The 55,543-nt window shown below is 71.9% G+C and carries 53 protein-coding genes and 1 pseudogene (2 of these 54 cut by a window edge); 22 read left to right on the top strand and 32 right to left on the bottom strand.

The features are described 5' to 3' along the window. The 4 genes from WMF12_RS08990 to WMF12_RS08975 form a co-directional block, all read right to left on the bottom strand. Window positions 1-720, bottom strand: the 5' portion of a protein-coding gene (locus WMF12_RS08990; RefSeq protein WP_437870021.1) for an adenylate/guanylate cyclase domain-containing protein. The gene continues 690 nt to the left of window position 1, outside the view; only the first 720 of its 1,410 coding nucleotides appear in the window; its start codon is at window positions 718-720; the stop codon falls past the left edge of the window. Continuing rightward, a complete protein-coding gene (locus tag WMF12_RS08985) occupies window positions 717-2,567 on the bottom strand; it encodes a hypothetical protein (RefSeq protein WP_437870018.1) in 1,851 nt (616 codons plus the stop codon). The genes WMF12_RS08990 and WMF12_RS08985 overlap by 4 nt, the downstream gene beginning before the upstream one ends. 155 nt (window positions 2,568-2,722) lie before the next feature. Beyond that, the gene (locus WMF12_RS08980; protein ID WP_437534351.1) at window positions 2,723-2,944 is read right to left on the bottom strand and encodes a Franean1_4349 family RiPP; all 222 of its coding nucleotides are present in this window, start codon (window positions 2,942-2,944) and stop codon (window positions 2,723-2,725) included. Window positions 2,945-3,065: 121 nt separating this feature from the next. Next, window positions 3,066-4,145, bottom strand: coding sequence for a geranylgeranyl pyrophosphate synthase (locus tag WMF12_RS08975; RefSeq protein ID WP_437870017.1), 1,080 nt, complete (start codon window positions 4,143-4,145; stop codon window positions 3,066-3,068). A 137-nt stretch (window positions 4,146-4,282) separates the two neighbouring features. Here WMF12_RS08975 and WMF12_RS08970 point away from each other — a divergent pair, with 137 nt between their 5' ends. Then, the gene (locus WMF12_RS08970) at window positions 4,283-6,286 is read left to right on the top strand and encodes a C1 family peptidase (RefSeq protein WP_437745178.1); all 2,004 of its coding nucleotides are present in this window, start codon (window positions 4,283-4,285) and stop codon (window positions 6,284-6,286) included. An 11-nt stretch (window positions 6,287-6,297) separates the two neighbouring features. On the opposite strand, the gene WMF12_RS08965 is transcribed toward WMF12_RS08970, so the two are convergent. The 6 genes from WMF12_RS08965 to WMF12_RS08940 form a co-directional block, all read right to left on the bottom strand. Then, window positions 6,298-7,095: a TetR/AcrR family transcriptional regulator gene (locus WMF12_RS08965; protein WP_437745177.1), complete on the bottom strand. Its 798-nt coding sequence runs from the start codon at window positions 7,093-7,095 to the stop codon at window positions 6,298-6,300. 155 nt (window positions 7,096-7,250) lie between these two features. After that, window positions 7,251-7,535 carry a hypothetical protein gene (locus WMF12_RS08960; protein WP_437870016.1) on the bottom strand — a complete coding sequence of 95 codons (285 nt, stop codon included), beginning with the start codon at window positions 7,533-7,535 and terminating at the stop codon, window positions 7,251-7,253. A gap of 197 nt (window positions 7,536-7,732) precedes the next feature. Then, the gene (locus tag WMF12_RS08955) at window positions 7,733-8,179 is read right to left on the bottom strand and encodes an NUDIX hydrolase (protein WP_437870014.1); all 447 of its coding nucleotides are present in this window, start codon (window positions 8,177-8,179) and stop codon (window positions 7,733-7,735) included. Beyond that, on the bottom strand, window positions 8,176-9,822 hold the full coding sequence (locus tag WMF12_RS08950; protein WP_437870012.1) for a transglutaminase-like domain-containing protein: 1,647 nt from the start codon (window positions 9,820-9,822) through the stop codon (window positions 8,176-8,178). The genes WMF12_RS08955 and WMF12_RS08950 overlap by 4 nt, the downstream gene beginning before the upstream one ends. Before the next feature lie 148 nt (window positions 9,823-9,970). Beyond that, window positions 9,971-11,221: a polynucleotide adenylyltransferase PcnB gene (gene pcnB, locus WMF12_RS08945; RefSeq protein WP_437745173.1), complete on the bottom strand. Its 1,251-nt coding sequence runs from the start codon at window positions 11,219-11,221 to the stop codon at window positions 9,971-9,973. Window positions 11,222-11,626: 405 nt separating this feature from the next. Further along, a complete protein-coding gene (locus WMF12_RS08940) occupies window positions 11,627-12,589 on the bottom strand; it encodes a serine/threonine-protein kinase (protein WP_437745172.1) in 963 nt (320 codons plus the stop codon). 444 nt (window positions 12,590-13,033) lie between these two features. Here WMF12_RS08940 and WMF12_RS08935 point away from each other — a divergent pair, with 444 nt between their 5' ends. Then, window positions 13,034-14,068 carry a site-2 protease family protein gene (locus tag WMF12_RS08935; RefSeq protein ID WP_437870011.1) on the top strand — a complete coding sequence of 345 codons (1,035 nt, stop codon included), beginning with the start codon at window positions 13,034-13,036 and terminating at the stop codon, window positions 14,066-14,068. A 12-nt stretch (window positions 14,069-14,080) separates the two neighbouring features. Here WMF12_RS08935 and coaD read toward each other — a convergent pair whose 3' ends face one another. From coaD to WMF12_RS08920, 3 genes are read right to left on the bottom strand one after another with little or no spacing between them, the layout of a single operon-like run. Continuing rightward, entirely contained in the window at window positions 14,081-14,578 is a 498-nt protein-coding gene (gene coaD, locus WMF12_RS08930) for a pantetheine-phosphate adenylyltransferase (RefSeq protein ID WP_012234349.1), read from the bottom strand. A gap of 5 nt (window positions 14,579-14,583) precedes the next feature. Continuing rightward, entirely contained in the window at window positions 14,584-16,089 is a 1,506-nt protein-coding gene (locus WMF12_RS08925) for a tetratricopeptide repeat protein (RefSeq protein WP_437870008.1), read from the bottom strand. A 7-nt stretch (window positions 16,090-16,096) separates the two neighbouring features. Further along, on the bottom strand, window positions 16,097-16,993 hold the full coding sequence (locus WMF12_RS08920) for a 3'-5' exonuclease (RefSeq protein WP_437745169.1): 897 nt from the start codon (window positions 16,991-16,993) through the stop codon (window positions 16,097-16,099). Between the two features lie 313 nt (window positions 16,994-17,306). Between WMF12_RS08920 and WMF12_RS08915 the strand changes: the two genes are divergently transcribed. Next, entirely contained in the window at window positions 17,307-17,972 is a 666-nt protein-coding gene (locus tag WMF12_RS08915) for an HNH endonuclease (RefSeq protein ID WP_012234346.1), read from the top strand. A gap of 58 nt (window positions 17,973-18,030) precedes the next feature. On the opposite strand, the gene WMF12_RS08910 is transcribed toward WMF12_RS08915, so the two are convergent. After that, window positions 18,031-18,501 (bottom strand): hypothetical protein, encoded by a 471-nt coding sequence (locus WMF12_RS08910; protein ID WP_437869998.1) that lies wholly within the window; start codon window positions 18,499-18,501, stop codon window positions 18,031-18,033. A 95-nt stretch (window positions 18,502-18,596) separates the two neighbouring features. On the opposite strand from WMF12_RS08910, the gene WMF12_RS08905 reads away from it, so the two are divergent. Both WMF12_RS08905 and WMF12_RS08900 read left to right on the top strand, forming a co-directional pair. Further along, window positions 18,597-19,262: an AgmX/PglI C-terminal domain-containing protein gene (locus WMF12_RS08905; protein WP_437869997.1), complete on the top strand. Its 666-nt coding sequence runs from the start codon at window positions 18,597-18,599 to the stop codon at window positions 19,260-19,262. Window positions 19,263-19,290: 28 nt separating this feature from the next. Then, window positions 19,291-20,901: a hypothetical protein gene (locus WMF12_RS08900; RefSeq protein ID WP_437869996.1), complete on the top strand. Its 1,611-nt coding sequence runs from the start codon at window positions 19,291-19,293 to the stop codon at window positions 20,899-20,901. Between the two features lie 367 nt (window positions 20,902-21,268). Here WMF12_RS08900 and WMF12_RS08895 read toward each other — a convergent pair whose 3' ends face one another. Then, on the bottom strand, window positions 21,269-21,646 hold the full coding sequence (locus WMF12_RS08895; RefSeq protein WP_012234342.1) for a hypothetical protein: 378 nt from the start codon (window positions 21,644-21,646) through the stop codon (window positions 21,269-21,271). 492 nt (window positions 21,647-22,138) lie between these two features. On the opposite strand from WMF12_RS08895, the gene WMF12_RS08890 reads away from it, so the two are divergent. From WMF12_RS08890 to WMF12_RS08880, 3 genes are all read left to right on the top strand, one after another. Continuing rightward, complete coding sequence (locus WMF12_RS08890; protein ID WP_437298758.1) at window positions 22,139-22,963, top strand: OmpA family protein; 825 nt, start codon at window positions 22,139-22,141, stop codon at window positions 22,961-22,963. A gap of 10 nt (window positions 22,964-22,973) precedes the next feature. Further along, window positions 22,974-23,909: a Ppx/GppA phosphatase family protein gene (locus WMF12_RS08885; RefSeq protein ID WP_437869994.1), complete on the top strand. Its 936-nt coding sequence runs from the start codon at window positions 22,974-22,976 to the stop codon at window positions 23,907-23,909. A 631-nt stretch (window positions 23,910-24,540) separates the two neighbouring features. Beyond that, window positions 24,541-25,047: a CarD family transcriptional regulator gene (locus tag WMF12_RS08880; RefSeq protein ID WP_012234339.1), complete on the top strand. Its 507-nt coding sequence runs from the start codon at window positions 24,541-24,543 to the stop codon at window positions 25,045-25,047. 111 nt (window positions 25,048-25,158) lie between these two features. Here WMF12_RS08880 and WMF12_RS08875 read toward each other — a convergent pair whose 3' ends face one another. Then, on the bottom strand, window positions 25,159-25,674 hold the full coding sequence (locus tag WMF12_RS08875) for a hypothetical protein (RefSeq protein WP_437869991.1): 516 nt from the start codon (window positions 25,672-25,674) through the stop codon (window positions 25,159-25,161). Between the two features lie 122 nt (window positions 25,675-25,796). Then, entirely contained in the window at window positions 25,797-26,315 is a 519-nt protein-coding gene (locus WMF12_RS08870) for a tRNA (cytidine(34)-2'-O)-methyltransferase (protein ID WP_437869990.1), read from the bottom strand. Window positions 26,316-26,561: 246 nt separating this feature from the next. Between WMF12_RS08870 and WMF12_RS08865 the strand changes: the two genes are divergently transcribed. Beyond that, window positions 26,562-27,659 carry a hypothetical protein gene (locus tag WMF12_RS08865; protein ID WP_437869988.1) on the top strand — a complete coding sequence of 366 codons (1,098 nt, stop codon included), beginning with the start codon at window positions 26,562-26,564 and terminating at the stop codon, window positions 27,657-27,659. A gap of 78 nt (window positions 27,660-27,737) precedes the next feature. Here WMF12_RS08865 and WMF12_RS08860 read toward each other — a convergent pair whose 3' ends face one another. Genes WMF12_RS08860 through WMF12_RS08850 form a run of 3 tightly spaced genes read right to left on the bottom strand, consistent with a single transcriptional unit; the run spans window position 27,738 to window position 29,301 of the window. Then, window positions 27,738-28,157, bottom strand: coding sequence for a hypothetical protein (locus WMF12_RS08860; protein ID WP_437745161.1), 420 nt, complete (start codon window positions 28,155-28,157; stop codon window positions 27,738-27,740). Next, on the bottom strand, window positions 28,154-28,981 hold the full coding sequence (gene rnc / locus WMF12_RS08855; protein ID WP_437745160.1) for a ribonuclease III: 828 nt from the start codon (window positions 28,979-28,981) through the stop codon (window positions 28,154-28,156). The genes WMF12_RS08860 and rnc overlap by 4 nt, the downstream gene beginning before the upstream one ends. Before the next feature lie 26 nt (window positions 28,982-29,007). Further along, window positions 29,008-29,301, bottom strand: coding sequence for a 4a-hydroxytetrahydrobiopterin dehydratase (locus WMF12_RS08850; protein ID WP_437298751.1), 294 nt, complete (start codon window positions 29,299-29,301; stop codon window positions 29,008-29,010). A 111-nt stretch (window positions 29,302-29,412) separates the two neighbouring features. On the opposite strand from WMF12_RS08850, the gene WMF12_RS08845 reads away from it, so the two are divergent. Together WMF12_RS08845 and WMF12_RS08840 are read left to right on the top strand one after the other, a co-directional pair. Then, the gene (locus WMF12_RS08845; protein ID WP_437745159.1) at window positions 29,413-30,042 is read left to right on the top strand and encodes a hypothetical protein; all 630 of its coding nucleotides are present in this window, start codon (window positions 29,413-29,415) and stop codon (window positions 30,040-30,042) included. Between the two features lie 328 nt (window positions 30,043-30,370). Further along, entirely contained in the window at window positions 30,371-31,177 is an 807-nt protein-coding gene (locus tag WMF12_RS08840) for a hypothetical protein (RefSeq protein ID WP_437745158.1), read from the top strand. 86 nt (window positions 31,178-31,263) lie between these two features. Here WMF12_RS08840 and WMF12_RS08835 read toward each other — a convergent pair whose 3' ends face one another. The 4 genes from WMF12_RS08835 to WMF12_RS08820 form a co-directional block, all read right to left on the bottom strand. Next, entirely contained in the window at window positions 31,264-32,292 is a 1,029-nt protein-coding gene (locus tag WMF12_RS08835) for a peptidylprolyl isomerase (RefSeq protein WP_437869984.1), read from the bottom strand. 33 nt (window positions 32,293-32,325) lie between these two features. Continuing rightward, a complete protein-coding gene (locus WMF12_RS08830; protein ID WP_437745156.1) occupies window positions 32,326-32,871 on the bottom strand; it encodes a hypothetical protein in 546 nt (181 codons plus the stop codon). A 146-nt stretch (window positions 32,872-33,017) separates the two neighbouring features. Continuing rightward, a complete protein-coding gene (locus WMF12_RS08825) occupies window positions 33,018-34,403 on the bottom strand; it encodes a metallopeptidase family protein (protein ID WP_437869982.1) in 1,386 nt (461 codons plus the stop codon). A 30-nt stretch (window positions 34,404-34,433) separates the two neighbouring features. Beyond that, the gene (locus tag WMF12_RS08820; RefSeq protein WP_437869981.1) at window positions 34,434-35,564 is read right to left on the bottom strand and encodes a hypothetical protein; all 1,131 of its coding nucleotides are present in this window, start codon (window positions 35,562-35,564) and stop codon (window positions 34,434-34,436) included. Window positions 35,565-35,881: 317 nt separating this feature from the next. Between WMF12_RS08820 and WMF12_RS08815 the strand changes: the two genes are divergently transcribed. The 4 genes and pseudogenes from WMF12_RS08815 (at window position 35,882) to WMF12_RS08800 (ending at window position 39,590) form a co-directional block, all read left to right on the top strand. Then, window positions 35,882-37,264, top strand: a complete 1,383-nt coding sequence (locus WMF12_RS08815) for a sigma-54-dependent transcriptional regulator (protein ID WP_437745153.1) — start codon at window positions 35,882-35,884, stop codon at window positions 37,262-37,264. A gap of 125 nt (window positions 37,265-37,389) precedes the next feature. Beyond that, window positions 37,390-37,707 (top strand): annotated as a pseudogene (locus WMF12_RS08810) (hypothetical protein); the annotation flags it as partial. 670 nt (window positions 37,708-38,377) lie between these two features. Continuing rightward, complete coding sequence (locus tag WMF12_RS08805; protein ID WP_437869980.1) at window positions 38,378-38,956, top strand: AAA family ATPase; 579 nt, start codon at window positions 38,378-38,380, stop codon at window positions 38,954-38,956. A 64-nt stretch (window positions 38,957-39,020) separates the two neighbouring features. Next, entirely contained in the window at window positions 39,021-39,590 is a 570-nt protein-coding gene (locus tag WMF12_RS08800; RefSeq protein ID WP_437869979.1) for a hypothetical protein, read from the top strand. 608 nt (window positions 39,591-40,198) lie between these two features. Here WMF12_RS08800 and WMF12_RS08795 read toward each other — a convergent pair. Beyond that, window positions 40,199-43,012, bottom strand: a complete 2,814-nt coding sequence (locus WMF12_RS08795; protein ID WP_437869978.1) for a tetratricopeptide repeat protein — start codon at window positions 43,010-43,012, stop codon at window positions 40,199-40,201. 249 nt (window positions 43,013-43,261) lie between these two features. Here WMF12_RS08795 and WMF12_RS08790 point away from each other — a divergent pair, with 249 nt between their 5' ends. Beyond that, window positions 43,262-44,077: an SDR family oxidoreductase gene (locus WMF12_RS08790; protein ID WP_437745150.1), complete on the top strand. Its 816-nt coding sequence runs from the start codon at window positions 43,262-43,264 to the stop codon at window positions 44,075-44,077. Between the two features lie 16 nt (window positions 44,078-44,093). Here the strand turns inward: WMF12_RS08790 and hemH are convergent, their stop codons facing one another. Both hemH and WMF12_RS08780 read right to left on the bottom strand, forming a co-directional pair. Next, entirely contained in the window at window positions 44,094-44,996 is a 903-nt protein-coding gene (gene hemH / locus WMF12_RS08785; RefSeq protein ID WP_437745149.1) for a ferrochelatase, read from the bottom strand. A gap of 155 nt (window positions 44,997-45,151) precedes the next feature. Continuing rightward, the gene (locus WMF12_RS08780; RefSeq protein ID WP_437869975.1) at window positions 45,152-45,583 is read right to left on the bottom strand and encodes a hypothetical protein; all 432 of its coding nucleotides are present in this window, start codon (window positions 45,581-45,583) and stop codon (window positions 45,152-45,154) included. A 254-nt stretch (window positions 45,584-45,837) separates the two neighbouring features. Here WMF12_RS08780 and WMF12_RS08775 point away from each other — a divergent pair, with 254 nt between their 5' ends. Continuing rightward, window positions 45,838-47,010 carry a hypothetical protein gene (locus tag WMF12_RS08775; protein ID WP_437869974.1) on the top strand — a complete coding sequence of 391 codons (1,173 nt, stop codon included), beginning with the start codon at window positions 45,838-45,840 and terminating at the stop codon, window positions 47,008-47,010. 80 nt (window positions 47,011-47,090) lie between these two features. On the opposite strand, the gene recO is transcribed toward WMF12_RS08775, so the two are convergent. From recO to tsaB, 5 genes are all read right to left on the bottom strand, one after another. Next, window positions 47,091-47,810: a DNA repair protein RecO gene (gene recO, locus WMF12_RS08770; RefSeq protein WP_437869973.1), complete on the bottom strand. Its 720-nt coding sequence runs from the start codon at window positions 47,808-47,810 to the stop codon at window positions 47,091-47,093. Window positions 47,811-47,869: 59 nt separating this feature from the next. Then, a complete protein-coding gene (locus WMF12_RS08765) occupies window positions 47,870-48,304 on the bottom strand; it encodes a helix-turn-helix domain-containing protein (RefSeq protein WP_044964367.1) in 435 nt (144 codons plus the stop codon). A gap of 108 nt (window positions 48,305-48,412) precedes the next feature. Further along, window positions 48,413-49,297, bottom strand: coding sequence for a tetratricopeptide repeat protein (locus tag WMF12_RS08760; protein WP_437869967.1), 885 nt, complete (start codon window positions 49,295-49,297; stop codon window positions 48,413-48,415). A 217-nt stretch (window positions 49,298-49,514) separates the two neighbouring features. After that, window positions 49,515-50,363 (bottom strand): Crp/Fnr family transcriptional regulator, encoded by an 849-nt coding sequence (locus WMF12_RS08755; protein WP_437869965.1) that lies wholly within the window; start codon window positions 50,361-50,363, stop codon window positions 49,515-49,517. After that, window positions 50,360-51,181: a tRNA (adenosine(37)-N6)-threonylcarbamoyltransferase complex dimerization subunit type 1 TsaB gene (gene tsaB, locus WMF12_RS08750; RefSeq protein WP_437745143.1), complete on the bottom strand. Its 822-nt coding sequence runs from the start codon at window positions 51,179-51,181 to the stop codon at window positions 50,360-50,362. Before tsaB ends, WMF12_RS08755 begins: the two co-directional genes overlap by 4 nt. Before the next feature lie 125 nt (window positions 51,182-51,306). Here tsaB and WMF12_RS08745 point away from each other — a divergent pair, with 125 nt between their 5' ends. The 5 genes from WMF12_RS08745 to WMF12_RS08725 all read left to right on the top strand — a co-directional run. Beyond that, a complete protein-coding gene (locus WMF12_RS08745; RefSeq protein ID WP_437869958.1) occupies window positions 51,307-52,305 on the top strand; it encodes a hypothetical protein in 999 nt (332 codons plus the stop codon). Between the two features lie 311 nt (window positions 52,306-52,616). Then, window positions 52,617-53,858 (top strand): trypsin-like peptidase domain-containing protein, encoded by a 1,242-nt coding sequence (locus WMF12_RS08740; RefSeq protein WP_437869957.1) that lies wholly within the window; start codon window positions 52,617-52,619, stop codon window positions 53,856-53,858. A gap of 174 nt (window positions 53,859-54,032) precedes the next feature. Beyond that, window positions 54,033-54,272: a DNA gyrase inhibitor YacG gene (locus tag WMF12_RS08735; RefSeq protein WP_437869955.1), complete on the top strand. Its 240-nt coding sequence runs from the start codon at window positions 54,033-54,035 to the stop codon at window positions 54,270-54,272. After that, window positions 54,269-55,147: a hypothetical protein gene (locus WMF12_RS08730; RefSeq protein ID WP_437869953.1), complete on the top strand. Its 879-nt coding sequence runs from the start codon at window positions 54,269-54,271 to the stop codon at window positions 55,145-55,147. Before WMF12_RS08735 ends, WMF12_RS08730 begins: the two co-directional genes overlap by 4 nt. 40 nt (window positions 55,148-55,187) lie before the next feature. After that, window positions 55,188-55,543, top strand: the start of a protein-coding gene (locus WMF12_RS08725) for a PrsW family intramembrane metalloprotease (RefSeq protein WP_437869952.1). The gene runs 811 nt beyond the window's last position; only the first 356 of its 1,167 coding nucleotides appear in the window; its start codon is at window positions 55,188-55,190; its stop codon lies off the right edge, out of view.

Genomic DNA, 55,543 nt, shown 5'->3' with positions numbered 1-55,543 from the left:
CGGATCGGACAGGACAAAGTCGACGAGATCCTTCGACAGGTACCGGCCGAGCTCCTGCTTCTCGCGCTCGAGCCGGAGGCGGGCCATGGACTCCACCTCGGCCCGCACGACCAGGTTGCGCGACATCCGCGCGATGATGCCGGCGACGACGCCGGGGAGCGCGATGAAGAGGATCTGCTGGCACTGGTCCGCGATGTTGATGGCGTTCTCTCCGTAGACGGACACCGGGCTGATCGGGACCGCGCCGGAGCCGACCGTGACGGCGAGCACGACGGAGTTGAAGAGGGCCGACAGCCCCGCCGAGTACAGGCACGCCGCGAGGCTGTAGCGGAAGCCCGACATCAGGTTCCATAGGACGTAGACGGTCGCGAGGTAGCTCGTGAAGTACTCGATGATCCCGGAGTGATTCCTCGCGTTCCCCAGGGCCGTGAGCGTCAGGAGCGCGAGGTCGACGAAGATGCTCACGTACTTGAGCCAGCCCGCGTAGACGCCGGGGCGCAGCCGGAAGAACGCGTAGAGCACGAGCGAGTAGGCGAGGTACCCGCCGGTCAGGATCGCGAAGATCTGGTTGGCGGCCGGCGTGTTGATCGTCCACACGTGCATGAACGTGGCGGCGCTGAGCAGCGCGAACGCGAACCGGATATGGTTCACGATCTGCTCGCCGCGCATCTCCTGCGCCTCCATGATCCGCACGATCTCGGGCGACTTCTCGATGCTCATGTGCGCCGCTCCCCCCCGCGCCGCAGCCGGGACCGCGCGGCGGCGAGCCCACGCGCGCAGAGCGCGGTCGTCAGCGCTCTGCCCTGGTGGTGCCCCTCGCGACCGCGCTTCATGGGCACCCGGTAGAGCGGCTCCGCAGGCCAGGAGCCGTCCACGAGCTGGCGCTCGCCGAGGTAGCGCATCCCTCGCTCGAGGAGCAGCGGATCGGGCCGCTCCCTCGTCGCGGCCCCCTCGAGGCACGCGGCCGTGCAGAGCGGCGCCCCGAAGCCGCCGTCGAGCCGCTGCGATCGGAGCATCCGCGACAGCGTCGCGGCCTCGACCGCCGCGACCTCGTCGGCCCACCGCGCGTCCCCCGCCCTCCCCCGGTAGAGCCGCGCGAAGCGGAGGAACGCGAGGTCCGTGTACGAGGCATCGTAGAAGCAAGCGCCCTCGATGCCGCCCGCCGAGGCGGCGTCGAGCACGCGCCGCGCGTTCGCGTCGATGAGCCGCGCGAACCGCTCCGCGTCGAACGAGAGCAGGCCCACGAGCAGGTTCAGCCGGACGGTCGCGCAGTCGTCGCCGGCCCACGCCACGCCCGGCGTGGTCGGCCCCGCGGGCCCGCGGTAGAACCAGGTCGGAACGACGCCGTCCTCACCCACGTTGGCCAGCATGACCTCGATCCACGACTCCGCCCGCTCCTTCGCGGCGCCCGTCTCGGCGACCAGCTCGAGCACGACGCCGAGGAGGTCGGCGTCCGGCGGGACGTCACGGAACGCGGTGAAGTAGCGGAGCTCTCCCGCCGGGATCTCCTCGATCAACGCCGCGGCGTCGGCGCGGACGTCGCGCCCGACCTCCCCGATCTCGAGCAGCGCCCTCAGGATCGTCGCCCGGACGAACCAGTGCCCGACCGGCTGCTCGCTCGACCCGAGCACGCCAAAGCGCTGCACTTCCCAGGACTCGCGCCACGGCGCGGCGTCCAGGAGGAACGCGACCGCCGCCTGCAGATCCGCGCGCGCCTCGTCGGGCGGCGCCGGCTCGCCCTGCGCGCGCGGCGGCCCGAGCGCCGCGCCGGGGCCGAGGAGATCGCGGAAAGACATCAGCCCCTCGAAGAAGCGGAGGCGCTCGCCGAGCGCCTCGAGGAATTCGCGCTGCGCCTCGGCGAGGCCGCGCGCGCTCGGGCTCGTTCGAGGGGAGGTGGCCACGACCTCACGGGCGGACGCGAGCGTCTCCTGCATGCGCGCGGCGAGCGCGGCGCGGTACGGGCGGGTCGCGAGCAGGCTGTGGATCTCGCCGCGGCGCACGCGGGACGCGCGCTCGCCCGAGAGCGCGCGGAGCAGCGGAGGAGCGAGCCCCGCGCCGCGCAGCCAGAGCGCGAAGAGCGGCGTGAGCGTCGGCGCTGCGAGGTCAGGCGCGATCGGATCGATCCAGAGACGCACGAGCCCGTCCAGCAGCCAGATCGGCTCGGCCACGGCCTCTCCGAAGCGACGGGCGGGCGCGAGCTCGTCGCCTGCGACGAGCGCGGGCGCCGTCCAGAGGGCCACGGCCTCGCGCGCGCCGGCGGCGGTGGGCGCCGCCATGGCGCCGGAGCCGTCGCTCTCGATCACCGGGTTCTCGCGCCACGAAGCCTCCGCCAGGTCGGCCAGGCCCAGGAGCCACCTGTACGCGCGCGCGTCGTCCGCGTGCTGCGCGAGGAGACGCGCGGCGAGCGCGCCCCGCGCGAGCGCGTCAGGAGCGCCTTCGATGCCCCCGGCGGCCACCGCGGCGACCGCCACGGCGGCGTCCGCGGCTGCGTCGCGCGCGGACACCCGCCCGCAGAGCCGCAGCGCCCAGCTGGCCCACGGGACGCTGTACCCCGGCTGTGTGCCCACGCTGCGCTCGAGCGCGAGCGCTCCCCACGCCGCTTCACCGCGCTGAAGCGCCCCCTCTGATGACAGAAGCGCCGACCAGGCGCGCTCGCACACAGCCCGGTCACCCGGGTCGAGCCATGGCCAGGCGGCGGTCACCCCTCCAGCAGGGGACAGCGTCACATACCGACTCCGCCCTCACGCGCCGCGGCCGAGATGGCCGCATCGACCGCTTCGGGCGTCGAGGTCGCGGCATCCCGGATGCGCTGGAGCGTCTCCGCGCCGACGTCGTACCCCTCCGCCTGGATGGTGCGCTCGGGATCGGCAAGGAGCTGCTGGCGGAAGCTCGAATCCACGACGGCACGACCGATGAGCTCTGCCTCTGATTTCTTCGACGTCACGACTCCTCGCTTTCTCGCTCGGGAGGCTAGGAGACCTCCAAACGGCGAGCAAGTACAAGCAGGCGCGTCCGCGCGTGCTCGCGTCCTCGCGGGGTGTTGCGTCCGCGCATGACACCCCGGTTCACCGCGGCGCGACGACGGGCTCGCCGGCGACCGCGCTGAAGAACGCGAGGAATACCCGCCGCTGGATCGCGACCATGTACTGCTCGCGCTCCCTGCAGAACCGCGCAGCCTCCGGTAGCCCGAGGGCCCCCGCGGCGACCTCGGCGCGAGCCAGCTCACAGCGCGCCTCCTCCAGGATGGCGTCGAAGCCGCCGCGCGCAAACAGCCGCGCGCGCAGGGCCGCCGCGCTGCGCATCTCCTGAGCGCGACAAGGCCCCCTGCCGGAGACGTCGGCCCCGCTCGGCGACGCCGCATCCGCCTCGGCAAGCGCCCAGAGCCGGGAGAGCACATACGTTGTGTTGCCGAACGCACGATCCTTCTCTGCGTGCAGCAGGTCCGCGAACAGCTGATGCGCTGCAACAAGGGCGGAAACGAACTCCTCAAGGGCGGCCAGGTGCTCGGCCTGCGACAGCGCGAACAGGGCCGCCGCGGCCGGGAGCACGAGCGGGCGCGAACGGGCAAGCACCCGCCGGAACGTGGCGCCGTCCCGCGGGCCTGCGCCGCGGTGGAGCCGCCGCTCGAGGAGCATCGCCTCGCCATACCCGAGCCAGACCTCTTCGAAGAGGCCCCAGAACGCGCTCCCGCCGGGCAGCGAGCGGGCGAGCAACGCCTGATGGCGAGCGAACAACGCCCCGGACAGGAGCACCGTCGCTCCAGGCTCACCGACCCCTTCGTCCAGCAGGTCGTCCTCGATCCGGACGTGCAGGTACCCGACCGCTGCTGCCTCGGCGAGGTCGACGGCGAGCGGCGGAAGCGCCGGCGATCCAGCGTCCAGCGCAAGCGCCGGCCCGCCGGGACGCGTCGCGACCCAGAGCGGAAGCTCGAGCACCGGGAGCGCCGTCGGGTGCGAGAAGTAGCCCTCGCCCGGCTCACCCTCGAACAGCCTGAGGCGCGCGGCGAGCTCATCGAACAGCGCGCCGAGCTCGCTCCCCAGCCGCGCCCGGAACGACGCGAGCCGCTGCAGCACCTCGGCCTCGAGCGCCGCCTCGATGGCGCCTTGCGCGCCCTCGCCTCCCCCTGCGCGGCTGTCCTCGCTCATCCCACCTCCGGACGGCGCTGGCGGCGCCGACTCGGGCGACGCTAGCACGAGCAGCCTCGCCCGAGGGGGCGGGCGCCGCCGACTTTGCCCCGCGCGCCGCCCGTGCGACACTCAGCGACTTCACGAGATCAGAAACCATGATCGATTCCGAGCGTTTCGCTGGGCGTCACGGGGACATCACGACCGACGCGCGCGCTGACGTCCTCGATTTCCGCGACACCCTCTATCGCCCCACGATGGTGGAAGTGCCTCCGATCATGCCCCCGGAGCGCTTCGTGGAGTACGGCGTGCCCGTGCTCGACCAGGGCAAGAACAACGGCTGCACCGGCTTCACGGTCGCCACCGTGGCGCACTACCTGCTGCGCAGGCGCCGGGTCTCGCCGGACCGCAGCCTCGTCAGCCAGAACATGGTGTACACGATGGCGCGCCGCTACGACGAGTACCCCGGCGAGGACGACGCGAGGGGATCCAGCCTGAGGGGCGCCATGAAGGGCTGGCACAAACACGGTATCTGCTCCGATGAGCACTGGCCGTGGGACGCGAACGATCTCCACGGCACGCTCACCCCGGAGCGCGCAGTGGACGCGATGCTCCGGCCGCTCGGCCTGTATCAACGGGTGAACCACAGGGACCTCCCGGCGATGCACAGCGCCCTCGCGGAGGTCGGGATCATCGCGGCCTCGGCGCTGATCCCGTTCAACGGCTGGTATTACGGGACCCAGAGGAACGGCATCATCCCGACGGTCGACAGGACGAACCCCTTCATCGCCCCCTGGGGAGGTCACGCGTTCGCGATCATCGGGTATGACGCGGAGGGCTTCTGGCTCCAGAACTCGTGGGGTGTCGGCTGGGGCAAGGGCGGCTTCGGTCGACTCTGTTACGACGACTGGCTTCAATACGGCTTCGACGCGTGGGTCGGGCGGCTCGGCGTCCCGATCCGCCTGAACCAGGCGCGCTCGCTCCGCCCGCTCACGTCCACCAGCCGGACGTTCGCCAGCCTGCGGCCGCACCTCGTCAGCGTCGACATGCACGGCCAGCTCCAGCAGCGCGGAGCCTACGGCACGTCGTCGGAGGACGTCCGTATCATCATGGAAGAGGATTTCCTGAGCGCGACCGCGACATGGAAGCGCCGCCGGCTCGTCCTGATCGCGGGCGGCGGGCTGCGCCGGCAGATCGACGCGATCAACCGGATGTCGCGCCTCCGGCCGAAGCTGCTCGGGCACGAGATCTACCCCATCGAGCTCCTCTGGGAGACCGACCACTACCCGCGCCTCCTCGAGATCCTCCATCGCGCCACGGAGGGGCGCCGCCACGACGGCTACGATCCCAGGGCGTTCGGGTTCATGATCGATCGGCGCGACGACGCCCTCGAGCCGCTCGTCCGCCGCATGGGCGGCAAGGCCGAGTGGGACCGCATGAAGCTGGCCGCGGGCGACGCGACGATGGACGCCGACCACGGCGGCGTCCGCGAGATGATCGGCCGCCTCGCGTCGCTGATGGACAGCGATCCGAAGATCGAGCTCCACCTGGTCGCCCATTCGAGCGGCACCTTCCTGCTCGCGCCGCTCGTCCAGCTGGTCACCTCGGAGAAGGGCAAGAAGATCGAGGGCGGCCCGATGCGAGGTCAGCTCGGGCTCGGTCTCCCCATCGAGTCGCTCTCCCTGCTCGCGCCGGCGAGCGCCATCGACGCGTTCCGCGACACGTACATGCCGCCTATCAAGAGCGGCATGGTGCGCCGGTTCGCCCTGTTCACGCTCACGGACGAGGCGGAGCTCCAGGACCACTGCGAGGTGTACGGCAGGTCGCTCCTCTACCTGGTGTCGAACGCTCTCGAGCGGCGCCCGCGGGTGCCCGGCACGAGCGGCGTCTCGCTGCTCGGCATGGAGGCGGGGCTCCTCGATCCGGAGAACGCCGACGTCCTTTCGCTGCTCACGGAGACCAAGGACGACCGGCCCGTCGTGTTTCCGAGGGCGGAGTGGATCAAGGGGCCCAACACGAGGCCCCCTCCCCACGGCTCCGAGGCGCGGCGGCATGAGGACTTCGAGAACGACATGACCACGTGGAAGTCCGTCATCGCCCGCATCCTCAACCAGCCGTTCGCCGATCACCTGCCGCCCATGTCGGCGCGGGATCCGTGGTGAACGCGCGCCCCTCACCCCTCCGGGCGGCGCCGCTCCACTGAGCTCAACCCGCGGAGTGCCGGGGCGCCGAGCCGCCCGGGCGCGAGCGGCGGCGCGCTCGCGCCGCTCAGGAGGAGCGCGAACGACGCCCGGATCTCCTCGCCGAAGTTGATCCGGAAGAGGCCCATATCGGGGCGGCTGCGGATATCGCGGATCACGTCGCTGGGATCGCAGACCTGGCGCATCCCGATGAGCAGGGCGTACATCCGGATGAGGGTCGGGCCGCCATGGCCGGGAGCGAGCGACGGCAGGCACCGCTCGAGCAGCACCCCGGTGCGCTCGACGTGACCCAGGAGAGAGAGCTTGAAGCGGAGCGCGGCCTCGTAGCTGACGTTCTGCTCGAGCACGCTGTGGAGGATGCCGAGCAAGCGTGTCATCGCGTCGCGCGCGGCGAGGGTGGTCGACAGGATCGAGGCGACGCTCGCCGACGCGTCCTCGGCAGGCGCCCCGGGCGCGCCGCGGCGGGCCCGCGAGGGCCGAGGGCGCGCCGCGCTCGCGTCACCGCGGGAGGCGCAGAAATGCGTCAGATGGATATCCACATCGTGGAACCACTTCGCGAGCTCTTGATCGACGACCGCGAGAAAGAGCTCCTCTTTCGTGGTGAAGTAGAGGTAGAGCGTGCCCTTGGCGAGCCTGGTGCGCTCGGCGACCTGAGCCATGGTGACCTCGGGATAGGGGGTCTCCTGGAACAGCTGCCAGGCTGCGTCGATGATGAACCGCCGCCGCTCCTCCTTCTGCTCCTCCTTCCTCGCTCTCCGCGTCGGGCTCATAGACTTCTCGGTCTACGATGTCTCCAGAAGCGCCGCAATCCAGACTCATCGGTCACCACACAGCGCGAATTCGAGCCGACGGGCGCGACCAGCGCTCGCCGCGATCGCTCAGCAGAGCAGCGAAACGCATGTTGCATCCGCGGTAACCGCGTTCATCACATTTCGCCGGACACGGTCACACCGAACCCGTGCAGACCAAGGAACATCGGGGTGATGCCCGAACGCGCCACCCGCTCGACGGTCCTTGAGAGGGCGCGCGCGACCCGCGCCGGGAGCCAGCCCGAGCCCTCGGGTACGCCGAGAGGCGCGGCGGCGCGCGAGACGCGCGCGACGCGCGGCGCGGGCAGCGCGAACAGGCCAGCGCCATCGTTGCAAGGCAGCGCGAAGCAGAGAGGAGAAGAGACGAGGGTCGCCACCACGACGACCACCAATCCCCTCATGATCGCCGAACCAGCGCTCACTCCTGCACCCACATCTAACCTAGCGCTGCCACCGGCGATTGTCGTGAGCGGCAGGGCAGCAAAATAACGCTGTTGCTGTCCAACAATGGAAGTTCGACATGGAGAGTCGCCCTTTCTGCGACATCCCACCTACGCCACGGCCGCGCCAAGTCGGGCGCTCCCTGGATCGCGCCGTTTCAGCCGGCGGCCGCCATCGCCAGGGCTTTATGGATCACGCGGAGCGCGACGTCGGTGAGGCCGTAGGCCGGCAGCTCGGGGACGGGCACGAGGGCCACCTCGGAGGCGTCGTCCCCTGGAGAGAGGGCGCCTCCGATCGACTCGCACAGATAATCGAGGATCACATAATGATAGGGAGTCGCCACGATCTCCACGACCTCCACGAGGGGACCGACGCGGACGTCGAGGCCCGTCTCCTCGCGGATCTCGCGGGCAACGGCGTCCGCGAGCCGCTCTCCGGGCTCCACGCGCCCACCCGGAAGCGACCAGGAGCCCGCGAGGGGAGGACGAGCGCGCTTGACGACGAGCACGCGCGGCGCGTCAGGCGCGTCCGGCCGGCGATCGATGACGACGGCGCCCACCGCGACGCGCGGGGGCGAGAGGGCGCATGCCGGCGCGTCGCTCACGGGGCGGCAGCTTCCGTGCGGCCGGCCTTGCAGCGGACGTCGCCCGGCGTCGCGACCGCGAGATCGTACTCGCCCAGCGCGAAATCGCCGGGGATCACGACGGCCCCGTCGTACCGGCCGCGGTCGTCGGTCGACAGCGAGCCGACCGTCACGCCCTGCGGCGCCGCGGTCCCCGTCAGGATCACGTCGACGCGGACGTGCCCGCACGGCGCCCCGGCGCTGCTGACCTGTCCCTGGAGGTGGAGGGGAAAGCCGCGGCGGATGTCCTTGTCCAGCGCGGTCACGACGACGTCGGTGCTCTCCGCCGCGCGCCCGGCCGCATCGCTCGTGGGCGAGGGCGCAGGGGGCGGCGGCACGGCGGCGCCGCTGCTCCCGGCCCCTGGGCCAGCGGGCCCCGGCTGCGTCTGCTCGGCGCGCGTGCGGTCGGCGAGATCCTGGCCCGAGTCGCGCTGCTCCGGCCAGCTGTAGGGATCCGGCGGCGGAACATGCGGCGGGCGGCTCGGATCGACCTCCTGGTCCATGTTGAGGGCGGCCCCCCCGAGGTCGATGCGGTGCCAGAGCGAGCCATCGAAGACCTCCACCCAGGCGTGCGCCTCGTTGACGACCATCCGCGCGGGGATCCCGATGTGCAGGGCGGTGACGAGGAACGCGAAGGCGCGGTGGCGGCAGACGCCTTTTCGCGAGAGCGCGAGATCCAGGTAGATGTCGCCGTTCCCCTTGGGCGGGTCGTCCGACGGGGCGAACGACCGGAAGTACTCGACCATCTTCTGAACGACGTCGCGCGGCCGCATCGCGGACGAGATGCCGATCGCCTGGGCGACCTGCCTGAACGCCGCCTCGTGGGAGGCCTCCTGCGGCCCGCGGAAGGGCTCGAGCTTGCTCCAGCCGACGTCGGCGAACTCGCTGCCGAAGGTCGCGCGGGCGATGGCGAGCTGCACGATGAGCCGGACGCGCGCGCTCTTCGTGCCGCGCACGAACCAGTTGTCGGCGCCGTCACGCAGGACGACGACCGGGGTATCGGGGTTCACGTGCATCCGCACGAGCCGCGTGTCCGGCCCGACCGTCGGGATCCGGACCGGCTCGTTGGGCACGAGATCGACCGCGATGTCCCCGTAGAACGCCTCGTCGCCCGCCGAGACGGCGCTGTCCGCCTTGACGGTCTTCAGGCTCCGATCTCGGACGATGAGCGAGTAGTCCGCCCTCACGGCGTCGTACGCTTGCAGCCGCTTGAACGGTGCGGTCGCGGGGGAGAACGGATCGTCGTAGCGCTCGACGTTCGGCCGGCGGGTGTCTCGATCCGGCTCGTAGGACGCGTCGGGGCCGGCATCGGATCCGACGTTGCTGTAGACCTGCTGCTGGTTCGACGGCGGGCGCTGCGGGTCGGGCGCCGTGGCCAGGCCGCTCGGCGTCTGGATCGCCGCGGGGAGCCCGCCGTCGAGCGTCGTCGTGGCGAGCGACACGTCCTCCGCGGGATCCGGCGCGATGAACTCGTGCAGGAGCGACGCCTGCGCATCGGCGAGCCGCGACACGGCGCAGGCAAGCGCGAACACGAGCAGGCTGCGCGCCGAGCCGCCGAACCGGCGCCTGGACGCGGGGACAGCCGGGGGAGCAGCAGGGCGCAGCCGTGCGACCGGAGAGGACATCAGGGGCCTCTTATGAAACCAGAAACCCCGGTGATGTTCCACGGCGGCTGGTCGGTTGCCGTCAGCTACCTGCCCGACGGCCATCTTCGATCGCGCCGGCGGCGCCGGCGGCCCCCACGTCGCCCACGTCGCCCACGTCGATCACCGGTCAGCGCCGGAACTGCGCGGCGTCGGCGTGCTGGCGCCGCGGGTGCGGGGCGGAGCGCAGCCGGTCGATCGCTTCCGTCGACTCTCCGCGCGCGGTGAGCTCGGCGGCGAGCACGTCGAGGGCGGGCTGGAAGATGTCCGTCCGCGCGAAGCGGCCAGCGCGACCGCCCACGAGCCTCGGCAGGACGGCGACGATGCGCCGCATGCCGTCGGCGTAGCGGCGGGAGATGGCCAGCCGGTCGATGAGAGGCTCGAGGAAATCGGCGACCGCCGCCGCGCGGTCGCGGACGCCGTCGCAGGCCTCCTTCATCGGCTCGAGGAGCAAGAGCGTCCAGAGGACCGTGTCGTCGAGCGGCCGATCCGCCGCGGTGCGCCGGTCGACGTAGTCGAGCACGCGCCAGAGGCGCTGGCCGGGGCCGTCATCGCCGCGATCGTCGTAGAGCAGCGCCGAGACCTCCGGCAGGAGGACGTCGAGCACCCCGGTCTCCCACGCGAGGTAGATGGTGCGGCGCGCCTGGCCGCCGCGCAGCAGGCGCAGAATCTCCTCCGAGAGGCGCGGGCGCGCCGCGAGCGCGAGCGCGTCCCGGCAGTAGACGACCGCATCGTAGACGTCGGGGGTGATCGCGAAGCCCAGCCGACCAGCGAACTTGAGCGCGCGCAGGATGCGGATCGGATCCTCGCGGAAGCGCGTCTCCGGATCGCCGATCGTGTGGACCACCTGGCGGCGCACGTCCTCCATGCCTCCGACCCAGTCGAGGATCTGCCGCGCCTCCACGTCGTAGAAGAGCGCGTTGATCCGGAAGTCGCGGCGGAGCGCGTCCTCGTGCGCGACGCCGAACGCGTTGTCGCTGCGGATGAGCAGCTCGCTCCCCTCCTCGGAGTCCTCCTTCGGGTTGCGGCGGAAGGTCGCCACCTCGATGACCTTCCCGCCCTGGAAGAGGACGTGCACCAGGCGAAACCGCCGGCCGATGATGCGCGAGTTGCGGAACAGCTCGCGGACCTCCTCCGGCCGCGCGCTGGTGGCGACGTCGAAGTCCTTCGGGCGCCGATCCAGCAGCAGATCCCGCACACAACCGCCTACCAGGTAGGCTTGGAAGCCGTGGCGTACGAGGCGTCGCACGACTTTCTGGACGTCCGGATCGATCCGCGCCTCGTCGAAGACGACCTGGTAGCGCCGCGGGGTGGGGATGTCTTCGTCGACGAGCTCGACGCGGAACGGATCTTCGTCGAGGGCGCCTGTGTCCGTCGGCATGAGCTCGCCCTCGGGCCCAGCGCGTGGCCCGAAGGCGCTGCGGCTCTCGTACATCGGGAGTTCGGCGTCTTGAAACGCCGCTGTACCGTTATCAGGTGATGGGGTCGCGCGACCCATAGTCAGGAACCGAGAAAGCGCCAGGCAGAGCCTGGAGGGAGTGGAGGACGACTGGCGCGCGATTCTGGGATTCCAGTACTCGCTGGAGAACCGACCCGCGCAGATGAGGCCCGCGCCCGCGGACCTCCGAACCGCGCCGGCTCGCTCGCCGCGGCCGGTGTCGGCCTGACGAGCGGATCCGGCTGTCGCCCGGAACAAGAGATGGTAACGGCCGTCTAGCAGGGCTTCGCCGTGAGAGCAAAGCCGAGGCGCAGGGAGGCCGACGGAAGCCTCCGGAGCGAGCGGGCTTCACGGTTTGGTGCCCCAGTGCCCGACGCCGGGGGGCGGCGGCGCGCCGGTGTCGGGCGGAACGGCGGACGACGTCCCGGCGCGGGCCTCGGGCGTCGCGAGCAGCGCATGCCGCAGCTCCGCCATCGAGGCGAACCGGCCGCGGGGGTCCTTCACGAGCGCCTTGCGCACGACGGCGTCGAGCTCGCGCGAGATGAGCAGCCCCGGGTGTACCCGGTGCAGCGGCGGCGGCGGCTCGCGCCCGTGCTTCTCTGCGATGGCCGGGTACGGGCCCTGAAAGGGGACACGGCCCGCGAGCATCTCGTAGAGCACGATGCCCAGGGAGTAGACGTCGGCGGCGGGCGCCGCCGGCGCGCCCTGCGCCTGCTCGGGCGCCATGTACTCCGGCGTCCCCACGACCCGGGGGAGCAGCGGGCCTTCGGCGCCCTGGCCCTGGATGCACGAGAAGCCGAAGTCGAGCAGCTTGACGATCTCGCGCCCGTCCGCCGCGTGCACGAGGAACACGTTCTCCGGCTTCACGTCGCGGTGGATCACCCCGGCGCGGTGGGCGGCGTCGATGCCCGAGGCGAGGTCGGCGGAGATCCGGACCGCGCGAGACGGGACGAGCGCTCGGGTGAACGTCAGCGTGTCGGCGAGATCGAGCCCGACGAGCAGCTCCATCGCGAAGCACGGCGCGTCGCCGGCACGCTCGAGCGCATCGACGCAGAGGACGTTGGGATGACGGACGCGCGACGCCGCGCCGGCCTCTCGCTCGAACCGCGCGACGAGCAGCGGATCGTCGCGGAGCTCTGCCCGGAGGACCTTGACCGCGACGCGCGACGTCGCGGCCTCACGCGGCCTGCCGACGCGATCCGCGAGGTAGACGTGCCCGACCCCGCCGCTGCCGAGCAGCTGCACGACGCGGTACTTGTCGCAGAGGAGCTTGCCCACGAGCGCTTCAGCGGCGACGCGAGCGGGAGGCATGGGATCGATCGTAGCGCAGTCGCGCCTGCCGAAGGGCACGGAGGGCACACGGACGCGACGGCGGCGCAGAAGAGAGCGCTGGCCAGCCTAGGCGCAGCCAGGAGAGGTTCGCGCCCGTACCATCGGGCGGCCGCATCGCGCGCCCCGCTGCAGCGCAGCGCTCCGGCCGCGACCGTTTCCACCGACCGGGCCGACGCCACAGGAGGACCGTGGCGCAGCGAGATGACGCGCAAAGTCATCGGTGTGCGCGCAGACCTGGTCGAGCCTGCAGCGGGTGTGGTCAAGGGTCCCGGGGCCAGGCGAGCAGCACACCGCCACCGCAGGGCCGCGCGCCGCCCAGCAGCGCGGCGTGCGCTCCTAGATCACGGCGAACTGCCCGCCCTGAGCGCAGGCGCGCGTGGATCGCTTGAGCGGCGACGAGGAGGCGGCCACGCTAGGCGCCGCATGACCGACGACCGTCGATCCTCCACCCCGAGCACGCTCGACCTCGACGCCGAGCTGGCGCCTGCGGCGACGAGCTCCGCAGAGCCGAGCGCAGCAGCCGCTTCGCACCCGCCCCCGCTGCGATGGCAGAAGAACCTCGCGCTCTTCTGCCTGACGGTCGTCTCGGTGTTCGTGGCCGGCACCCTCTGGACCCCGATCACGCCGGACGACGACAGCGCGCTCTCGTTCGTGAAGGCGCTGCCGCAGACGTGGCCGTTCGCGGTGCCGTTCCTGTCGATCCTGCTGGCGCACGAGTTCGGGCACTACTTCGCGGCGCGCGCGCACGGGGTGGAGGCGTCGCTCCCCTACTTCATCCCGCTCCCGGTGGTGAGCCCGCTCGGCACGATGGGCGCGGTGATCTCGATGAAGGGCAGGATCAAGTCGCGGAACGCGCTGCTCGACATCGGCGCCTCCGGCCCGCTGGCCGGCCTCGCGGTGGCGCTCCCGGTCCTCTTCGTGGGCCTCATGCACTCGGAGGTGCACGCGAGCTCCGGACCTGCGCTGCAGGAGGGGCGCAGCCTCCTGTATCTCCTGCTGAGGCGGCTCGCGGTCGGCCCGATCCCCGAGACCCATGACGTCTTCCTCGGCCCCACGGCGATGGCGGGGTGGGCCGGGCTGCTCATCACGGCGTTCAACCTCTTTCCCGTCGGCCAGCTCGACGGAGGGCACGTCGCGTACGCGTTGTTCGGCAAAGAGCAGGACCGCTACAGCCGCGCCGCGCACTTCCTGATGCTCGCGCTCTTCGTCGGCAACGTCGCCTATTTCACGCGGCACTTCATCACGGAGGGGCTGTCCGACGCGCTCATCTCCGCGGTCGCGAACGGGATGCCTTGGCTCACGTGGTTCGGCTTGGTCCACCTGATGTTGCACGTCGGTGGGCGGGAGCACCCTCCCACGGAGGCCGGCGAGCTGTCGCCGGCGCGCAAGGTGATCGCCGTGGTGACGCTGCTCCTGTTCGTGCTGCTGCTGATGCCGACCCCGTTCGGCACCTACTGAGCGCGCGGGCGCTCAGGGTTTCGCGGCGCCGAACTTCGCCCGGAGCGCGTCGCAGACGGCGGCGGGCGCGTAGTGGCTGACATCGCCGCCGTGGCTCGCGATCTCGCGCACGAGCGACGCGGAGACGAAGCCGTAGTGGGTGCGCGTCGGCAGGAACACGGTATCGACGCCGGGGAGCATGTCCGCGTTCGCGTGGGCGATCTGCAGCTCGTACTCGAAGTCGGTCGCCGCGCGCAGGCCGCGGACGATCACCCGCGCGCCGACGCGCTGGCAGTACTGGATGAGGAGCCCCTCGAACGAATCGATCCGCGCGTTCGTCACCTCGCTCGTGGTCTGGCGCAGCAGCTCCAGCCGCTCCGAGTACGTGAACAGCGGGTGCTTCGTCGGATGCCGGCCGACGGCGATGATCACCTCACCGAACAGCTTCGACGCCCGCTGGATCAGATCGAGGTGACCGAACGTGATCGGATCGAAGCTCCCCGCGTAAACCGCCAACAGATCCTTGGACATGACGCTCACTGGTCCGGCGTCCGCTTGGGAGCGCTCGCGGGCGGCGCCGACTTCGGAGCGGCCGCAGGCGGAGTCGACCTCGGAGCGGCCGCGGGGGGTGCCGTGGGGGGGGTCAGCGGCGCCTGGAGCGCGGGCCCCTGGGGCGCAGGTGAGCCGGGCGCGCCTGCTGGACCGGCGCCCTCTGCTGGCGGCGCAGCGGGAGCCTGCCCTTCGTTGACGGGCGCCGGCGCGCTGCCCCGGAGCACCTTGTTCACCGCGGTGTCGTCCTCGATCCACATGAGCCGACCGCCGTCGCCGAAGGTGACACGGAAGTAGGCGAGCAGCCCCGCCCCGATCACGCCGTCCAGATCGAGCTGGAGCTGCTTCTCGACCGCCTGGAGCGGCGCCCCGTACACGCCCGGGACCTTGGGGATCTCCAGCGCGCCCAGCCGCAGCATCGGCACGACGCCCTGCTTCAGCTTCTGCTCTGGATCCTGCTCGACCCGCTTCAACCCATCGGCCTCGAAGCCGGCCTTCTTCCAGCCTTCCTTGTCGAGCGCGATCGGGAACGTCATCGACGTGTCGATGAGCAGCGGCCCCTGCACCGACTTGTCGGGGCCGAGGCTGCTCCGCAGCACCATGCCGCCGCCCTTGATGAACGCGACGTCGACGCGCGTCGCGTCGGGCGGCGCCGGCGGAGAGAAGCTGCGCACGACGAACTGCCAGCCGCTGTAGTCGATGGTCGCGTTGAGGCGGCGGAGCAGGTTCACCCCGAGCAGCGCCTTGACCGGCGCGCCGATCTGCTTCGAGACGCCCGACAGGTCCTGCGTGAGGGCGGGCACGTCGTTGATCTCGAGCTTCTTGCCGAAGCGGAGGGAGACCCAGCTCGGCTCCTTGCGCGTGCTGCTGTCGAGGACCACCTCGCCCGTGCCGGTCGACACCATCGCGAGCGCCGACTCGCCGTCGATCTCGAGCGGGACGACGAAGAACGGGGCCGCGGGGCTGACGTGCTGCATCTCGATCGCCGCGAGGAGCGCGCCCGAGACCGTGAACGGCGCGCGCCCCGCGCCGCGCCTCGCCAGCTTGGCGATCGACTTCGCCCACTCGTCGACGACATCGGGATCGTCGAGCATCGCCTCGAGCTCGTCGGCGGCGGCGTCGAGATCGCCCTTGTACCAGAGCGCGCGCCCGCGGAGCCCTGCGGCCTCGGAGCCGGCGACGCCCTTGAGGAGGCGCAGCGCCTCGGCGTAATCGAGCCGGGCCAGCGCGATGCGCCCCGCGAGCAGCCGGGCCTCGGTGTCGGTCGGGACGATCGTCAGCGCCCTCGAGACCGCATCGCGCGCGTTCTCGACGTCGGCGGACTGGAACTCCTGTCGAGCGCGGGCGAGCCATTTCTCGGCCGCCGGCGGGCGGGCGGACTCCGGGCCGATCATGCTCGAGCACGAGGCGAGGAAGGTCGCGGTCAGGAGGCCGCCGAGGCGGACGGCGAGGGAGCTTCTCGTCGGCGAGGTTCGGTTCGAGTGGATTCGCACGTGGATCTCAGGCCTTTTGCGGCACGCCGTCCGGCCCGAGCTCTCCCGGCGAAATCGGCTCGATCGCCAGGATGCGATCGGCCCGTAGCTCGCGACGGCTGCGCGACGGGAGCAGATAGCCGAGAACCCGGGGTGGGTCGAGGTCCGTTCGCACCCCCGTTACGCACACGACGAGCTCCTCCGGCCCCCGGCGCGCCGGACGGTACCTCACGCGCACGGTGGCGGCATGCTCGGCCGCGCGCACCGCCGCTGCCACCAGCGCCGGGCGGGCGTGGCGCTCGCCGATCCGGACGTGCCACAGGTCGCGCGGCGTCCGCGGCGCGAGGACCTCCACGATCTTGCGGAACACGGCGCGCAGGGCATGGACGTCGTCTTCGGCGCGGTGAGCGCGCTCGCGGTGCACGCCGAGCTCCCTGCAGAGGGAGGCGAGGCTGTGGCTCGGCAGGGCGAAGGCCCGGCGGGAGAGGACGAGCGTGTCGAGGTAGCACGGGAGGCGCCTCGCCCTGCCCGCCCGCGCAAACTCGGCCTCGAGGAACGCCACGTCCCATGCGGCCGCGTGCGCGACGAGCACCGCGCCCTCCGTGACCTGGTCGATGCGATCGCAGAGCTCGGCGAACGTGGGCGCGCCCGCGAGCTCCCGCGGATCGATGCCGTGCACGTGCGCGTTGCCGAACACGCCCGGCTCGGGCCGCACGAGCGACGTGATCGCGTCCTCGCACGCATCCCCCCGCGTCCGCTCGGCGCAGACCTCGATCACGCGATCGCTCTCGGGGCGGAGGCCCGTCATCTCGAGATCGAGGAACACGAGCGGCGCGCTCTCGATCGGATCATCCCATGGCGAGCCGGCAGGGGGCTCCGCGCCGGTCGCCCGCTCGGGCCCCACCCCTTCGCGCTGCTCCGTCATCCGACCTGCTTCCCCACCACGGCGGCTCGACCCAGGAGACGACCGTCCCTCGACATGGACGCGTCTTAGCGAATACGGCGCCCGATCGAAAGCGATCCGCGCGGAGCGTCGAGCGCGGCACGTAACGTCCGGGCTCCGGCGCGCAGCCCGAGCTTCGACAGGGCGGGCGCCGGGGGTTTTCGAGGCGATGCCCTGACGGCTCAGGGCGCGGCGTCGCGCCCGATCCGCCGCGCGGCAATGGCAGAGATCCAGCAGAAACGCCGCCGTGCAGCGCCGGATGTTCACCGGAGCTTTCGTTGCTACACTGCCCAGCGTGCCGGACGGGGTAGCTACAGTCCCGGGAGGCTCTCCTCACGAGGAGCTCGATCTCGGCGACGGTTTTTCTGGGTTCCGCTGCGAGCGTAGGACCGAGCCGCTCGATCTCCCGGTCCTCGTGGTGAACCGCTTCTTCCAACCTGTGCAGATCACGACGGCGCGTCGCGCTTTCCTCCTGCTCTTCGGCGGGGCCGCCCTCGCCGTCGACGAGGTCGGCGATCTGCACGATTTCTCGGCGTGGCGGAGCTTGCCGGTGCGCGAGAAGGACGATGGCCTCCCCGTGGTCGGCGGCTCGCTCCGCGTGCCGCGCGTCCTCCACCTCCGCCGGTACGACCGCATGCGGCGCCCGACGATCCGGCTGACGCGGAAGAACGTGATGCTCCGCGACACGCACCAGTGCCAATACTGTGCGCGCCGCCCGCCCGTTCGCGATCTCAACATCGACCACGTGCTCCCCCGGTCGCGCGGCGGCGAGGACACCTGGGAGAACCTCGTGACCGCGTGCCGCACATGCAACCTCCGCAAGGGCTGGCGCACGCCGGACGAGGCCAGCATGCGGCTCATCCGCCAGCCTCTGCCGCCGCGGTGGTCAGCGACGATGCAGATCCTGATCGGCTTGCCGCATTCGTTCGACGAGTGGAGCCCCTTCCTCAGGGCCGGCTGACGGGCTCCCCCGTGGGTCTCTCCTCGGCGCCGAAGGCAGGCGCCGACGAGCTGTTCGTTCACGGCGCCACGGTCACGCGCCCTTGCTCGTCGCAGTAGGCGATCGCTCTCCACCCCTCCTCGGTGCAGAGGAAGAAGTCGATGCAGCCGGTCCAGCACGCGGTACCCACGCAGGTCTCCGCGGCATCCGCCGGGCAGTCCGGCTCCTGCAGGGCGGGCGAGCAGCCCGCGGCCTCGCCGCTGCGATCGAGCGTCACGACCTCGCACGCGCCGGGGCCGCCACCCGCGCCCGCATCCCGGTCCCCGGCAGGCTCACCGGCGGAATCGCAGGCCGCGGCCTCCGTCCAGGCCCCATCGAGGCAGTCGTAGAGCGCACGACACGCGGCATCGTCGCAGGTGCCCCCCCGGCCGACCGGGCACCCTCCCTGGGGGATCTGGCCGCACAGCTGCGGCTCCGCGATGGGATCGCAGCCTGCCGGCGCGAGGACGGCGACGGCGGCGGCCGCGATGAAGCACAGCGGGATCTTCAAGACGGCCGTCGAGGAGAGCTCAGATTGCCGGCGGGAGGGGAGAAAAACGCAAGGCGCCTCGCCTCCGCTCAGCCGAACCGTTTAGTATGCGCGCCATGCGTCCCTGCGCCACTGCCAGCGCCGTGTTCACCGGAGTCCTCCTCGCCGCGGCCCTGTTCGCTGCCTGCTCGAGCGGCGCCGCGCCGCCGCCTTCGCCGCCTGACAGCGCGCCGCTCGGCGCTTCGCCGCCGCCTGCCTCGCAGCCGACGTCCCCTGGCGCCACGGCCCCTGGCGCCGCGGACCCGGGCGCCGCGGACCCGGGCGCCGCCGCGCCCGCGCAGCCGGACCGGCCTGCGAGCCGCAAGAAGGCCCCTGAGACCGTCGAGGACTGCAAGGTCATCGCCTCCGAGATCACGAACGATCCGCCGGACGGCGGGGTCGTGATGAACAACGCGACGACCTCCGCCGACGCCGGATCGAGCGATCGGCTGCAACCGCTCGTCGACGCGATCAAGGCGAGGCGCGACGGCTTTCGCTGCTGCTTCGATCTCTACGCCCGCAAGCACCCGGGCGCGCAGGGCAGGATCACGTGGCAGCTCAAGCTGAAGCCCGACGGGACCTTCGAGGAGGCGAGCATCGTGCGCGACAAGAGCGACGTGACCGCGCCGCAGGTCGAGTCCTGCATGGAGGAGCTCGCGAAGTCGATCACCTGGGCGCGCTCGCCGAGCGGCAAGGAGACCGTGCTGACCTACCCCTTCGACTTCAAGCGACGCAACTACTAGCAGCGCGCCGCCTGCGAGGAGCACGTCAGTGTCGAGCGACGCTTCGGGGATCCTGCGCGGCTCGGGCCACCCCGGCCGCAACGCCTACGCCGAGCTGCTCCGCGACACGCGCGGCCTGAGGCGAGAGCAGCAGCAAGCGCGCGAGGCGTGGTTCGCGCGCCTCGCGGCCGACAAGAAGGACGAGACGCTCTTCGAGCTCGAGATCCTCCTGAAGGGCGTCGCTTGCTTCGCGAACCCGCGGAACCACCCGGGCGCCGGGCGGCGCCAGACGATCGTCAGCCACGACTTCCGCGAGCACCTCCAGCACGCCCGCGACGGCATGGCGCGCGTCGTCCAGCTGACGCGCACCATGCTCGGCGATCGCGATCGCGCCTTCGTCTTCCAGCGCTACCTGGAGACGGTGCTCCCGGAGGACACGGCGCGCACGCGCCTCCTCCACGCGACGATGGCGCAGGAGTCGCCGGAGTCGAGCCTCTTCGTGCTTCGGCACGGCTTCACGAACCTCATCGAGGTCGCGGGCGGGCTGCTCCGGTTGCCGAGGGTCAGCTTCAGGCTCTTCTACGCCCACCTCGCGACGGCGATGCGCGAGATCGCCCAGAGCACGTTCTTCAACCCGCTCCACGCGCTCGAGTTTCGCCCGGAGTTCGATCGCATCCCGTCGACGCAGGTGCTCGAGCTCATCCACCGCGTGCCCGGCGAGCAGGCGCACCGGCTCGTGGCGCTCACGTTCCTCGCGCTGTTCAGGATGCTCAGGTACCTCCGCCTGCTCGACGCCATCGCGCTCGATCACTCGGATCACCGCGTGGCGGGGCGCGGGTACCTCGTGCTCGCGGTCCTGCGCAGCGACGCCCGCGCGCTCTCGAACTACCTCCGGCGCCGAGCGGGCGCGCTGCTCGCGGACAGCTTCGAGCGCGATCTGCTGCGCGTGCCCGCGAGCGACATCGTCGCGCGCCACGACGAGCTCGCCGCCGAGGGGCACCGCCTCCTCTCCACGAAGGCCGCGCTGACCGGGCTCGCCGCCAACCTGCGGCTCGAGATGCGCCGCGCCTTCGAGCACGACCTCCCGCCCGCCGACGCGCTGGTGAGCGAGTCCGAGTACCGCGTCCGCCTCCGCGCCGTCTCGCACGGCCTCCGCCCCGCGCTGCAGAACGCGATCCTGTTCCTCGGCAGGTCGCTCGGCGCGAAGCTCGAGGAGGGCCGCGTCTTCGACGATCAGGCAGCGCGGCGCGCGACGAGCGATCGCCTCCGACGCGACGTGTGGATGTTCGCCCAGATCGCGCGCGCGTTCGCGAGCAAGGCGCGCAACACCGGCCCGGCGCCCGATCGATGGACCGGCATCGCGAGCTTCGCGTTCGTGCGCGAGTTCCTCTCGTATTTCCGGGCGATGGGCTACCCGCTGCTCCGGGTGGGCGACTATCCCCACGTCGACGCGTTCGTCTCCGCGATGACGGCGCTCGAGGAGAGCGACCTCCTCGATCCGCAGCGGCTCGACGCCGCCATCCGCGAGTGCGAGGCGTTCTTCGAGTTCCTGATGAAGCTGTTCGAGCAGATCTCGAAGCGCGAGGACCTCGCCGGCGTCCCGTTCGATCGCAAGGGCGCCGCGCGCGCTCTCCGGCTCTACCTCGGCGAGCGCACCTGAGCGCCCCTCGCGGGCCGCGCCGCCGCATCCTCAGAGCGCACCAAGAGCACGAGCGCCGCTCGCAGATCCTGGAAGCTCCCCCGCAGTCCGCCGTCGCTGAGCGGGGCGCACGCGCCCCACCCGCCGCTCCGGCACCCCGGCGAACAGGCGCAGCGCGCCGATGCCGGCCACCTCGGCCGCAGGCGGCGGCGCAGCCGCGGGGACATCGTCCACCCGCGCGCCTCCGGCCTGGACCCGCGCGTCCGGATCCGCGGCGTCCTCACCCCCCGATGGTCTTGTAAGACGGATTATCTGGTCGCAACCGGCGGGTCGGCTCGCTGCGCCTCGTTCTGTTGGAAGACCCGAGGCGCTCCCGTGTCGTGTCGCCTTATTCCGACTCGTCGGACGGGCCGGTGCTCGCAGGAGCAGGCGCCGGCGTGCTCTTGCGCGCGCCGCGGGTGCTCGCGCCCTTGGCCGGCGCGCGCTTGGCGGCGGCGCGTCCTCGAGGAGCAGCCGCCTTCTTCGGCGCAGCCGCCCGCTTGCCGGCGGCCTTCGCCTTGCGCTTCGGAGCGGCCTTCTTCGCGGCCGGCTTCTTGGCGGCGGCGCGCTTCGGGGTCTTCTTGGCGGCGGCGCGCTTCGGGGCGGCCTTCTTCGCTGCCTTCCGCGCCGGCTTCTTCGCGACCTTCCCGGCCTTCGCGGCGGCCGGCTTCTTGGCCGACTTCGTCACCTTCTTCGCAGGCTTCTTCGCGGTCTTCTTAGCAGCCATTGGAAATCCTCCTGCATTCGCCCCGGCACGGCACGGCGGACATCGCCGAACGTCCTCTCCGCTACAGTTTCCTTACCGAGGCAACAGATGTTGCACGACGTATATTGCCACGCATGGTGATGGTCAAGGAAAATCTTGCAGGCCCTAAACTGATGTATCCCGTGTGTTCCAGGCAAACTGGTCCGCAAGCGTTGCGAGGGTAAACGTCGGAGCAGGCCGTGGTGAAAGCAACCAGACCGAACCGTACGATTGATTTTTGTTGACAACTTATTGAATGTCTGTCTTGCCCATTTGCGCTCCTTCCTGGCGATCGCGCGCCTGCACGGCGCGGCAAACGGCGCCGGTGTGCTCATGGTCGCACGGAGGTCCAGCGTTGCGCAGGCTCTAGAGAGCCTTGTGCGGCGCCATTCGCCTCGCTACGGTCGCGCCGCCTGCGCGGCGCCCCTCATGGCCGAGCGCCGCGCTGCTCTAGGCTGCTCTAGGAGGAAAGGTATGTTGGTTCGTCGCTCGACGTCGTGGTTGTTGCTTGGCGCAACGCTCCTTGCGGGCTCGGGGGCGCTCGGGTGCGGCTACTCGGAGGAGGAGATGCAGGCGAAGATCCGCGAGATCGAGGGCCTGAAGACCCAGCTGAGCGCCGAGCAGGCGCAGAACAAGAAGGCCAAGAGCGAGCTCGACGAGGCGGCGGCCCGGATCGAGCAGCTCAAGTCCCAGCTCAAGGCAGCAGGCGTGGACATCTCCAACCTGAACGCGAACCTCGAGCAGCAGGCGCGCGCGCTCGAGGATTTCCGCCGCCGTGCCCAGCAGCTCGAGGACATCAAGAAGCGCTTCGAGGTCCTGCGGGACAAGCTCCAGGCCCTCACCAAGCTCGGGCTCAGCGTGACCGTCCGTAACAACCGGATGGTCATCCAGCTGCCCGGCGACGTCCTCTTCGACTCGGGACGGGAGACGCTCAAGAAGGAGGGTCAGGAGATCCTGCTCAAGGTGGCCGAGGTCATCCGCAACGACTCCGGCCTGTCGGCGCGCTCCTTCCAGGTCGCCGGGCATACGGACAACGCGCCGCTCGCCGGCGGCCGCTTCAAGGACAACTGGGGGCTCAGCGTGATGCGCGCCCGCGAGGTGCTGGCGTTCCTGCTCCAGCCCGAGGACAAGGCCGGCGGCGGCCTCAAGCCCGAGCGGTGGAGCGCCTCCGGCTACGGCGACACCGACCCGGTGAAGCCCAACGACACCCCGGAGAACAAGCAGGCCAACCGGCGCTGCGAGCTCGTGGTGCTGCCGAACGTCGAGGAGATGCTCGACCTGAAGACGCTCACCCAGTAAGGCTCGGGGCATGAGCGTCGCGGCCATCGACATCGGCACGAACTCGGTCCTCCTGCTCATCGCCGAGCGCCGCGGGGGTGAGCTCGTCGCGCTCGTCGAGCGCGCGACCATCACCCGGCTCGGCCAGGGGGTCGACGCGGCGCGCGCGCTCGCGCCCGAGGCCGTGGAGCGCACGCTCGCCTGCCTCGCCCGCTACGGGGAGGAGCTCCGGTCCCGGGGGGTCGAGCGTGTGGACGCCGTCGGTACCAGCGCGATGCGCGACGCCGCCGGCGGCGAGGCGTTCATCGCCCGCGCCCGCGAGCTCATCGGCGTCGCGCCGCGCGTGATCTCCGGGCCGGAGGAGGCGGCGCTCACGTACGCCGGCGCGCTGACGGGGCTCGACCTGCCGACCCGCGGTCCCACGATCGTGGTCGACGTGGGCGGCGGTAGCACGGAGATCATCGTCGGCAGCGCCGGCGGCGCGGTGGAGCAGGCGGTGAGCCTCGACGTGGGGAGCGTCCGCCTGACCGAGCGTCACGTGCGCACGGATCCGCCGGCCGCCGCAGACCTCGAGGCCGTCCGCGCCGACGTCCGGGCGGCGCTGGCGACGCTTCCAGCCGTGCCCCAGCTCGCGGCGCCCACCCTCGTCGGCGTCGCGGGCACGGTGACGACCCTCGCCGCGCTCGTGCGCGACGTGGCCCCCTACGACGGCGCCCGCGTGCATGGCGCGCGGGTATCCGGGGCAGAGATCGTGGACATCACGTCCCGCCTCGCCTCCCTGCCGCTCGCCGCGCGCAGGCAGCTGCGCGCGCTGGATCCAGCGCGCGCGGACGTCATCGTGGCGGGCAGCGTGCTCATCGAGGAGATCCTCGCGTGGGCCTCGAGGTTCGCCGGAGCTCCCGTCGATCTCGTCGCTTCGGATCGCGGCGTCCGCTGGGGGCTCGCCGAACGCCTCAGCGCCGCCTGAGCACCCCGGCTCGTTTGAAGGCTGGACGGACTCAGTGCCCCAGGTCCGTCGCTTCCGTCACATTTTCGAGTCATCCCACCCAGGTCAGGTCCGCCACCTCTCCCGGAGAGGCCCGCTCTGCCCTAAACTAGGCGGGTGAGCCGGCGCGCACCTACGCCGATGCCTCCATCGGTACACACTGTCACCCCGCCCGACCCCGAGGAAAAACCAGAGTGATCACGCCACGATGGCTCAACCACGGGGATTTTCGTTGACCTATCTCGGCCGGCTCACTAGAGTGCGCGCGCCTGGCGCAAACCGGCCCTTTTTCAAGAGGGCCGTTCCCCCAACCTCAATCCCTTCCGCCCGCAACCGTCCGCTTCAACCGCCGTTTGTCAAGATTCCGCCGTGCACGCCAGAGCACCGACCTCTCGCGGGTCATGGAGGGTGCTCGCGTTCCTGCTTCTCGCACAGCGGTCTCGAGCGGCGGCTCATGGCTCTTTTCTCGAAATTTTTCTCGGAATGCGTGACGGTGTGTGTCGGTTCTGCGGGTCCAGGTTCAACCGCATGTGCAGCGTACGCCCCTCGAAGGGATTTCGGGAGGCAGACGAAAAACTAAAAGGACGGCGGGGTGGAAGGCAAAGGAGACGATATGCAGGCTCGTTCGGAGATCCAGTTCAAGGTGGGCGACAAAGCCGTCTACCCGGCCCAAGGCGTGGCCGAGGTGGTCAACATCGAGGAGAAGGACATCGCTGGCAACCGTCAGCGATTCTATGTTCTCCGCATCTTGGACACGGATCGAAAGATCATGGTTCCAGTCAGCAACGCGAGCGCGGTCGGCCTTCGCCAGGTCATCTCTGAACAGGAAATTCGAGAAATTTTCGACATCCTCCGCGAGCGTACCATCGCGTTCGACAACCAGACCTGGAACCGTCGGTACCGCGGCTTCATGGACAAGATCAAGACGGGTTCTATTTACGACGTCGCCGAGGTGCTACGCGACCTCTATCGCTTGAAGACGGACAAGCAGCTCTCGTTCGGTGAGCGCCGCATGCTCGACACCGCCCGGACGCTGATCGTGAAGGAGATCGCGATCGCCCGAGGTCAGACGGAAGAGCAGGTGAAGACCGAGATCGAGGCGATCTTTCTCGCCAACTAAGGCGTTACCTCATGGTTAGCGGCCTTGCGGCCGCTGCCGATGGAGGCCGGCACTGCCGGCCTCCGGGCTTTTGTGGGCCGGGAATTCCGTGCACCATCGGTCCGGGCGCGTTCAGAGATCGCTGCCCGGTCGCTTCTGCACGGGAGGGAGCGGGGGCAGCGCCACATCGACGCGCCACCCCGCGTCCTCGTAGACGCAGGGCACCTGGACGCGCTCTCCCGGGAGCAGGCCGGCGATGTCCACGAGGGCGTGGGCGCCGGCGATCTGGGCGGTGTAGCGCTGCGGCTCGAAGCGCAAGAGGAAGCGGGACGGCGTGATCATCGCCTCGGGCGCGATCGCCTTGCCGGTCGCGGCGCTGTAGCGCTGCGCGCGCGACGCGAGGTTGTCCCGAGCGCGGCGCGACAGGAGCTCGAAGGCAGCCTTGGCGTCAGCCGGGTCGCCGTGCAGCTGGCGCAGGCGAGCGACCAGCTCCCGGACGGCGCCGTCGGGCGTGCCGCTCGGAGGCCGCCTGCTGCATCCGGCGGAGGCGAGCGCCGCGACCGAGAGCGCGACCGCCACGCCGGCACGCACGAGGCGCGCGCCCGGCCGTCGGGCGTCCTGTCGCGCGGGTTGCCGGTGCATGACCATGCGGCCCTCTCCTTAGAACGACGCGTCGCCGACGTCCACGGCGCGCGGCCGCCGGCCCCAGGGTGACGTCGCGGCGGATCGCGCTCTTACCGGATGTTGCGCGCGCCTACGCGCACGCGCCGTCACCCCGGCGCGGCGCTGGCGAGCGCGCCCACCTGGCGGAGCGCCTCGTACAGGACGATGGACACCGCGTTGGCCAGGTTGAGGGAGCGCACGGGACCCAGCGTGGGAATGCCGAAGACGTCGTCCGGCATCCGTGCGAGGAGCTCGGGGTCGAGGCCTACGCTCTCCTTGCCGAACACCAGCGCGTCGCCAGGCCGGAAGTCCGCGTCGAGGTAGCTCCGCGGAGCCACCGCGCTGAAGAGGCGGAGCCGAGCGTTCGGGTGATGGTGGCGAAAGTGGGCGATGTCGAGCTGCTGCTCGAGCGTGACCAGGTGCCAGTAGTCAAGCCCCGCGCGGCGGACACTCCGCTCGTCGATGCAGAACCCCAGCCTCCCGAGCAGATGCAAGGGGCTCTGCGTCGCAGCGGCGAGCCGCGCGATGTTGCCTGTGTTCTGCGGGATCTCCGGCTCCACCAGCACGATCCGGAACGGCGGATCGAGCGGCGCCGCACGGAGCCGGGGGCGACCATCTTTGAGCACGCCCTCTCTTTCCGCGACGCGACCGCGCGCCGCAACCCCCGAGCGGGGGATCGCGCGCGCGGCCTGGCTCGCCAGCGCCGCCTCGACAGATAGCCGGCCCACGCGGTCGCGCGGAAAACGCGAACCGAACGGACGGAGGCCCCTCTGTTCGCTTGACGGCTGTACGAGCGGACACGTAGCCTCCCGCCTCGGAGACACGGAATGCGCGCATCGTGCTGGATCGCTTCGGCTATTGCCCTCGCAGGAGTGGCGTCGTCCTCGCTCGCGGCCGCCGACGCCATGGATCCGGCGCTCGCACGGCTCGTGCGCGACCCGGAGCCGAGCCTCGGCGGCGCCGCCGTGCCCTGCCGCATCACGGGGCCGGAGGGTGGCCTCTACTACAACCCCGCTTCCCGTTATCAACGCTGCCTGACCGACGACGCTGCGTTCGCCAAGCTCATCGCGCAGTACGGCTTCGCGGTGGCGCCGTCGGCGATGCACTCGGCGCGGACCACGGGCTACGGCGGGTTCGAGATCGGCATCGAGGCCAACTACACGAAGATTGACAGCGACGCCGATTATTGGAAGCAGGGCACGCAGGGGCCGCAGGATCCGACCAGCAAGAACTTCTCCATCGAGAACCGGAGCCCGGACTCCTTCCTGCAGCACTACTCCCTCAAGGTCCGCAAGGGTTTTCCGTTCGGGTTCGAGCTCACCGGCGCCGTCGGGTTCCTCGCCAACACCAGCCTCGTCAGCGCGGGCGCCGACGTGCGCTGGTCGCTGTTCGAGGGGTTCCGCCGAGGGCTCCCCGCGATCCTCCCGGAGCTCGCCGTCGGCGGTAGCGTCCGGAGCGTCACCGGGACCGAGGAGTTCCAGCTGACCGTGGCCGGCGCCGACGCAGTGATCTCGAAGCCCCTGCCGATCGCCGGCACGGTCGTGATCACCCCCTACGCCGGCTACCAGTGGCTCCGGATCTTCGGAGACTCGGGGCTCATCGATCTCACCCCGAACACCGACGCCGTGAACTTCTGCAACTTCCGAGGGGTGAACTCGCCTGCCAACCCGGTGCAGGGGCAGGACGGCAACCCGCTCCCGCACGACGGCCAGCCGGTGTGCGAGGGCGGCTCCCAGGCCGACTTCAACAACACCGTGGTGTTCGACGCCGTGCGCATGAACCGCCACCGGCTCCATTTCGGCGCGCAGCTGCGGTTCCAGATGGTCAAGCTCGGCGCGCACTTCATCACCGACATCGTGAGCCCAGAGGACGCGAACCAGGGCGCGGCGAACGAGATCGACGGCGAGAACAAGTTCGCCGGGCTCGGGTCGCAGTGGACCCTCGGGATCGATCTCGGCGCGATGTTCTGAGACCCGCTGCGCCGGGGACGCTCGCCAGGGGCCCTCCGGCGCAGACCCGCTTCGAGCGGGCGCGGCTCGCTGCGCTCCTCAGCGCTTCGAACTCAGATCGGGCAGCGCGTAGCCGAGCTCGGTGAGGAGCGCACGGAATGCGCGGTCCTCGTTCCGCGCCACGGTGAGGTGCTCCATGAACTTCTTGAAGTTGCCCTGAGCCGCCGCGTCGGCGGCGCGCTCGCTGTTCTCGAGCACGAGCAGGAGGTGCGGGTGCGCCTTGGAGACGGAGCTGGGGCACTCCATCTTGCTCGCCACCCGGGCGCGCGCTTCCGCGAGCGCATGCACCACCATGACGAGCTCCTTGTCATGGGTCCGCGGCAGGAGCATGTCGCCCTCCCTGCGCGCCTCGTCGAGCAGCAGGCTCGCCCTGTCCAGGTAGCTCCCGGCCCAGGCCGGCAGCGCGACGAAGAGCGAGCAGAGCGCGAAGGTGAAAGCAAGCATCAGGTGACGGATCATCGACTGGGTCCTCGGTCGTTCACGGTTTGCTCGGAGGACACCTCGCCGGATGGCGGGCCCCCCCTGCCCTCGGGCGCACCTTGCAGGGCCTCGGCGGCTGCCCGTCCATCGGATGCTGCGGCCGAGGGCTCCGGCGCGGCGCACGAAAGGAGCGCGGCGCGCGCGGCCGCCTGCTCCGCAAGCTTCTTCGACCGGCCCCGGCCGGTGCCGATGACCTGGCCATCGACCTCGACGGCGACGAGAAACGCGCGGTCGTGGTCGGGCCCCTCCGTGCCCATCAGGCGGTAGCGCGGCGACGCAGCGCCGCGCGCCTGCACGCGCTCCTGCAGCTCGCTCTTCGCGTCACGCCCGAGCAGGCTGCCGCTCGCGAGCTGCGCGAGCGGGCTCGCGGCGATCTTCCGGCTCAGCGCCCGCGCGCTCTCGAAGCCGCGATCGAGGTACAGAGCCGCGACGAGCGCCTCGGTGGCGTCGGCGAGCACGTTCGTCTGGTCGCGCTCCCCGGCAACCTCCGCGCCGCGCCCGACCCGGAGCGCAGCGCCGAGCTCGATCCCTCGCGCCCACGCCGCCAGCGCGTCGGTGTTGACCAGGGCCGAGCGCATCATCGAGAGCTCCCCCTCCCTCGCCCCCGGGAAGCGCTCCATGAGGAGCTCCGTCACGCACAGGCCGAGCACGGCGTCCCCCAGGAACTCGAGGCGCTGGTTGTCCACGCGCCGGCCGCCTCGCTGCTCGTTCGAGAAGCTCGGATGCGTCAGCGCCTCCTCGAGATGCGGCAGGTCCCCCTCCAGCCCCAGATCCAGACGTTGCAGCAGCTCGCTCGGGAGCATCCCCAGCACCTTGCCCACGCGCAGCGTCAGCCCGCGCTCAAGCGGTCGGTCAGCTCTGCCAGCTCCAGGTCGAGCGCGGTCAGACCGCCAGCGTCATGCGTGGACCACGCGACCCGCACCTTGCCCCACGACAGCGCGATCTCCGGGTGATGATCGCGCCGCTCGGCCAGGAGGGCGATCTGCATCACGAAGCCAACGCCGGTGCCATAATCCGGAAACGAGTAGCTCCGCTCGATCTGCTCGCCCGCTCGCACCCAGCCCGGGTGAGCAGCGACGAACCCGGCGATCTCATCGTCCGAGAGCCGATCACGCTTGCCCATGGGACGCAACTATGGGCTAAGCCCCGCCCCGGTGGAACCCCGGAATGCGTCCCCCGCCCCGCGCGGCGTCCCCCGCGCGCGCCGTTCGTCGTGCGCTATCCTCCCGCCTCGATGACCGGGCTTCACGCCTGCCCCTTCTGCCGGGAGATGTTCGAGGCGAAAGAGGCGTCCACGTGCCCCGCCTGCGGCCTCCGGCTGGAGGCGCTCGCGAAGCTTCCCCCCTCGTACGACGCGCTCCAAGAAGAGCCTGACGAGCCGCTCCCGCCGCACATGGAACCGCTCCCGTGGACCTACGCCGGGCGCGGCCGGGGCGCCCTGCTTGCGCTCGCGCTCCTCGGGCTCGCGGCGTTCTTCGCGCCGTGGATCCACGAGACGGCCCCCGAGCTCCGCGACCTCAGCGGCTTCGGGCTCGCGCGACGGCTCGGCTGGATGTGGGCCCCGGCGGTCGCGTTCTTCGTGATGATCCCGCTCGCGCTGACCCGGAGGTCGATCCACAAGATGCGCGGCGCCCGCGTGGCCGTCGCTTTCCTCGCCGCGGTCGCCCTCGTCACCGTCGCGATGCGCCTGATGTTCACGCCGGGCAGCACGCTGCTCCGTCCCGTCCGCTTCACGTGGGGCTACGGGCTCTACGCGACCGGGGCGATCGCGCTGCTCGCGCTGTTCACCGCGGCGTTCTTCGGCGGAAGGATCGACGACCTCCCCACGGGGCAGCGGCGGCGGGGCAACGAGGTGCTGCACTGAGCACGCAGCGCGCACGCCCCGCGCGTTGACCGATGACGACCGGTGTTCCGACGTCGCCAGGTCGCCAGGTCGCCAGGTCGCCAGGTCGCCAGGTCGCCAGGTCAACCGATGGCCGTCTTCCGCGATAAGACGCCTTGCGCGCGCGCCAACGCACCGCCGACGCCGATCGGAGCCAGGAGGACGCGCCGGAACCACGCGGCGCGGGAAGCTGGAAGCTGGCGGAGGGAACGCGCCAAGCGCGTGGCCGGTGGTATCTCGGGTCGACAGGCTCGCCCGTGCGACGTAACCTTGATGGGAGTGGCCTTTGTCCGCTGCTCGAAGGTGCGCAATGGCCAAGCGATCTGCCAGCGGACGCCGTGAGCTCTCGCGGGACGACGAGACGTTCGATGTCCCCGCGGCGGTGCTCTGTGCGTGCTGCGGACAGCCCGACTGCGCCGGGTGCTCCGCGGCGAGCGACGAGGGCTCGGGGGTCGTCGCGATCGTCCCGTGGGAGCGCCCGATCGGCGGGGTCTGGTCGCGGCTCTGGGCCACCTCGAGGGCGACCACGCTGGGAGCCGAGACGTTCTTCGCGACGATCCCCGACGGCGCGCTCCCCGCGGCCATGCGCTTCGCCCTGCTGGCGGAGACGCTCGCGATCCTGTCGATGATCGCCGCCCTCCTGCCCCTCGTCGCGCTGGCGCTGCCGAGCCTTACGCTGGAGCTGGCTCGCAACCCGGCCGCACGCGCGAGCGCCCTCCAGTGGCTCGCGATCGGCGTTCCGGCGGTCACCGTGTGGATGGTGCTCGCGCACACCTTGCACGGCGCCGCGCTCGACCTCGGGGCACGGCGCCAGGGCGCGCGGCCGGAGCGCCGGCGCGCGCTCCGCTTCGGGCTCTACGCGTGCGGCTGGGATCTCATGGCCGGCCCGCTCGGCGCGCTGGCCATGCTCATCACGGGCGGCACCAAGGGAGCCGAGCAGGTCCTCTCCGCCTCGCTCCGGGTACCGGGCAAGGCGTCCATGGCGCTGCTCCTGGGCGTCTACGCGCTCCACCCCGACGCGGCGGAGCGCGCTCGACGCGCCGGGAGCATCGCCGCGCTCGCGCTCACCATCGCCTCCGGCTTCGCCGCCATCGCGCTCGCCATCGCCTTCAGCTGACACACCGTTCAGCGCCCTCGGGAGTGTCGCCCTCGGCGGCGCTGCCCCCGCGGGTCTCGAGCGCCCATCCGTGCGCGCCGGCAGCCTCAGCGCATGTCGTGACGCGGCACGGGCGAGGGCGGAGGCACGCCAGGACGCCGACCGCTCGCGAGGGTGCCCGGGCGCCTCTTCGGCTGCAGATCCCCCGTCGAGGTGATGTCGATGAGGTCCACGAGCTCGGGGGCGTGACCGGAGACGTCCTGCGCTCGCAGGCGATCGAGGAGCTGCTTCACCTGCGCCTCGGCCTTGCCGTGCGCGAGGATCTGACGGATGGACGGCGCCTCCTGCTCGAGCGAGCGGCTCACGGGTTTCCTGCTCTGGCGCCGCCACAGCACAGCAAAGCCATCGCCCTCAGGCACGGGCTCGGGCACGAGCTCCGCGTCTTTCACCCCGGCGGCAGCCGAGAGGAGCCCGGGGTCGACCTTCAGCCCCGGCTCGGACGTGGTGCCATCGGACGCCACGAAGCCGAGATCGCCGCCGCGCATGCTCGTCGCCTTGTCGAGCGATTTCTCGCGCGCGATCTCCTTGAAACGCTGGGGTGACGGGTCCTTCTTCAGCTCGGCCAGGATCGCCTCGGCCTCCCCGCGCGTCGCGACGAGGATGCGCCAGAGCGCCACCATCGCCGGCGAGCTGAACCTGTCGCGGTGGGCCTCGTAATAGGCGCGGACCTCCTCGTCCGTCACCGGGGAGCTCGCCGCCGCCTCCGCCTGGATCCGCTGCAGCAGCGCGGAGCGCAGGACACCGCGCACGCGATCCTGCACGTCGGCGCGCTCCGTCAGCTTCTGCGCGGCGGCCCCCTGGGCGAGGAGCAGCTCGCGCACGAGGACCTGGTTGACGAAGTTCTTCCGGATCTCTTCCGGGGTACGCCCGAAGGTCTGGAGCTGAAACGGCGGGACCTGCGCGAGCCTGCGCTCGACCTCCGACGCCGTGATCGCCGCGTCGCCGACGCGCGCCACCGGGGCGTCCGCAGCGGCCGCTGGCTGGGCCTCAGCGCGGAGCGACAGGCCGGTCGACGCCGCGCACACGACCGCCATGGCGGCCGCGCCGAGGGGGAGCTTCAGCGTTCTCGCGGGCATCGGAGCGGGTTATCCCCGCGCCGGCAGGCAAGGTCAAGCTGCCCCGCGGCGCGCTGCCTCGGCGGACACGCCGCGCTCGTCCCCGCGTTCACCTCCGCGCTCGCCGCCCCGCAGCACCCCGGCCTTCCGCAGCGCGTGCGCGTCGAGCCCGACGAACCGGTACACGTCCGCGGAGAAACCGTAGGCGCGGTGGAGGTGCCTCAGGCCCTCCACGAGCTCGGCGGTCACCTCGACCGGGGGCGGGGGCGGGTACGCCTTGCGGATCGAGGCGAGCGGCTCGCCCAGCTCCAGGAGCTCCTCGACGCGCGACAGCACGTCGATCGGCTTGAGCGCACGCTTGCCTCGCCGCGCGACGCCCTCGGCCAGCTCGGCGAGCAGGCGTCGGCGCCGGCGCTCGGTACGGCCGTCTCCGGCGCGGCCGCCGCCGCCCAGGAGCAGCTCGTTGAACCGGCGCGCGGCCCGGCGCTTCTCGACCGCATCCGGACTTCCCCGGCGGTTCTGCGCACCGCCACCCCGCTTGGCTGGGCGTGGCGCTTTGGTGGACCCGGCCGTGCGGGCCGGCGAGCTCTTCGTCTTCACGATCCTCGGCAAGAGCACAGCGCGCTCGAGGAGCCGGTATTCCCCGGCACATCTTCTTGCTGTCCCAGCAGTATAGACAGCTCATCCTCCCGCTTCGAAGAAAGCGGCGGGCGCACGGTCGTGCTCGCCCCGCGCGGCGCTGGACGTCAGCGCCCGCCTGCGCACCACGCGAGGGCCGTTCCGACGGCCGCGATCAGCCAGGCCGGCCACGTCGCGCGCACGAAGCCGGCGAGGTCCGACAGGGCGCCGCGCCGGGCGCGCCGCACCGCCTCGGCGTGGCCCACCCGGCGCAGCTCCTCGCGCGCGATCTGCTCGCGCTCCTCGTCGTCGAGCGGATCGCTGCCCGCCAGATGGTGCAGGTGATGTGTCACCTCGTGGTCGATCGTCTCCTCGATCTCCGCGTCGATGTCGAAGCTGGGATCCTCGCGGGCTTCCGACCGGAACGTCCGATAGAAGATCCGGATCTCCGGAGGATGAGCGATCCCGAGCGCATCCGCGGGTGTCCCGGGCGTGTAGCAGCCGAGCAACGGCTCGCCTCCGTCGTCGCAGGCCGGCACGCCTGCGTCGATGAAGAGATCGATGTTCCGCACGCCGCGGGCCTCGTAGATGCGCCCGGCCGCGGCGCGGACGCGCGCCTCGAAGCCGTCGAGATCCGGAAAGGCGCTCGAGGCGCTCGCCCGAGCCCTCGTCCCTGCCCTCGTCGAGCGGGGCTCCCCGAGCGCGTCCGCGTCCGCTCCGGGAGCGCGCAGCGGGGCGCGCGCGAGCTCCCGCTCGAGCGGCACGTCGAGATCGTTGCGGGCGCCGCAGCCCTGGCAGCGGTGGACGGCGAGGAGCCGCGCGGGGTAGCGCGCCTCGTGGTAAAGGTCGACGATCGCCGCCCACGCCTCGTCGGGAGCGCCGGCGAGCGCGTCGGCGATCACCGGCGCGCGGCGCTCGCGGCCGAGCGCCGCGATCCCCATGGCCACCACCAGCGACGGCGTGACGCGCAGGACGCCGTCGTCGGGCAGGCGGAGGAGCGGCATCGCTTCTTCGACGGTGCGCTCCACGAGCCGCACGGCGCGGCAGACGGCGCGACCCACGCGCAGCGCCGGGATCGGGTGCGACACGCCGAAGTCGAACGGGAGATCGAGCTCGGGATCGTCGAGCTCGCCATCGGTGAACGGCCCGATCTCCAGCAGGCCCGACGGAGCGACCTCGAACGGAGCGCTGCAGTTCTCGCAGGTGTAGGCGCCTGGCTCCTCGGGCACGACGCCGGCAGACGCGAGGAACGCGCGCAGGACATGGGCGTCGGTGAGCGGGAGGCCGAGAGGATCCAGCGGCGCGCCGCGCGCGTCGGCCAGGACCGACGGGCCCGCGAGGACCTGCACGTCGAGCGCGCACCTGCCGATGGATGCGCGCTCGACGCCGCGGCCTGCGGGAGCGCCGAAGACGGACGAAGCGCGAGCGCGCGCGGCGGCGTCCGACAGGCGCGCCACGCCGCCGGAGGGGAGGTGGACCTGAGCGGGGAGCAGGCGTCGCGCGGGCGCAGGCATCGCGGCGGCCTATATAGCGGGTGGCTCGCCTCAGGGGTCCTCGGGACGCGGCGGACCGCCGACGGCGCCCTCGTCGGTCGGAGCGAGCGATCCCCACGGTTCACGATCCCTGTCGGTCTCGGACGGCTCGCTCGCCGCGCGGCCGACGTCGAGGCCGGCGGCGCTGGCGAGCTCGGCGGCCACCGCCGCGGAGAGCGAGCCTCCGCTGAGCGGTGAAGCGCCGGCGACGGTCGAGATGGGCGACGGCTCCGAGGATGGGCGATCTCGGCGGCGACCGCGCGCGAGCACCGGCGCGCGCTCCCCGTCGCCGGCCGGATCCGGCGCGGCCGCGCCCACGCGATGGACGGTCGCGCGCAGCTGCACGCGCCCGAGCGACAGGCTCGCCGCGCTGGCGGGCGGCACGCTGGACGAGAGCTCCGCACCCACGGGCACGCCTGTCCCGAAATCGAGGTAGCGGGTGATCGCCAGGGCGTAGATGAGCTTGCGCACGGTCGGCTCCGGCGCGACCCCGGATCGGAGGAGCGCGGCGAGCGTGGGCGTGGAGCTCTCCAGCGCCTCGATCACCGCGAGCTCGCCCTCGCGGAAACCGAAGCGGCCGGGCTCGAGGGCGGGGTGCAGGCGGAGGGGCACGGCCCCGATCCGCTCCAGGGTCCGCTGGAGGCGCGTCGAGCGCTCGCCGTGCTCGCGCAGCCCCGCCCAGAGGAGCGCGAGGGGATCGACCTTCGCGGGATCTCCCCCCCACTCGGCCAGCGCGTCGAGGCCGTCGAAGTAGCGGTACTTCGTCTTCGGGGGCAGATCGAACAGGCGCACCATCCGCCGCACGAACTGGACCTGGGCGAGCCAATCGATGGTCGCGGCGTCGACGCACCCCGACAGCAGCAGCACGTCCCCCAGGAGGCCCCTTGTCGCGAGCGCCTCCGCCAGGATCTCGGCGGTGATCACCCCCTCTTCGAGCAGGATCTCCCCGAACCGGGCGTACCCGTCGCTCGGACGGATCTTCACGGGGTTCCCCCGGACGATCCGCAGCGTGTGCTCGGCGCCCGTGGGCTCCACCAGGATGAGCGCGCCGGTCAGCCGATGCTCGACGGCATAGACGAAAAGATGAGCGAACGGCGTCCGCTCCAGATCTCCTTCCGCCGTCGCGAGACCGTCGGGAGACATCCTGGGCCAAGCTACCATAGCGCGCGCAAGCCGGATCCCCCTTTCTCCACACGCGGCGGCGCGGAACCTGGTCCGGTGGCGCTGGCGTCGCCGGTCCCGGAGCGCGCGGTGCACACGCCGCCACACGCTGCCTCGCGCGTCGGGTCGCCGCCATGGATTCTTGCCGCCGCCGACGCACGCTCGACGCACTCCACGGCCGTTCCACGCACGGCTTCCGGCGGAGTGCGCCTGCGCTCCGGCCGGATGCTCCGCGCTCCAGCGTCAGGCGCGCAGCCGGCGGGCATCGGCCGCGGCGGTTCCGCGCTACGGTGGCAGACATGCCGCGCGGACATGTGCTGGTGCTCGACGACGAGCGGGCGATCTTGACGACTCTCCAGAAGGCCCTGTCGCTCGAGGGCTACACGGTCGACGTCGCCGGCGGCGTCGGGGTTGCAGAGGAGAAGCTCGCGAAGCGGAGCTACGACATCGCGCTCTTCGACGTCTCGCTGCCCGACGGTGACGGCGTGGAGCTGCTCCAGCGGATACGCGCGCTGGGCTCGGAGCTGCCTGTCGTGATGATGAGCGGCCACGCGACGGTCGACGCCGCCGTCCGCGCGACGCGGCTCGGGGCGATCGACTTCCTGGAGAAGCCGCTCTCGACCGATCGGCTGCTGCTCGTGCTCGAGAACACCCTGCGCCTCGTCCGCGCCGAGGCCGAGGCGAAGGCGCTGCGGACGCAGACCGGCCAGGTCGGCGAGCTCATCGGAGCGAGCCGGGCGATGCTCGACCTGCGCGAGCAGATCGCGCGCGCGGCGAAGGCGACCGCGACGGTCTTCGTGACGGGCGAGCGCGGCACCGGCAAGGAGCTCGTCGCGCGCGCGATCCACGGCGCGTCGAAGCGGGCGCGCGGGCCGCTCGAGAAGATGAACTGCGCCGCGGTCCCGAGCGAGCTCATCGAGAGCGAGATGTTCGGGCACGAGGCCGGCGCGTTCACGGGCGCGACGAAGCAGCGGCGAGGCAAGTTCGAGCGCGCGAGCGGCGGGACGCTGTTCCTCGACGAGGTCGGGGACATGCCGCTCGCGATGCAGGCGAAGCTGCTCAGGGTGCTCCAGGAGCGGGAGATCGAGCGCGTGGGCGGGCACGAGACGATCAAGGTCGACGTGCGCGTGGTGGCGGCGACGAACCGCGACATCGAGGCGGCGTGCCGGGAGGGGCAGTTCCGGCCGGATCTCTACGATCGGCTGAACGTGCTGCCGCTGTCGCTGCCGCCGCTCCGCGCGCGGCGCGAGGACGTGCCGCTGCTCGCGCGGCATTTCCTCGCGCTCGCGACGCAGGCGAACGATCGGCCCGGGATGGCGTTCACGGACGGCGGGATGAGCGTGCTGGTCGCCTACAGCTTTCCGGGGAACGTGCGGGAGCTGCGCAACATCATCGAGCGGCTGGTGATCCTGACGCCCGACGAGGCGATCGACGAGGGCGACGTGAAGGTCTGCCTCGGAGGGCAGCAGGCCGCGATGAAGGGCGGGCTCTTCCGGCCGGGGGTGCCGTTCCGGGTGCTCGCGGAGGAGGCGGAGCGGGCGATCCTGGAGGAGGCGCTCGGCCATCATGGAGGGCAGATGGCCGCGACGGCCCGGGGGCTCGGGCTCGAGCGGAGCCACCTGTACAAGAAGTTCAAGGCGCTCGGGCTGCGGGGCGACAAGGGGGAGGCGGAGGACGAATAGGCAAGGGAGGAGGCGGCCCTGCCGGGGGGCCGCGCCGAGGGGAGGGTCTGCGCGGCGGCCGGGGGTGGGCGCTCACCGTCCGCCGAGGCGGGAGCGTGGAGCTTGCGCAGGGACCACCGCCCGGCATGTCTCCCTTCGGGCCTTGCACCTGGGACGTTTCGTTGCGCGCCACACAAGGCGCGCCTGAGACGTCGAGCCCGCTGGACCCTTATGGCACCTCGGTCGGTGCTCGATCGCGCCCACCCCCGGCCGCCGCGCAGACCCTCCCCTCGGCGCTACGGGAGTGGATATGGGGCGAGATGGCGGTGAGACGCTTGGCCGGGGCCGCTGGGGGTGTGGTACGCGGAACCAAGATGCTGCGATCGCTCCACTTGGAAGGCGTGGGGCCGGCCGACCAGCTCGACCTGGAGCTTGGCCAGCGGCTCAACGTGCTCACCGGAGACAACGGGCTCGGCAAGAGCTTCGTGCTCGAGGTCGCATGGTGGGCGCTCACCGGGACGTGGACGGATCGGCCCGTGCTGCCGCGGCAGGGAAACGAAGAGAGCGCGAGGATCACGGGACAGGCCGATCTAGGTACACGGCTCAGCCCGTTCGAAAGCAACTACAATCGAGTTGCTCAGAAATGGCGCGACAGGTTTGGTCGGGACATGAGCCTCCACTGGATCTCGGGTCCCAACGGCATCGATGTCCCGTCCTGGGTGCCTGGCCTGGTTCCAGTACTCCACATTCAAACGAATGGCGCGTGTTCTGTGTGGGATCCAGCTCGCAACGTCGCACCCATCAGCGCGGTGTCCCCGCCTCGGATGAGCTCTTCGCTGGATCCCCGTCCCTATCTCTTTGTTGAGAAACAGCTCTGGGAAGGGCTCGAGCGCGATGGCAGGCCGGTTTGCAGCGGCCTCATCCAGGACTGGGTAACCTGGCAGCTCGAAGCGGCGGACGGCGACGAAGCCCACCCGTTCCAGTTGCTCTGTCGCGTGCTGGAGCAGCTCTCCCACCCCGAGGAGACGATGAAGCCCGGCAAGCCTGTGCGGCTCTACGTCGACGACGTGCGCAAGTTCCCGACCGTCGAGCTTCCGTACGGCACGATCCCCAATCGTCCACGCGTCCGCCGGGATGAAGCGGATCCTCGCGCTCTCCTACCTCATCGCGTGGTCTTGGTCGGAGCACGTGCAGGCGTCACGCCTGATCGGCTGGCAGCCCTCGGAGCGCATCGTCGTGTTGATGGAGGAGCCCGAGACGCACCTGCACCCCAGGTGGCAACGCCACATCGTCCCCGCGCTCCTCGGTGCCCTGAGCGGGCTCTCCCCGTCGATGCGCCCGCAGGTGCTGCTGACGACGCACTCGCCCCTCGTGCTCGCGTCGATGGAGCCGCACTTCAAGCCGACCAGGGACAAGCTGTTCGTGTTCGAGCTCGACGGCGCCGACGTGACCGTGCGCGAGCTCCCCTGGGCGAAGCGCGGCGACGCGATCGGGTGGCTCACGTCCCCGGTGTTCGGCCTGGAGCAGGGGCGCTCGATCGAGGCGGAGCGCGCCATCGAGGCCGCCGAGGCGCTCATGCGCGGCGAGACCGGCGTGCTGCCGGAGGGGCTCAAGAGCGAGGAGGAGATCCATCGCGAGCTCGTGCGCCTGCTGCCGGATCAGGATCGTTTCTGGCCGCGTTGGATCGTGCGCCGGGAGCAGGCGGGCGCATGATCCCGTTCGAGCGCGCGCCTGAGCCCGCGGACTTCGATGCCAACGTTCGACAGCCCGGCCGGCGATGGCTCGCCAAAGGCGACGCCAGGAGCACGCCGGGGTACTGGCGGCGCGCTGCGCGCGACCTCCGGACGGCTTCAAAGACCTGTGCGGCTACACGGCGATGTTGCTGTCGACGCCGGGGACCGTCGACCATTTCGTCTCGCGAGACGAAGATCCCAGCCTCGCATACGAATGGACCAACTTCCGCTACGCGGCTGCATGGATCAACAGCAGCAAGAGCGCGCTCCGCTCCGACCAGGTGTTGGATCCATTCGAGGTCGGGGACGGCTGGTTCGAGGTGATCCTCCCCTCGTGCCAGATGGTGCTGACCGATCGCTGCCCGCCAGAGCTCCGCGAGCGCGCCCAGACCATGCTGAAGCGGCTCAAGCTCGGCCATGGCGAGAGCGTCGTCTCCTTCCGGCAGGAGTGGTACCGGATGTACTGCGAGGACGGGCTTCCCCTCGAGATCCTCGCCCGCAAGGCGCCCCTTATCGCGCGCGCGGTGCTGAAGCAGCGGGAGCAAGCGACCGCCGAGCCGGCGGCAAGCGACGGTGCCCCGCGCTCCGCGCAAGAGGAAGCGTCGGGCGCATGACCGCTGCCGCGCCGCGGAAATCGGCCGTGGAGAAATGTTCGCCCAGCAGCGCCTGCCCCCGACCGGCAGACGGCACACCAGAGCCTGTCGCATACATCGCCGGCCAGACTTCTCAGAAGGCGCGGTGCCATCAAGTAAGGAGGTACTGGCGACCGCTTCCGGTTTCTCAAAGGCTCCCAGCTGCCTCCCCCGGACCGTTTCCGGTTCGCCAAAGGCTCCCAGCTGCCTACCCGTAACCGTTTCCGGTCTGCCGGCGGGGTGGGGCCGGCGAATCCTCACCCTCAACGCGCGGCGATTTGCTCTGGCACCACGCGAGCGCCGGAGGGGGTCTCCGCGCGGCAGGGCGCGGGTGGGCGCGGCGAGCACCGACCGAGGTGCCATAAGGTCCCGGCGGGCTCCACGTCTCAGGCGCGCCTTGTGTGGCGCGCGACGAAACGTCCCAGGTGGCAAGGCCCGAAGGGAGACATGCCGGGCGGCGGTCGATGCGCAAGCTCCACGCTCCCGCCTCGGCGGATGGCCGAGCGCCCACCCGCGCCCTGCCGCGCGGAGACCCCCTCCGGCGCGTGCAGCCGGGATCTCCGCCCTCCCCTCGCCCCGAGCCCCGAACCTCAATCCGGCATCGCCCGCGGCGCAGGCGGCGACGCGCCCTTCATCGCCTTCTGGTACTCGAGCGCCTGCTTCGCGTAGTCGTCCCGCTTCATCTTCGCGTACGCCTTGGCGAGCTCCCCGTAGATCTCCGCCGCATCCCCCGGCTTCGGCCCGGACAGGAGCGCGCTGTTCAGCTCGTAGATCGCCGACACGTGCCGCCCCGTGCGCGCCAGCGCCCGCGCATAGAGCCGGTGGATCTCCGGGTTCGCCACGTCGACGAAGATCGCGCCCTCGCCGACCTTGCGCGCCTCCTCCCACGCGCCGCGCTCCACGAGCAGCCGTAGCAGCCGCCGCCAGACCCGGCGATCGTGCTGGTCGAGGAGCGCGAGCCGGCGCAGCGCCGAGAGCTCGCCCGCCGCGTCCTTCTGCCGGCGCGCGAGGTCGTAGAGCCCCTGGAGCGGCTCGGCCTGCGTGGGATCCTGGCGCGACGCCGCCTCGAGGTTCGCCTTCATCTTCGCCGCATCCTTCTTCAGCTCGGCGAGATCGGCGAGCTTCATCCGCACGACGTAGCCGTCGTTCCCGTCGGCGATCATCTTGCTCAGGAGCCTCGCCGCCTCGTCGGGCTTCTTCTCGGCGAAGGCCGCCCGCACCTTGAGGTAGGTCGCGTCGGGCTGCTTCGGGTCGACCCGGAGCGCCTCGGCGAGCACCGCCTCTCCCTCCTGGCGCTGCCCGTCCTCGAACAGCGCGAGCGCGAGCTCGACGAGCCGCTTCGCGTCCTTCGGAGCGCGCGCCGCCGCCTTGCGCGCCTCGTCGAGCGGCGGCGCGTGCAGATCCGGGACGTACTGCTTCTCGTAGCGCTCGAGGCGGGGCTTCAGCCACGCGCGGAAGCGCCGGTCGAGCTCCTCGGCGCTGATCCCGAGCGACTCCTTCACCACCTCCTGCGTCCGCTTGCCCGCGGCCCACCGGGGCAGCATCGAGACCACTTTCGGGAAGCCGAACTCGCCCGCCATGAAGACCACGATCTGGCTCGCCGCGAAGTAAGCCATCGTCACGTCCTCGATGTCGTCGACGTGCGTGAACGCCCGGTTGAACCCGTCGACCGCCGGGATCCTCCCGCCCTTCAGGGCGGCGAACAGCGCCGGATCTTCCTCACGGTGCCACTCGGGCCGCCGCACGATCGTCTCGTACTCGCTGAGCCCCTCGGTGAACCAGCGCGGGACGTGGTTCTTCGAGAGCTGGATCGCGAAGACGTGCCCGAGCTCGTGCCACAGCACGTTCCCCCAGTTGAACTCCCCCGCCGCCGGGCTCAACGCCGCGAGCGTCTGGCCGAAGCAGACGCCCTGGATGCCCACGTTGGGCAGGCCGCTCGTCCTGACGCTGAAGTTCTCCGTCGACGCGTAGAGCTCGATCGAGACCGGGACCTTCGGCGTGAAGCCGTACCGCTTCACCATCGAGCCCCAGGCCTCCTCGAGCATGCGCGGCACGTACCGCTCGAGGATCGCCCGCTCCTGCTTGTGGTAGCGGACGCGGAACGTCTGCCCCTCCACGGTCACGTACTGCGCCGCGATGTCCTTCTCGTAGAGGTTCAGCGTGTTGAAGACCCGCACGTTGAAGCGGTCCTTGTCCCACGCCTTCTGGAGCGAGAGCACGCCGCTCTTCTCGTCGCCGGCGCGGATCAGGTTCAGGCCGAGCGTGGCGTGCGCCTTCGCGTCGTTCGGATCGACCTGCGTCGCCTCCCCCATCATCTTGACGATGTCGTCGTAGCGATGCTCCCACTCCGCGAACTCGCCGACGATCTGAAAGAACCGCGAGAACTCCGGGTTCAGGCCGAGCACCTTCGCCTTGATGGTCTCGAAGCCGGCCGCGTCGTCGGCGAGGAAGCGGCCCGCCGCCTTGATCGAGAGCAGCGCGAGGTCGTTCGGGTTCACCTTGAGCCCGCGGTCGGCCGCGGCGTCCGCGGCGTCGATGTCCATGTCGCGGAGCGCGAGCCCGGCGCGGACGAAATACGCCTCGGCGAGGTTCGGATTCACGGAGAGCGCCTGCGCAACCTCGCTGTCGGCGCCGCCGAAGTCCATCGCGCTCTCGAGCTTGACGCGCGCCATGGCGACGCGGCAAAGCGGATCCTTCGGGGCGAGCTTGAGCGCCTCCTTCACGACCTGACCGGCGTGGCCGGGGTCGTATTTGTCGAGGAACAGCTCGGCCCGCCAGAGCAACGTCTCGACCCGCTGCTTGCCGCCGACCTTCTCGGCCGCGTTGAACGCGTCGTTCGCGTCGCGCGCGCTCCGGAGCAGGTGCGCCGCGCGCCCGACAAGCGACAGCCCCTCCGCGTCGCTCGCGGTGATCTTGTCATCGTTGTAGTCGTCGATGATCGTCATCAGCGGCGCGCGCGCCTCGCCCCGCTTGCCCGACTCGATCAGGAGCTCGCCGAGCATGAGCCGCGCGCGGCGGGCCTCGTCCTCCCGCTCCACCTCGCGCACCGCCGCGATCGCCTCGGCCATCTTCCCGCGGCGCGCGAGCGCCTGGGCCCGGAGCGGCGCGGCGGCGATCCGCGCCTCCTTGCCGAGCGCGGCGGCGGCCTTCGCCGTCTTCGCCGCATCGTCGTAGCGGCCCGTGAGCAGCTCGATCCGCGCCTTCGCGAGCAGCGCCGCGGCGCGCTCTTTCCCGCCCTGGAGGCTGAGGATGACCTTCTCGGCCTCCGCGTAGTCGCCCTGCGCGAGGAGCGCCTCCGCGCGCGAAAGCGAGGGGGACGGCTCGCCGGAGGCGGGAGCGGCGGCCGCGCAGGCGGCGGCGACGAGGAGAGCGGCAAGAGAGCGGCGGATCGAGTGGTTTCGCATGTCACCCCGTGCGCAACCGTGCGCGACCGTTCGTCAATCGTGCACGACCGCACGCAAACGAACGCAAACGAACGCAAACGAACGCAAACGAACGCAAACCTACGCTGAGACGCGGCGCCCGGTCGAGCCCGGGTGAGGCCATCGTAACCGACGCCACCGGCGCGACCGAACGGCGAAAGGCCGAGCATGAGCGAGCGCGCGAGGGCGCGCCAGGGCGCGCGCTCCCGCGATCGTGGTATGCGGGCGTCCATGGCAAGCAAGCTCGCCGGGCGGGTCGTTCTCATCACGGGCGCGTCGTCGGGGATCGGCGAGGCCCTCGCCCGGGAGGTCGCCCGGCGCGGCGGCCGGGTCGTCCTCGCGGCGCGGCGGGCCCAGCGGATCGAGGCGCTCGCGACGGAGATCCGGCGGTCCGGCGGCGAGGCGCTCGCGACCCCGTGCGACGTCACGCGCGACGGCGACGTGGAGCGCGCCGTCGCGCAGGCGAGCGAGGCGTTCGGGGGGCTCGACGTCGCCATCGCGAACGCCGGGTTCGGCGTGGCGGGGCGCGTCGAGGAGCTCGCGCTCGACGATTTCCGCCGGCAGTTCGAGACCAACGTCTTCGGCGCGCTGCGCACCGTGAAGGCCGCGCTGCCGGAGCTCAAGCGATCACGCGGCGGCGTCGCGCTCGTCGGCAGCGTGATGGGCTACCTCGCGGTCCCCGCGGTGGGCGCCTACACGATGAGCAAGTTCGCGGTGCGCGCCCTCGCCGAGACGCTGCGCGCGGAGCTCCACGCCGAGGGCGTCGCGGTCACGCACGTCGCGCCGGGGTACGTGGCGAGCGAGATCCGCCAGATCGACAACGCGGGCAACCTGCACGAGGGCACCCCGGATCCCGTGCCGCGCTGGCTCGTCATGCCGGCGCAGACGGCGGCGCGACAGATCATGGACGGCATCGCCGCGCGGCGCGCCGAGGTGATCGTGACCGCCCACGGCAAGCTCGGGGTGTCGCTCTCGAGGCACGCCCCGGGGCTCCTCCGCGCGACCGTGTCGAGGCTCCCGCGCAAGCGCCGCGTCAGCGAGCGCTGAGCCGGCGCGGCGCCGCCTACGGCGCGGCCTGCGCGAGCTCGCGCCGGACGAGCGCTTCCAGGGCGTCGATGAAGCGCGGCCGCGTGTTCACGGCCGGCGCCCGGGAGAGCCGCGCGAGGCCCGCCTCACGGGCGAAGACCTGCGCCTCCACGTCGAGATCGTAGAGGGTCTCGACGTGATCCGCGACGAAGCCGATCGGCGCGATCAGCGCCTCCCGCACGCCGCGCGCGGCGAGGCCGTCGAACGTCGACCGCAGATCCGGACCGAGCCAGGCGTCGCCGGTCATGCCCTGGCTCTGGAAGGCGACGAGCACCGGATTCCCGCGGGCGGCGATGCGGCGCTCCACCTCGGCGGCCATCGCGCGGAACTGGCGCTCGTACGGATCTCCGGCGGCGATGATCCGCTGCGGGAGGCTGTGGGCGGAGAGGATCACCGCCGCCTTCGCCCGGCCCTCCTCGGGGATGCGCGCGAGCGCCTCGTCGATCACCTCGACGAAGGCGTCGATCAGCGCCGGCTCGAGCCCCCACGCGGGCACGCACCGGACCTCCATGCCGCCCTGCTCGGCAGCCGCGTCGCGGACGACGGCGTGGTAGACGTCGACGGACTGCGGCGCGAGTGGCAGCGAGACGACGCGCCTCACGCCGCTGCGGTGGAGCGCGCCGAGCACCTCGGCCGGATACGGGTGCCAGAGGCGCCCGGCGATGGCGACCGGGAGACCGAGCCTCGCAGCGAGCGCGTCCGCCTGGGCCTGCGTGATGCGCATGAGCGGCGAGCCGCCGATCGCCTGGAAGCGGCGGCGGACCTCGTCGATCACCTCCGGCGGGGCGGGCCTGCCGCGACGGATGTTGGTGACGAATGCGGGCAGATCGTCGAGCCGCTCGACGGTGCCGTGGCAGCTGAGGAGGACGGCGGTGGTCACGGCGCTACTCTACATCGGCGCCGCGCGAGCAGCGCAGCATCGGCGCCGCGCGAGCAGCGCAGCATCGGCGCCGCGCGAGCAGCGCAGCATCGGCGCCGCGCGAGCAGCGCAGCCCTCGCCGGCGCGTGAGGGCGCCGCCGCTCGCTGGCGCTGGCTCAGTCCGCGTCCCAGGCGACGACGACGCGATCGTGGCCGATGAGGCCGTTCTTCTTGCGGGCCAGGTGCTGCGCGACGACCCGATCGCCGGCCGCATAGACGCGCACCTCCATGTACGCCAGCCCCTCGTCGGTCTCGATTCCGTCCAGGATCTCCGTCGTGTCGAGCTGGCGCTCCCAGCCCGAGACCGGATCGCGGAAGAGGTCGCTCTTGAGCCGCTCCAGGATCGCGTGCCTCCCGCTGGTGACGCTGGGGTGGGCCGGCGGATCACGGCTGCTCACCTCCTCGATCACGGCGTCTTCCGCGTAGATCCGGGAGAGGGCCTCGATGTCCTTGCCCCTCAGGGCACGGGTGATCTCTGCGAGCAGTCCACCGTTCACCCGCTGGGCCGAGGGTCGCGTCCGCGCCGAGCCTTCCATGCCCGCTTGCATGGGACGCAGCGCCGCAGGCGTCGAGCCCGTGCCAGGGCCGCGCGGCAACGGTGACGGTGATGAAGCGATGAAGCGCCGCATCCCGGCAGCGACATCGGGCCGCGACGCGAGCGTCACGGATGTGACAGACGGGCGCTGAGCTCGGTGGAACGCTGAGCTCGGTGGGCAGCCCTCGTCCACATGGCCACCAGCCGAGATCGCGTGGCTGGCGGCGAGTTGCAGCGCCTGGACGGACGTGATGGATAAGGAAGGTTATGACGCAGCGCCGCACAGTCGTGCTCGCCGATCTCCATCTCGTGCGCCAGACGCCGCGCGACGTGACCGCCGATCTTGCCCGGTTCGTGGAGGCCCACCGGGGGGCACGCATCGTGGTCGCGGGCGATCTGTTCGATCTCTCCTCCGAGTCGCCCTGGATGCCCCGGCCGCGCGCGCTGCGCGAGGCGCTCCTCGCGCACCCGACCGCGCGGGCGGCGCTCGCCGAGCACCTCGACCGCGGCGGCGAGCTCTGGCTGGCGGGTGGCAACCACGACGCCGAGGTCGGGGCGCCCGACTTCCCCGTGGCGCTGGCGGAGGCGCTCGAGGTGACCGGCGAGGCACGGTCGCGGCTCCGGACGACGCCCTGGTTCTTCCGCGAGGGGGCGATCCATCTGGAGCACGGCCACCTGTACGATCCTGACAACGCCCCGGCTCACCCGCTCGTGGTCGGTGAGCGCAGCCTCGGCGTTCACTTCGTCGAGGAGTTCATCGCGCCAACCGGCGCGCACCGCTATCTGCAGGCGAACGATCAGACGCCGCTCAGCTTGTTCCTCTCGGCGTTCACCTGGTACGGCCCTCGCGCGCCCTACGTCATCTACCGCTACTTCCACGCGGCGATCGGCGCGATGTTGAAGAGCGGCCCGCTCTACCGCGCGGGAGGCGAGGCCACGGTGGGCGCCGCGGCCATGGAGCGCTTCGCGCACGAGCTCGGGGTGCCGCGCGCGATGGCAGACGCGCTCGTCGGGCTCGGGGCCACGCCGACCCTGGAGAGCGCAGCGCGCACGTTCACGCGGCTGTACTTCGATCGCGTGATCGCGACGCTGTCGATGGGCGCCGGGATCGCGGCGCTCGGGCTCGGCGCGCGGGGGACCGGCGCCGCGGCGCTCGGGCTCGGCGCGCTGCTGATGGGCGCGAGCTGGGCGAACGGGCACAACCGCTACGCCGGCACGGTCACCGAGCGCCTGGCCGAGAGCGCTGGCCGCGTCGCGAGGACGACCGGCGCGAAGCTGGTCGTCTTCGGCCACACGCACCGCGAGGCGCTCGGCGACGGCTACGCGAACACCGGGAGCTTCTCGTTCCCTCGCGCCGCGCCCGGCCGGCCCTACGTGGAGATCGCGGGGCCGCCGGAAGCACCGCGCGCGATGACCCGCTTCTGGAGAGCCGTGGCGTGACTCCGAACCACTATCCGAACCACTAGAAGAGCCGCCGAGCGGCGGCCGCCCGCGCAGGAGACGGGCGGCCGTCGGTCGCTCTAGCCCCCACTCGCGTGCGCCGTGAGCGCGCCCTCGACGAGGTCGAGCGCGAGCGGGACGTCCTCTTCCGGGATCGGCGCGCCGCCGAGCATCGCTGCCAGCAGCCGCTCCCTCGGCTCCGGCCGCAGCACGACAGGACCGCCGCCACAGGCCCGGCAGACGAGGCCGCCGCGCGCCGGGTCGGCACAGGCCGACTGCGTCGTGTCGCAGGCGCGCCCGCAACGGACGCACTGCGTGAGCTCGAGGCCCCAGCCGAACGCGACGAGCAGACGCAGGCCGGTCTCCACGAGCAGCGCCTGGGGAGGGGCCGTGGACACCTCGTCGAGGCGGTCGAGCAGCTGGTTCAGCTCGCTCCACGCCGCCTGCTCGGCGGTGTGCGCCGGCGCGATCTCCCGCACCCAGCGCAGCGCGCGCCCGGCCACATCGAGGCGCCCGAGATCCCCCGCGAGGCGCAGGCGCGGGCGCTCGATCGCCGCTTCCGTGAGCTGGGCGAGCTCCGCGCCCTGACGGATCTCCAGCGTCACGCGGAGCAGGTGCATCGGCTCGAGCGCCGGGAAGCGCTTGGCCGAGCGGCGCGCGCCGCGCGCCGTGGCAGAGATGAGCCCCCCCTGCTCGGTGAAGAGCCCGACCAGGAGGTCGGCTTCACCGAAAGGGACACGCCGGACCAGAAGCGCCCCGGTCCGGAGGCGCTCCGTCCGCGGGCGAACCGATCGAGGCATGGCAGGTACCGGCGGTTATGGCGCGAACCGCGCGCGAGCGCCCGGCGAAAATTTGGCCCTCAGGCCGAGAGGGAGGTACGAGCCCTCGCGAGCGTGCCCTCCGACAGCTCCGGCGGCATGTCGTGGCCGCGGGGCCTGAGCACGATGCTGAGCGCCAGCGTGAAGAGGATGAGCAGCAACACGAACGCGATCGCGACCCCGAAGCGCCTGCTCTGGGTGCGGCGCGCGGGCGCCGCGATGGGCAGCGGTGTCACCAGCGCGATCCGGCGGCTCGCCGTATATCGGGCCAACACCTCCTCCATCGGGAGCGAGACCGCGCGAGCGTACGCCTTCAAGAACCCGCGAACGAACACCTCGCCGGGCAGGTCGTCGAAATGATCTGCCTCGATTCGCTCGATGGAGATCACCGGGATGCGCGTGGCGCGGGCGACTTCCTCCACGCTCATGGCTCGGGCCTCACGCGTGCGTCTCAGGTAGCGTCCGATCGACTCCATCCCATTCCACCCATCGTCATTCGGTCGTCACTCTACTCACCCTGAGAACCGTTGCTCAACCCCCTAGCGCACCCCGCGGTACTTCTCGGAGAGCGGCGCGCCGAGGCCCTATTGCAACGTCTGTAACTGTGCAGCGCAGCGCTGCCCCACGGGCGTCGTCGCGTTGATCTCCCGGCACCGCTCGAGATCGGCGCGCGCGTCGTCCACGAGCCCCCTCTTCTCGGCGATGCGGGCGCGCGCGTCGAACGCGTCCTGCAGCCGCGTGCACTCCGGCTGGTCGGTCTCGACCGCCCTCGTCAGCGCCTCGCGCGCCAGATCGAGCTCGCCTCGCTTCTCGTAGGCGAGGCCGAGCCGGTACTGCCCCACGCAGAAGAGCGGCTGCGCGGCAATCGCGCGGCGTAGCGCGTCGATCGCCTCGTCGTTCCTGCCCTTGAGCAGGTACGCCCAGCCCAGGTTGCCCCACGACTTCTCCGGCGAGGCGTACAGGATGTCCTCGGTCAGCGGCTTGAGCACCGCGATCGCCTCGTCGTAGCGCCGCTGATGCACGAGGATGACGCCGAGCGCGTTCTTCGCGTCCCGCATCTCCGGGTTCGCCTCGAGGGCCCGCCGCGCCATCTTCTCGGCGCTGTCGAAGCGGCAGTCGCTGGAGTGGGCATCACCCGCGCAGAAGCCGAGCAGGATCAAGGCGCCGAGATAGGACGCCTCGGCGTTGTCCTCGTCGTGCGAGAGCGCCTGCTCGACGTGCGCCAGCGCCTCGCGCAGGCGACCGCGCTGGAACGAGTCGCGCGCGAGATCATATTCCGCGAGCGACCGCGCGTCGCTCGTCTGCGCCGAGGGCTGCGCGCCACCGCACGACGCGAGCGCGAGCGGCGCAATGGACGCGACGGACGCGACGGACGCAAACGACAACAGCGACCCCATCGACACGACAGCAGCCGCGCTGGGGATGCACCCCGCGCGGGTCGCTGCTGTCCTGTGTCGCTGCGAGGTCATGTGCGATCTTGAATCCGCTGCCGAACGATGCCGCGGCGCGGCACATTGTCAGGACGGGACTTCGCCTGCCCTGCGGGGAACCCTGAGTAAACCAGGCCGCTTGTCACGTCAACCTGCGAATCTCCCAGGAAGACGCGGCGCGTTCTCAGGATCCCGATTCCGGCTTCCAGCAATTGTCAGGTCGGCGTAGGATGGTGGCGCAGGCGCTTCCTGCTCGTCACTGTTCGCCACGGATCTCGTCCTTGAGACCCAGCAGGCCGAACAACCTCCGCAGCGCTTCGATATCCGGGATCTCGAGGCGCTCGTCAGCGACGCGCAGGTACTGGCCCTCCCGGAGCTGCTGGACGGCGCGCTTCACCGTGTCGACGTCGAGGCCGACGCGGGTGGACAGCTCCATCGGCGAGATCGCGAACGAGGCGCCGTTCGATGCGGCGCCGCCGGTGGCGCGCGACTGCTGCGCGAGCTTGAGGAGCGCGTTCACGACCTTCGACTGCGTGTCGTTGAGCATCATGATCTCGATCTGGTCCTCCGCGTCGCGGAGCCGACCGACGAGCTGCTTGATGATACGCAGCGCGACGGCCGGGTTGCGCTCGACGAGGTTCTGCAGCGTGCCCTGATCGAGCGCGAGCGCGACCCCGCGGGAGAGCGCGATCGCCGTCGACGAGCGCGCCGCGCCGCCGAGGAGCGCGGATTCGCCGAACAGATCGCCGGGCTTCAGGACCATCAAGCTGCGCTCGGCGCCGCGGACCTTCTTGATGAGCCGGACCCGCCCTTCCTCGAGGAGGTACGCCTCGGTCCCGGGCTCGCCCTCGCGGAAGATGACGTCGCCGGCCTCGAACGGGCGGCCGAACCGGGCGCGGAGCCGCTCGGGATCGGGCCCCGGCTCGGCCGACTCCACGGGGGCGGACAGGGCGGCGGGCTCGTCGCGCGACGCGGCGGGGACGGAGGGAGAGCCAGCAGGCTCCGCTGCCGCGGCGGGCGGCGGAGCGCGCTCCGCGTCGCTGGGGCTCGAGGCCTCGCGCTCCGCGTCGGGTGCGACGCCATCCCCTTCAGGCGAGCTGATCATCGGGGCGGAGTGTATCCCAGCTCGGCCGGCTTCGCGTCCGGCGCGCGCACATAGAGCGGCTCCAGGAGCGCCGGATCGTGCGGGGCCGCCGCTGGCCCGCGCTCGCCGCCCGCGGCGGCCGCCCGGAGCCGGTCGATCGCGAGGCGTCCGATCCATGTCGCGTCGGGAAAATCCAGGGCGTCGCCCCGCGCGGCGAGCGGCCGGAGCGCCTCGATCTCCTCGGCGACGGCGCCGACGACGACGATGCGGCGCCCCGCGGCGAGCTCGGCCACGACATCGAACACCGCGTCGCGCGGCAGGTGGCGCGGCGGGATCGAAGGCGCCGCCGCGGGCGCATCGAAGGCCGCCAGGAAGACCTCCCCCTTCTTGGCGTCGATCAGCGGGACCAGGAGATCGCCGGGGCCCGCCGCGCCAGCAGCGAAGGCGGCGGCGGCCATCGCCTCGAGCGATGTGACGCCGGCGACCGGGACGTCCAGCGCCAGCGCGACGCCCTTGGCCGCCGCGACCGCCACCCGGACCCCGGTGAACGAGCCGGGCCCCACGTCGCAGCCGAGCGCCTGCACCGCGGCGGCCGGTAGGCCTGCCGCGGCGAGCACCTCGTCGACGGCTCCGAAGATGCGCTCTGCGTGCCCGTGCAGGTCGGCGTAGGTCGTCGCCGCGAGCAGCCGCGCGCCGGCCGCCGGCGCCGCGGCGAGGCCGGCGGTGGAAAGCGCACCGCCCCGCGACGCCGCCGCCTCGGCGTGCAGGTCCACGTCCGCTGCTTCGAAGAGGGCGGCGCTGCCGCGCGGGGTCGAGGTCGAGAGGGCGAGGAGCTTCAAGGCGCGCTCGGGAACGTTGCAGCCGCGATGCTGTCTGGCAGAACCTCGGGCCAAGGGCAACGAGCTTCGGCGAGGCGCTGGGGCCGCTGCGCGTCCGACTGGGCCGAAGGGCGGGGTGCGAGCCGATGCGCGATCAACGAGCGATGCTGCCGGCGCTCCTCGTATCGGCGCTCGTCCATCTGGGCGCGTGGAGCTCGGCGCGGCTCGGGCCGGAGGTGCCCGCCAGCGATCCCGCCGAGCCAGCGGCGGAGCGCGAGCCGATCGATCTCTGGACCGGGCTCACGGCCGCGCTGCCGGGCAGCGGTGGCGCGGCGCGCCCGAGCGACGCTCGCGGCGGGCGCGACGAGGCCGGCGAGCGCGGCGAGCCGACGAGCATGCCAACGGCGCGCGCTCCGGCCGATGCCAGCCGGCCCACGGCGCCTGCAGAGCGCCCCGCAGAGGCCGGCGGCGAGCCGGCGCCGCCCATGGCGGCCGCGCCGCGCGGCCCGGCAGCGCCCCCGCCCAAGGCGATGCCCCGGCCCAAGGCGACGCCCCGGCCCGCAGAGCGACGCCGGGAGCCCGCGGCGAACGGGGAAGCCGGCGCACCGGCGCGCTCCGCCGCCGCGCGGACGAGCGCTGGCGCCGGAGAGGACGGCGAGGGCGACTTCGGGGCGGCCGGCGTCAGCGCTGTGCGCAACCTCGGGCGCGCCTTCACGAGGGCCATCCCGCCCGCGTGCCAGGCGGATCCGATCTGGGCGACGCTCCCGCCCGGAAGCGCGGGGAAGGCGCGCTTCGTGATCGACATCGACGACGCCGGGCACATCGCAACGTGGCGTCCGGAGCCCGGAGGGGAAGAGCCCGCGCGACACCTGAGCAACCTGGCGAAGCGGACAATCGCGCTGCTCGGCGGCGGGACGTTCGCGGTGGCGCGGGGCGCCGTGACGGCAGGGAAGCAGACGCTGGAGGTGAGCGCCGTCGTCCGCGTCGGCGAAGGCGCGGGAGAGACAGGCGCCCCTGCCGATCTGGCGTGGCGCTTCGAAGGGGGGCGCGGCAAGGCGTCGTTCGTCCAGCCCGGCGGTCGCCTGGTGGAGGTCGTCGTCCAGGTGGTGCGCACGGAGGCCGCGCGAGGCGCGCCTCCTGGCTGAGCGGCCAGCGGGCCGCGCGTGCGCCGCCTCGTCCGGCCCACGGAGCAGCTCGGCCGCGGCGCGGAGCGCTTTCCAGCGGCCGGTCCTTGTGCGCTTGCGGTCGCGCCTCGAGGCTCTACGTCCGGCCCGTGGGACGGCTCCGCGCTGCCGCATGGGCGTGTGTCGGGTTCCTCGGGACCGCACCGCTCGCTGCCTGCGACGACCGGGCAGCCGCGCTCTCGCCCCCTCCATCGCCCCGCGGCGCGGCGAGCGCGCCGTGCTCGGTCCTGCGCGCAGAATCGCCGCCCGAGCCGCCAGCGGCCCGCGGCGCGATGACCCTGCCTGCGCTGATCGAGCAGGTGCGGCCGGTGGTGGTGACCGTCACCACCCTGCGCGCGCCCTCGTTTCCGGACGGGCGCGCGGGCCCGGCGCTCCCGTTCGACGGCCGTGTGCAGCGGGTGGAGCGGGCGATCGGATCCGGGTTCGTGATCGCCGAAGAAGGGCTCGTGCTGACGAGCGATCACGTGATCGGCGACGCGTTCGGCATCGAGGTGCAGCTCTCGGACGAGCGCGCCTTCGAGGCGACCGTGGTCGGGCGGGATCCGACGCTCGACGTGGCGCTGTTGAAGCTGCTCGGAGCGGGGTCGCTGCGGGTCGCCTCCCTGGGATCGAGCGCGCCGGTCCGGCCTGGCGACGGCGTCATCGTGATCGGGAGCCCGTTCGGGCTCGGACCGACCGTGACCCGGGGCATCATCAGCGCGACGTCGAGGCCCATGGGCACGGGGAACCTCGACGGCTTCCTCCAGACCGACGCCGCCATCAACCCGGGAAACAGCGGCGGGCCGCTCTTCGACGCCACGGGGCAGGTGATCGGCATCGCGACGGCGATCCACGCCGATGGCCGCGGCATCAGCTTCGCCCTGCCGATCGACGAGGTGCTCGAGATCCTGCCCGAGCTGCGGGAGACGGGCCGCGTGGACCGGGGGCGCATCGGGATCAGCTTCCAGGAGGTGACCTCGCAGCTCGCGCGGGTGCTCCGGCTGCCAGGGCGGATGGGCGCGCTGATCACGGAGGTCGAGCCGGAGGGCCCCGGATCGCGGCTGGGCTTCAGGCCGGGCGACGTGATCACGTCGGTCGAGGGGCACCGCGTCGAGCACGCGCGCGAGCTCGCGCGCATGCTCCGGCGAGCCAAGCCGGGAGACGAGGTGGAGCTGATCTACAAGCGCGACGGCGCGGACCGGCGCGCGACGATGAAGCTCGATCCCTCGGCCCCCCACGAGCCGTCGTCGAGCTGGCGCGCGCTGGAGGAGCGCGCGCCGAGGGACGCCGAGCAGCCGCCGTTCGGCGTGCTGGCGAGCGACGCTCTGGAAGGAGCGCGCATCGAGTCGATCGCGCCTCGGAGCCCTGCGGCTGGCCGCCTCGAGGTGGGCGACGTGGTGCTCGACCTGAACGGCGCGCCGGTGCGGGGCGGCGCCGACCTGACCGCGCGCCTGGGCGCGGCGGCACACAAGGATCTCCTGTTGCGGGTACGGCGCCACGGGGCGCCCCGCTACCTCGCGGTCCCGGCGCGCTGAGCGGGCGTCGCTCCAGCACCCAGGCCGACGCGCCGGCCGCGGGCGACACACGACACACTCACCGAGCGCTGGCCACACGCCCGCCGAGCGCGGGCCACATGCCGGCGAGCGCGGGCCCACTGCTCACCGAGCGCGGGCTACATGCCCGCAATGGACGCTGCTACGTTACGCCGCATGGGAGCTTTGGCAGGCGCGAGGTGCCCGATTTGCCGCAAGTCGGCGGGGCCCAGGCCCGAGAACCCGGTCTTTCCGTTCTGCTCGCCCCAGTGCAAGCTGGTGGACCTCGGCCGCTGGCTCGACGGTGGCTACCGGGTGCCTGGCCCGCCCGTTTCATCCACAGGGGACGCCGAGACCGTGGAATCGAAGGGACGAACCGACGGGCTCGACGGGAACATCCAGGAAGAGGACGAATGATCGCTCGTCGCGCGCTTTGCCTGCTCACCGTTCTCACGTCGGCCTCCATGACGTCCGCGGCCCTGGCACAGCAGGGGCAGCCGCTCCCGGGGAACTCGCCGAGCGCCGGCGCCAGCGCCGCCTCGCCCGCCGGCGCCGCGGCCGCGCAGCCGAACCCGTACGATCCATCGATGCAGGCCGGAGGCCTGGCGCCGCCCCCTCCGATGACCACGCCCGAGCCGGAGCCCGCCGCCCCCGACGGCACAGAGCAGCGCCTCGACGAGGCCAAGGAGCGCGACTCGGGGCGCGGCCTCGAGATCGTCTGGCTGAACGTCGAGGGAGGCTACGAGAACGTCGGCCTCCAGACGTTCAACATCGACGAGGACGACTTCACGGCCGGGTTCGTTTCGAGCGCGGCCAACGGGGGTGTCATCGGCGCGGGGGCCGGCGTCCGGCTCCTGTACTTCACGCTGGGCGCCCGCGGACGGGTCGGGTTCTTCAGCGACTGGCAGCTCTTCACCCTGGGCGGCGAGGTCGGCATGCACCTGCCGCTCGGGAAGCTCGACCCGCACGTCGATCTGGGCTTCGGCTACGCCGGCCTCGGCAGCGTCAAGAGCGCGGTGAGCGGTGCGGCCGACGCCATCGCGATCCGCGGCTTCTACGGAAGGGTCTCCGGTGGGCTCGACCTCTACCTGTCGCCGGTCTTCTCGATCGGCGCGAACGCGAGCTGGGAGCTCCTGGCGCTGACCAGGCCGGGGCTCTCCTCGGCCGCGATCGAAGGGATCAAGGGCGGAGCCGCCGCGCCTCAGCAAGCCAAGGCCGATCTGCTCGCGGCCGAGGGCTCCAGCGTGGGCTCGGCGCTCGCCTTGACCGCGGTCGCCGGCCTCCACTTCTAGCCGCAGCGAAGCCAGCTCCGCCGCCCCGCCCCTCGCGCCCATGAACGCCGCCGCCGCGCTCCTCTGGCTCGCCACCGTCGCAGCGCCGCTCGGAGGGCTGGCCGCGCTCCTCGTCTGGTCGCAGCGCCTCTATGGCAGGCGCCGGTTCGCGGTGGGGACGGCGCTGCTCGGCGCGCTCGCGTTCGTGCCGGCGCTGCTCATCGAGACGTTCCTCCAGCGCTGGCAAGGCGTCGACAAGGTCGCCAGCGCGCTCGACGCCGTCACGCTCGTCTACATCTTCGTGGTCACGGCGCCGCTGGAGCAGGGCCTCAAGGTGGCGGCCGTCGCGCCGATCGCGCGGCTGCGCGCGGTGGAGGAGCCGTTCGATGGGCTCGTGTACGCGGCCGCCGCGGCGCT

The sequence above is a fragment of the Sorangium sp. So ce363 genome, from assembly GCF_051520435.1.
Taxonomy (GTDB): Bacteria; Myxococcota_A; Polyangia; order Polyangiales; family Polyangiaceae; genus Sorangium; species Sorangium cellulosum_B.
Note: the sequence above shows the minus strand (reverse complement) of the source record. Positions and strands in the feature narration are given on the sequence as shown.

Bases quoted from the DNA above. Each gene is read 5' to 3' on its own strand.
- WMF12_RS08975 (WP_437870017.1), bottom strand. From the start codon at position 4,145: ATGAGCGAGGACAGCCGCGCAGGGGGAGGCGAGGGCGCGCAAGGCGCC.
- WMF12_RS08970 (WP_437745178.1), top strand. From the start codon at position 4,283: ATGATCGATTCCGAGCGTTTCGCTGGGCGTCACGGGGACATCACGACC.
- WMF12_RS08965 (WP_437745177.1), bottom strand. From the start codon at position 7,095: ATGAGCCCGACGCGGAGAGCGAGGAAGGAGGAGCAGAAGGAGGAGCGG.
- WMF12_RS08960 (WP_437870016.1), bottom strand. From the start codon at position 7,535: ATGAGGGGATTGGTGGTCGTCGTGGTGGCGACCCTCGTCTCTTCTCCT.
- WMF12_RS08950 (WP_437870012.1), bottom strand. From the start codon at position 9,822: ATGTCCTCTCCGGTCGCACGGCTGCGCCCTGCTGCTCCCCCGGCTGTC.
- pcnB (WP_437745173.1), bottom strand. From the start codon at position 11,221: ATGCCGACGGACACAGGCGCCCTCGACGAAGATCCGTTCCGCGTCGAG.
- WMF12_RS08940 (WP_437745172.1), bottom strand. From the start codon at position 12,589: ATGCCTCCCGCTCGCGTCGCCGCTGAAGCGCTCGTGGGCAAGCTCCTC.
- WMF12_RS08935 (WP_437870011.1), top strand. From the start codon at position 13,034: ATGACCGACGACCGTCGATCCTCCACCCCGAGCACGCTCGACCTCGAC.
- coaD (WP_012234349.1), bottom strand. From the start codon at position 14,578: ATGTCCAAGGATCTGTTGGCGGTTTACGCGGGGAGCTTCGATCCGATC.
- WMF12_RS08920 (WP_437745169.1), bottom strand. From the start codon at position 16,993: ATGACGGAGCAGCGCGAAGGGGTGGGGCCCGAGCGGGCGACCGGCGCG.
- WMF12_RS08905 (WP_437869997.1), top strand. From the start codon at position 18,597: ATGCGTCCCTGCGCCACTGCCAGCGCCGTGTTCACCGGAGTCCTCCTC.
- WMF12_RS08895 (WP_012234342.1), bottom strand. From the start codon at position 21,646: ATGGCTGCTAAGAAGACCGCGAAGAAGCCTGCGAAGAAGGTGACGAAG.
- WMF12_RS08890 (WP_437298758.1), top strand. From the start codon at position 22,139: ATGTTGGTTCGTCGCTCGACGTCGTGGTTGTTGCTTGGCGCAACGCTC.
- WMF12_RS08885 (WP_437869994.1), top strand. From the start codon at position 22,974: ATGAGCGTCGCGGCCATCGACATCGGCACGAACTCGGTCCTCCTGCTC.
- WMF12_RS08880 (WP_012234339.1), top strand. From the start codon at position 24,541: ATGCAGGCTCGTTCGGAGATCCAGTTCAAGGTGGGCGACAAAGCCGTC.
- WMF12_RS08875 (WP_437869991.1), bottom strand. From the start codon at position 25,674: ATGGTCATGCACCGGCAACCCGCGCGACAGGACGCCCGACGGCCGGGC.
- WMF12_RS08860 (WP_437745161.1), bottom strand. From the start codon at position 28,157: ATGATCCGTCACCTGATGCTTGCTTTCACCTTCGCGCTCTGCTCGCTC.
- rnc (WP_437745160.1), bottom strand. From the start codon at position 28,981: ATGCTCCCGAGCGAGCTGCTGCAACGTCTGGATCTGGGGCTGGAGGGG.
- WMF12_RS08850 (WP_437298751.1), bottom strand. From the start codon at position 29,301: ATGGGCAAGCGTGATCGGCTCTCGGACGATGAGATCGCCGGGTTCGTC.
- WMF12_RS08845 (WP_437745159.1), top strand. From the start codon at position 29,413: ATGACCGGGCTTCACGCCTGCCCCTTCTGCCGGGAGATGTTCGAGGCG.
- WMF12_RS08840 (WP_437745158.1), top strand. From the start codon at position 30,371: ATGGCCAAGCGATCTGCCAGCGGACGCCGTGAGCTCTCGCGGGACGAC.
- WMF12_RS08835 (WP_437869984.1), bottom strand. From the start codon at position 32,292: ATGCCCGCGAGAACGCTGAAGCTCCCCCTCGGCGCGGCCGCCATGGCG.
- WMF12_RS08825 (WP_437869982.1), bottom strand. From the start codon at position 34,403: ATGCCTGCGCCCGCGCGACGCCTGCTCCCCGCTCAGGTCCACCTCCCC.
- WMF12_RS08820 (WP_437869981.1), bottom strand. From the start codon at position 35,564: ATGTCTCCCGACGGTCTCGCGACGGCGGAAGGAGATCTGGAGCGGACG.
- WMF12_RS08815 (WP_437745153.1), top strand. From the start codon at position 35,882: ATGCCGCGCGGACATGTGCTGGTGCTCGACGACGAGCGGGCGATCTTG.
- WMF12_RS08805 (WP_437869980.1), top strand. From the start codon at position 38,378: ATGAAGCGGATCCTCGCGCTCTCCTACCTCATCGCGTGGTCTTGGTCG.
- WMF12_RS08800 (WP_437869979.1), top strand. From the start codon at position 39,021: ATGGCTCGCCAAAGGCGACGCCAGGAGCACGCCGGGGTACTGGCGGCG.
- WMF12_RS08795 (WP_437869978.1), bottom strand. From the start codon at position 43,012: ATGCGAAACCACTCGATCCGCCGCTCTCTTGCCGCTCTCCTCGTCGCC.
- WMF12_RS08790 (WP_437745150.1), top strand. From the start codon at position 43,262: ATGGCAAGCAAGCTCGCCGGGCGGGTCGTTCTCATCACGGGCGCGTCG.
- WMF12_RS08780 (WP_437869975.1), bottom strand. From the start codon at position 45,583: ATGCAAGCGGGCATGGAAGGCTCGGCGCGGACGCGACCCTCGGCCCAG.
- WMF12_RS08775 (WP_437869974.1), top strand. From the start codon at position 45,838: ATGACGCAGCGCCGCACAGTCGTGCTCGCCGATCTCCATCTCGTGCGC.
- recO (WP_437869973.1), bottom strand. From the start codon at position 47,810: ATGCCTCGATCGGTTCGCCCGCGGACGGAGCGCCTCCGGACCGGGGCG.
- WMF12_RS08765 (WP_044964367.1), bottom strand. From the start codon at position 48,304: ATGGAGTCGATCGGACGCTACCTGAGACGCACGCGTGAGGCCCGAGCC.
- WMF12_RS08760 (WP_437869967.1), bottom strand. From the start codon at position 49,297: ATGACCTCGCAGCGACACAGGACAGCAGCGACCCGCGCGGGGTGCATC.
- WMF12_RS08755 (WP_437869965.1), bottom strand. From the start codon at position 50,363: ATGATCAGCTCGCCTGAAGGGGATGGCGTCGCACCCGACGCGGAGCGC.
- WMF12_RS08745 (WP_437869958.1), top strand. From the start codon at position 51,307: ATGCGCGATCAACGAGCGATGCTGCCGGCGCTCCTCGTATCGGCGCTC.
- WMF12_RS08740 (WP_437869957.1), top strand. From the start codon at position 52,617: ATGACCCTGCCTGCGCTGATCGAGCAGGTGCGGCCGGTGGTGGTGACC.
- WMF12_RS08735 (WP_437869955.1), top strand. From the start codon at position 54,033: ATGGGAGCTTTGGCAGGCGCGAGGTGCCCGATTTGCCGCAAGTCGGCG.
- WMF12_RS08730 (WP_437869953.1), top strand. From the start codon at position 54,269: ATGATCGCTCGTCGCGCGCTTTGCCTGCTCACCGTTCTCACGTCGGCC.